The following is a 55,419-nucleotide window of genomic DNA, read 5'->3' on the forward strand; positions in this document are numbered from 1 at the left end:
TTCCGTGACGCCGACCTGATCTTCGGAATGGGACAAGTCGCCCGCGACCAATTCGTCCGCGAGTTCGGATTCATGGAAGAACAAGTCGTCAACGCCCCGTACCCGATCGATATCGACGCCTATTTCGACCATCCGCTCCGCGTGAAGCGCCGAGGTGACCCGATCCGGATCTTGTTCGCGAACCGGCTCATCGACCGCTACCAACCGCTCGTCGCCCTAGAAGCGTACCGGGCCTTGAAACAAGACTATCCGAACCTGTCGCTCGCGTTGAACCGGGACGGACACTTGTACGAGGCGTGTCGTGACTACATCAAGGAGCATGACCTCGAAGGTGTGACGTTCTTGGATGAAATCGACGCCTGGGACAATATGCATCTCGTCTATCGTGACTCGGACATCTTAGTCTTGCCGGCGACCTATTCGAACGGCAACTTGACGATCATCGAGGCGTGCGCGTCCGGGATGGGCGTCATCGTCAGCCGTCAAGTCGACAACGTCTCGGGGCATTTGACGGAAGGGGAGAACTGTTTCAAATGTGAGCCGACCGCTGCGTCGCTCGAGGTGTCGCTCCGGAACTACCTGGAAGCACCGGAACGGCTCGCGACGCATGGCGCCCTGTCAAAACAAAGCGTCGAGAATCGTCGCAACCGTGCGACCGCGGCGACGTATCGCCAACTGTTCACGCAAGCTCACATCATTTGACGCCAAAGGAGACCAACGACATGGTGAAGCTCATGCTGTTAGGAGGAGCGATGCATCAAACGCCCGTCATTTTAAAGGCGAAAGAGAAAGGGATCTTCACGATTCTGTGCGATTTCTTGCCGGACAATCCGGGGCGAAACGTCGCTGACCGCTATTATTGCGTCAGTACACTCGACCGCGAACGCGTGCTCGAAGTGGCACGCGAGGAACAGATTGACGGGATCATCGCTTACGCGTCAGACCCGGCCGCTCGCACTGCGGCTTATGTCGGCGAAGCGCTCGGACTCGTCACGAACCCGTTCCAGACGGTCGAGACGTTGACGAATAAGGTCAAGTTCCGCGCCTTCTTGAAAGCGAACGGCTTCCCGACACCTGAGGCATACGCCTTCACCGAATTCGAAACGGCCGTTTTGGCACTGTCGACGCTGCGTGGGACGTACGTCGTCAAACCAGCCGACTCGTCGGGCAGCAAAGGGATTAGCCGCATCACCTCGTCGGATACGCCCAGGAGGATTCGCGAAAAGCTAGCCGCCGCCTTCGAGGTGTCACCGGGCGGGGAAATCGTCGTCGAACAGTTCGTCAAACGTGACGGCTATCAAGTCGCCGGAGACGGGTTCGTCGTCGACGGGAAACTTGTCTTTCGTTGTTTCGGCAACAGCCATTTCAACGTGAGAGGCGTCAACCCGTTCGCGCCCATCGGTGCGAGCTTCCCGAGCGTCCAACCGGACCGCGTCCAAGCGAAAGTCCACGCCACGCTTCAACGCATGATCACGAAAGTCGGGCTGAAGAACGGTCCGCTCAACTTCGACATTTTCGTCAGTAAAGGTGACGTCTACTTGATGGACATCGGCCCCCGTAACGGCGGCAACTATATCCCGCAGATCATCGAACAGGCGACCGGTGTCGACATGGTGAGCGCGACGATCGACCTCGCGCTCGGACGACCGGTCGAACTGGAAATGAAACATGTCACGACGCCGTCGAGTTACTTCATTCTCGGCAGCCAGATCCCAGGCCGTTTTATCGGACTCACGTTCGCATCCAAAGGGTACACGATCGTCAAATCGAATTTGGCCTACGCGATCGGTACGGATATTCCGTGCTTCGAAGGGGCGAACAAATCGCTCGGCAGCCTCATCCTTCGGTTTGAAGACGTGCCGACGATGCTCCGCTTGCTCGATCATCCGGACAAATGGGTGACGCTTCACGTCACGCCGGCTACTCAACGGAAGGAGGGATTATCATGGACATCGTCGTCACCGGAGCAAACGGCTTTCTAGGAAAACACCTCACGCACGCACTTGAACAGGATGGGCACAACGTCCTTAAAGTCACGCGGGAGACACACTTCGCTGAACGGAGCCGGATGCTCCGAGCGGCCGACTTCGTCTTCCATCTCGCCGGCATCAACCGGCCGGAAGACCCGCACGAATTCATCACCGGTAACGTCGATTTGACCGAGGTCATCGCGACGGAGCTGTTGTCATACAACCCGGTCCCGATCGTGTTCGCCTCGTCGATCCAGGCGACGCAAGACAACGACTACGGCCGCAGCAAGCGGGACGCGGAAAACGTGCTCGTCGTCTACAGCGAACGCTCGGAGACGCGGGTCCACTTGTTCCGCTTGCCGAACGTGTTCGGGAAGTGGGGGCAACCCTTTTATAACAGCGCCGTCACGACATTCTGTCATCAGATCTCGCGCGGCGAGACGGTCACGGTGAACGATCCGGACCGATTGCTCACGCTCGCCCACGTCGATGATGTCGTCGCCTCGTTTCTTGACACGTTGACGACGGACGTCGCGCTCTATCCGACGGTTCCGGCGCATGAGATCTCCCTGCTCGACGTCGTCCGTACGCTCGAGGCGTTCGAGACGATGCGAGCGGCGCACAGCGTACCGGACTTGTCGGACGCGTTCACGAAACAGCTGTATAGCACGTACACGAGTTACTTGCCGAGAGAGCGGATGGTGACACCGCTCCTGATGCACCGCGACGCGCGCGGCTCGTTCACCGAGTTCTTGAAGACGCCGGACCGGGGGCAAGTGTCCGTCAACGTCGCCAAGCCCGGCATCAAAAAAGGGGAACATTGGCACGACACGAAGCATGAGCAATTCCTCGTCGTCAGTGGAGAAGGTGTCATCCGTCTCCGATTGGTCGACGACACGGAAGTCATGACGTTCCATGTGAGCGGGGAAACGCTCGAAGTCGTCGAGATCCCACCTGGATACGTCCACAATATCGAGAACGTCGGCACGACCGACCTCGTCACCATCATGTGGGTGAACGAACCGTTCGACCCGGGCCAGCCCGACACGTACGCCGATACCGTCGCCCGAGCTGAAACCGAAGTGCTGTGAGGAGGAAACGCGATGATCATGGTCAGTATCAACTGCATCACCTATAACCATGAGGCGTATATCGGTCAGACGATCGAAGGATTCCTCATGCAGGAGACGGATTTCGACTTCGAGATCCTGATCCATGAGGATGCGTCGACGGACCGGACGGCCGAGATCGTCCGAAGTTACGAACGTCTTCACCCCGACAAGATCCGGGTCATTTATCAGACGGAGAATCAGTACTCAAAAGGCGTGTTCGTCAACTTGTTGAACGAAGAGCGGGCCCGCGGCAAATACGTCGCCCTCTGTGACGGTGACGACTACTGGATCGACCCGCACAAGTTGCAAAAGCAAGTCGACTACATGGAAGCAAATCCCGACTGCACGCTTTGCTTCCACGACGCCTACGTTGAGACGGACGACACGTTGCATACGGATTGGCGCGTCATTCCATGGATGCCTGAGAACCGAAAGTATGCGTCGTTTGAAGCACGGACGTACAACGCCGGTGAGCTGCAACTGCTCGGGTTCATCCCGACGATGTCGATGTTGTACCGAAACGGGCTGATCATGGGCGGGCCGGACTGGTTGAGCGATGCGCCGGCAAAAGACGGGGCGATGAAACTGTACGTCGCGAGTCATGGCTACGCTTACTATATGCCCGAGGTGATGAGCGTCTACCGATATGGCGTCGCAGGATCGGCGACGACGATCTGGAACGAAGGGGACCTCGAGCGGGATATCGCGCGTCACGAGGCGTTCATCCGCTTCATCGATACGTTCGATGCGTATTCAAACGGACAGTATCATCAAGAGATGGAACTTTCCCGCATCTCGTTCGAGGTCGGGCTGCACCGGCTGAGACGAGACTATGCCGCTTTAAAGTCACCACGATACGATCGCTACCTTGACCGTTTCGTCGGGAAAGAGCGGATTCGTCCTTACTTGATGGTGCGGCATCCGATCGTCACCGAACTGTTGATTCGGCTTCGGTCGCGGCAACTGATATAAGGGGGTCGTAAACTTGAAACTGGCAATCATGCAACCTTACTATTTTCCATACCTCGGCTACTTCCAACTCATGGCCGCGGTCGACACGTTCGTCATCCTTGACGATGTCCAGTTCATTAAAGGGGGCTGGATCCATCGCAACACAATCCTGCTCGAGGGTAAAACGAAGCCGATTTTAATGCCGGTCGAGCACATGTCCCAATTGCGTTTGATCAATGAGCATGACCGTGTGCTTGATTCGAAGCAGCGGCACTCCCAGTTACGCCTCATCCGTCACGCCTATCAGCACGCGCCACACTTTGCGGACGTCATGCCGATGGTCGAGCGGATCATGAAAGACGAGGAGCGGAACGTCGCCGCTTACTTAGGGCGTCTCTTGAGTGAGGTGCGTGACTATGTCGGACTCGACACATCAATCCTCTATTCGTCGGAGCTCACGAACGACAAAAATGCGAAATGTGAGCATCTCGTTTTATCCATCTGTGAACATTTAGATGCGGACCATTACATCAACGCGATCGGGGGCACGGCCTTATACGATAAAGCGATGTTCGCCGAAGCCGGGGTCGAGCTCGACTTCATTAAGATGGACCCGGTCACATACCGGCAATTCAATGAACCGTTCACACCGAACTTGTCGATCATCGATGTGCTCATGTTCAACTCGAAACCGAAAGTCCGCGAGCTGCTGAACGCCTACACGCTAACTTGACTTAATAGAAGGAGAGGGACTAGATGAACTTACCGAAACACGATCTGTCGCCGCCGATCGCCGTGACACGTCCGGCGATGCCTGAGTTCGAGGCGTACGTCGAGATGATCCGACCGCTCTGGGACAGCCGCTGGCTCAGCAATCGCGGCGAACACGTCCGCGCACTCGAAGAAGAATTGACGGAATTGCTCGGTACAGAGCACGTCTCGCTCCTGACGAACGGACATTTGGCGCTCGAGACGGCGATTGACGTCCTCGGCCTCTCGGGCGAGGTCATCACGACACCGTTCACGTTCGCCTCGACGACGCATGCGCTCGTCCGAAAAGGATTGACACCGGTCTTTTGTGACATCAATCCGCTCGACTATACGCTAGACGTCTCGCAGCTCGAGTCGCTCATCACCGACAAGACGTCGGCCATCCTTCCGGTGCACGTGTACGGTAACGTCTGCCACGTCGACGAGATCGATCGCATCGCCAAACGGCACGGGTTGAAAGTGTTGTACGATGCGGCCCATGCGTTCGGGGTCACGTATCAAGGACGGAGCATCGCCACATATGGAGACATGAGCATGTTCAGTTTCCATGCGACGAAAGTATTCCATACGATCGAGGGCGGTGCGCTCGCCTACAATGAGCCGAGTCACCACGCCGCCATCGAACAGGCCGTTAACTTTGGCATCACCGGACCCGAAGCGGTCGAATCGGTCGGGGGCAACGCCAAGATGAACGAGTTCCAGGCGGCGATGGGGCGCTGTAACTTGCCGCGGTTCGAGCACGACGTCATGAAACGGCGCGCTATCGTCGAACGCTATGACGAACGGCTCAGGGGAATCCCGACGATTCGCTTGAACCGCCGAGGCGACGACACCGTCTCAAACTACGCCTACTATCCGGTGCTGTTCAAAGGCGACCGACGCCGCCGCGACGAGATGATGGCTTGGCTCGCCGAGCACGGCATCTTCGCCCGGAAGTACTTTTATCCGCTCGTCACCGATTTTAGTTGTTATACGTTCGACGCCCGCGTGCCGAACGCGAAATATGTATCCGACCGCATCTTGACGCTGCCGCTCTATCCGGACATGACGCTCGAGATGGTCGACCGGATTTGCGACTTGATTATTGAAGGAGGGAACCGGACATGAAAGGAATCATTTTAGCAGGCGGTAATGGGACACGGCTCTATCCGATGACGAAAGCCGTCTCGAAACAGTTGCTCCCGATTTATGACAAGCCGCTCATCTACTATCCGATGTCGGTGCTCATGCTCGCTGGGATCCAAGACATTCTGCTCATCTCGACACCGAAAGACATCAATGGCTATGAGCGGTTGTTCGGGGATGGACATCAGCTCGGGTTGTCGATCACGTATAAAGTGCAAGACAAACCGGTCGGTCTCGCCGACGCCTTCATCCTCGGTGCGGACTTTATCGGTGACGACTCGGTCTGCCTCATCCTCGGCGATAACGTCTTTTATGGACAGGATTTGACGCAGTTCTTACGTGACGCGAAACAACGCGAGACAGGAGCGACCGTGTTCGGTTATCCGGTCAAGGACCCACGCGCGTTCGGTGTCGTCGAGTTCGACGATAATCGCCGCGTCATCTCGATCGAAGAGAAACCGGCGCAGCCGAAGTCGAACTATGCCGTGCCCGGTCTCTACTTCTATGACAACCGTGTCGTCGAGTACGCCAAACAAGTCCAGCCGTCCCCACGCGGCGAGCTCGAGATCACCTCGATCAACCAGATGTACCTCGAGGCCGGTGATTTAAACGTCGTCTTGTTCCGACGCGGGATGGCGTGGCTCGATACGGGGACGCCGGAAGGGATGATCAAGGCGTCGGTGTTCGTCCAGACGGTGCAGGAACGGCAAGGTTACTATATCGCCTGTCTCGAGGAGATCGCCTGGCGCCGCGGGTTCATCACGTCGACCGAGCTCCGCGATATCGGCCAAACGTTAAAGATGACGGATTACGGGCAGTATATCCTATCACTTCTTGAAGAGGAGCGTGTCGAGCATGAAGACTTTACTCGTAACTGGCGGAGCCGGGTTCATCGGATCAAACTTCATAAAGATGCTTCTGGAAAACGAGCCGTGGCGTATCGTCAACCTTGACGCGCTCACGTACGCCGGTAACCTCGAGACGCTACAAGACATCGACGACCCGCGTTACGTGTTCGTCAAAGGTGACATCCGGGACCGCGAGACGGTCGAACGCGTGTTTGCGACGTATGACGTGACGCGCGTCATCCACTTCGCGGCCGAGTCGCACGTCGACCGGAGCATCGTCGAACCGGACGTGTTCTTGACGACGAACGTGCTCGGGACACAAGTGCTGCTAGACGCGGCGAAGCGGCACTGGAATTTACGTCCTGATGATAAACACTCACGTGACTATTCGGACGGCGTCAAATTCGTCCACGTCTCGACCGACGAGGTGTACGGGACGCTCGGGCCAGACGGGCTCTTCACCGAGACGACCCCGCTCGCCCCGAACAGTCCGTACTCGGCCTCGAAAGCGAGCTCCGACTTCATCGTCCGAGCCTATCACGAGACGTACGGCCTCCCGGTCAATATTACGCGTTGCAGCAACAATTACGGGCCATACCAATTCCCCGAGAAGCTGATCCCGCTCATGATCCAACGCGCCGAGCGCGGGGAGACGCTCCCGGTGTACGGTGACGGTCAACAGATCCGTGACTGGCTCCACGTCAAAGACCATTGCGTGGCGATTTGGACGGTCGCTGAGCGGGGACGCGACGGCGACGTGTATAACATCGGCGGCAACAATGAACAAGCGAACGTGACGATCGTCCGCTTAATTTTAGAACTGCTCGGTAAAGATGACTCCCAGATCACATTCGTCACCGACCGTCCCGGGCACGACCGCCGCTACGCGATCGACAACACGAAGATCACGACCGAGCTCGGATGGCGTCCGGCCTACACGTTCGACCAAGGCTTGCGGGAGACGGTCGACTGGTACGTCACGCATCCTGACTGGGTCGACCACATCGTTTCCGGGGATTATGCACACTACTACGACAAGATGTACGCGAAAGGGTGACGGGGAATGGCTGAGACGACGAAGACGACGAAGACGACGTACGAATGGACGAACCGGCGCTTGCTGTTCAGTCCGGAACGAGATACCGACATTGATTGGATGGATGCATTCGCACAGGCACCGTCCGTGCTCGAGCGCGATACGTATTTGCGCATCTATTTCAGTTGCCGGCCGAAACCAATCGATGGCCGCTACGTCAGCTATAGCGCTTACGTCGACGTCGATAAACGAGACTTCTCGATTTTGCGCGTGAGTGAACAGCCAGCGCTTTCGCTCGGGGAGCGGGGCACGTTCGACGAGTTCGGCATCTATCCGTTCTCGGCAATCGACGTCGGGGACGAGGTACACGCCTACTACGGCGGCTGGACACGTTGTACGTCGGTCCCGTTCAACGTCACTATCGGCAAAGCAGTGAGTCGGGACGGTGGCAAGACGTTCGAGCGGATCGGTCCGGGACCGGTTTTGTCGTATACGCTCGATGAACCGTTCGTCTTGAGCGGGCCGAAAATCCGACGCTTTAATGACACGTGGTACTTGTTTTACATCGCGGGCCGGGAGTGGCTCATGCACGAGGGCAAACCGGAACCGGTGTACAAGATCCGTCTCGCCACGTCAGCCGACGGCGTGAACTGGGTGAAACAAGAGCGCGACTTGATCGAGAGCATCATCCCGGACGAGGCGCAGGCGAGCCCGGACGTGTTTTATGAGAACGGGTCGTACCATATGTTCTTCTGTTATCGCGACGCGACCGATTACCGGAAGAATCCCGAACGGACGTATCGGCTCGGCTATGCGTCGTCGCCGGACTTGTTGAACTGGACGCGCGACGATGACGTCATGCGCTTCACCCGCTCAGAAGTCGGGTTTGACGACGAGATGGTCGCCTATCCCCACACGTTCGTCGTCGGCGGGAAGCGTTATCTGCTCTATCTCGGCAACGAGGTCGGACGGGCCGGTTTCGGCATCGCCGAGCGGAAGGAGGAAACGACATGAAGTGGCGGAAGCTCGGGCATATTTTCGATCCCAAGCCGCACGGCTTTTTCGGGGACTATTCAGCGTTCGCTCAATCACCGCAAGCACTCGTCTTCGACGACTTCGTCCGCATCTACTTCTCGACCCGGGAGCCGGATACGGACGGGACGTTCAAGAGCCATATCCGTTACGTCGATATGACACCGTCGTTCGAAGTGATCGCCGTATCGCACGACCCGGTCATCCCGCTCGGAAAACTGGGCACGTTCGATGAGCACGGCATCTTCCCGTTCCACGTCACGCGGACGGACACGGGCCTGTACGGATATACGAGCGGCTGGAGCCGACGCAAGTCAGTGTCGGTCGAGACGGGGATCGGCCTGTCGATCAGTCATGACGACGGGCATACGTTCGAGCGGCTCGGTGACGGGCCGATGCTATCGGCGAGTGTCGATGAGCCGTTCCTCGTCGGGGACCCGTTCGTCTTCACGAAAGACAAGCTGTATATGTACTACATTTACGGTACGACGTGGAAGACGGGCCCGGACGGCGTCGCCGAACGGACGTACAAGATCGCGCTCGCGACGTCCGAGGACGGGCGCACGTTCACCCGGCACGGCCGCATCGTCGATGATGTGATTCAAGACGAGAGCCAGGCGCTCCCGACCGTGTTCGAGGCGGGTGGCCGCTATCACATGGTGTTCTGTTTCCGTGACACGTTCGGCTTCCGGGACGACCCGACGCGCGGCTACCGGCTCGGTTACGCTTATTCCGACGACCTCATGCAGTGGACGCGCGACGACGCCTCGCTCGGTTTTGAACGGAGCGACTCGGGGTGGGATTCAGCAATGGAATGTTACCCGCACGTGTTCGAGATGAACGGGCGGCAGTATTTGCTGTATAACGGCAACGCCTTCGGACGCGACGGCTTCGGTGTCGCCGTCTTGGAGGACGTATGATCACGCTCGGCCGCGGGTCGGTCGCCGACTACGAGGCCCACCTCGAGGCGTGTGATGTCTTGTTCCCGACGGCACTGTCGGAGAGGATCGACTTGCACGAATATGCGCGCAAGCTGCATGACCGGGCGACATCGTTCGAACTGTGGGACGACGACCGGTTGATCGGCCTCCTCGCGGCCTACTTCGATACGGACGTCGCCTTCATCAGCCATATCTGTGTCTTGCCGGAGGCGCCGAAAGGGAGCGGGCATGACTTGTTGGTCAGACTGTTCGATGAAGCGGCGCAGCAACATAAGCAGTTGATCCGGCTACACGTCGAGAAGACGAATGAGCACGCCATTTCATTTTACAGAAAGCATGGCTTCATCGGGACGGGACAAGCGGGGAACGATGTGATTATGGAGCGCGAAGCGTGAAGGTTCTGATTAGAATCGGAGCGCTTCTTTTTGTTTGGCCCGGGGAGTGTCAACAGAACGTCACTCGAGTTTTCATAGGAGGCGTGGTATAACAGATGTATGTGAATGAATGAACAAAAGAACAAATGGAGGATGAGCATGAAACGTTTACTATTGATTCTATTAGGTGTGATGATGTTGGCGGCTTGCGGGACAAGCGAGGCGGATGAACGGGGAGAGCAGTTTACATATACGAGGTATGAGCTCCCGCTCGAAGATAAGGTCGCGCTCGGCGAGACCGGAGATCACGAGATCGTCTTCGTCTTTGACTATAGTTGCCCATGGTGCAAAAAATGGATGGAGAGCGTCTTGCCGGAGATCGAGTCGCGGTGGATCGAGACGGGAGAGGCGACGTTCAAAGGACAGCCGCTCGTCTTGTTGAATGAGCAGTCGCAACTGCTCGCTAGTGTCGATGCGAATGCGGAACAAGTGATGCCGGAACGGTACTATGCGTTGCAACGCCACATCGGGCTCGACGCCGAGACGGTCTCGGACTTCGGTACGGAGGCGTACGTCCACCGGCTCGCGGAAACGTTCGGTGTGGACGCGGAAGCTCTGCTCGCGCCGCAAGTCGACGCGGGTATTCAAAACGCACGGCTCTATACGCGTGACCTCGGCGTCGAATACGTGCCGACCGTGTACGTGAACGGGATCAAGTTGCTCGACGCGTTCAGCTTAGAGGAGATGGAGCGGGTCATGTCTGGCGAGATTGAGGCGGGGGACCAAGTCGAGATGCCGAAAGAATGAACAAGCGACACCCTCATTTCTACTGGGTGTCGCTCTGTCCGCAGGCGATGCCGTCAAGATCGGTGTCGAACGACAGCAAATAGGCGTCGTGCTCGAGTGGGACACCGTCCGGGTAGACTGCGTTCAAATCGAGGCAGGAGCCGTACACCTCGAAGAACGCATCCGTCTCGTCGGTCGTGGCGACTGCGTCGTCTTGGAGGGCGGCTAGTTCACTTTCGAGTTGCTCGTTCAAGGCGTGCGCTTCCCGCAATTCGTCTTCGAGCGCGTACATCTCGGTCCGTTGCGTCTTAATGATTTCTTCTAGATCGAACACTTTTTGAAACAAGTTGTCTTTCATCGTGTCTTCGCGGACGGCAAGGCGTGCCTCGAGTTTCTCGGTCACGTCCCGCTCGATTTGAATCGCTTGCCAGGCGAGGGCGTCGGCATGTTGTTCCTCGAGGGCGAGCAGGGATTCGTCATAGTTCGCCTCGACCTCAGCTAAGTCGGCGCTGACGTGCAGCTTGTCTTGTTCCAAGTTGTAGTAGTAGACGCTCGAGCCGACGAACAGTAAATATAAGACGGTCGCGAAGACTTGTAGTTTGATCGGCTCGACCGGATGTTCGGCGAACCAGATGAACACGGGGCTGAGCGTGCTCGCCACGCATGCAGCCGTGATGAACGTCATGATCGTCATAGACACCCCTCTTTTCCTAGACTCTCTTTGAATATTCCTGTTTCGACTCGAAAACGAAGCGACAACGCGAGCATACTTTTAAGAAATCGAATCGACAGCTAGATATTGAACCACATTTATCACAGCGAATGTTCACGTGTCATACATATCGAAAAAGCAGGAGTTTCGGCAGATTCGTGGAATACTGCAAAAAGAAAAAAAGCGTTCGACTGTCGTCAAACGCTCTTCTTGTCTTCAAGCTGTTGATTTTTACGCCATTTCCAAATCACGAGACCGAGGACGAGGAAAATCGGAGCGGCCACCCAAGGACGGGCTTCGAGAATCGCGACAATTTCAAAGATGGACAACCATCCGCTGATCATGACGAGGATGAGCAACAAGGTTCGCAGTCCCCCCCGGACCGGAAACCAGTAATAGATGAATAACGTGATCAAAAAGAAAGCGAGCAAGCCCATGCGGTTAGTCCTTTCTAGCATCATTTTGACCAATTATAGCAGACAACATTGCGAGAGTGTTAGAGGGTTCCCTTTAAGACGACTTTTCGCTACAGTTGAAGATAGATTATCTAAGGAGGAACTAGCGTGAAATTTGGAATCATCGGCTTAGGATATGTCGGATTAGCCACCCTGTGTGGCCTTGCAAAAGCGGGACATGAAGTCATCGGTGTCGAGAAAGACCAACCGAGACTGCGCCGCCTCATGAGCGGCCACGCACCGTTTCACGAGCCGGGTATGGCGGAAGTGCTCCAAGACTATGCAGACTCGATCACACTTACGGATAACACCGCCGACACAAATGATGTCGATTACTTGTTCTTAGCTGTCGGTACGCCGAGCAAGGAAGACGGCAGCTGCGACATGACGTTCGTCGATGCCGCTTTGTCTGAGATCAACACGAAGCAAAAAATCGTCATCCGCAGCACTGTGCCACCGGGAACGACCGACTTACTCAGCATCATGTATCCATCCCACACGTTCGCAATCGTGCCGGAATTCTTACAAGAAGGGCGTGCGCTCGCCGACGTCCTTAAACCGCAACGCGTCGTCATCGGCAGCGGGAATCTTGAAATCAGCGAAGAACTCGCCGGCATTTATGGCCGTCTCGGTGTGCCGATTGTTTGCACGACACCAATCAACGCCGAATTGATCAAATACGCCTCGAACGCATTTTTAGCCACAAAGATCAGTTTCATGAACGACTTGTCACGCCTCGCGGATAAAGCAGGCGCCGATATCGCGACGATTGCCGACGGGATGGGGCTTGACCCGCGCATCGGACGTTCTTACTTAAACGCTGGTCTCGGTTACGGCGGCTCGTGTTTCCCGAAAGATATGAACGCGCTCTTGAACGTCGCGGCCGAGAACGAACTCGACTTGCCGGTCATCCGTGCGGCGATTCAAGCGAACGATGAACAGATTGCCTACGTCGCATCGAAGATCGAACACCGTCCGAACCTGCGTGTCGCTTTCCTCGGTCTCGCCTTTAAACCAGGGACGGACGATATGCGTGACGCACCGTCGATCACACTCGCCAATCACTTACGGTTACGTGAAGTCGAAGTCGTCGGCTACGATCCGCTCGCGAAGTGGGAGTACCGTCAAGCGTTGACACCAGAAGAAGCGCTTAAAGGAGCCGACGTGGCGATTCTTGTCACGGAATGGGACGAACTCGTCAACTTGAAGCCGGAAGCGTTCGCCGGGATGCGGACGAAACGGTTGATTGACGCACGCAACGCATGGAAGTATGCGCGCGACCCAGAAGACGTCGAGTACGAAGGCGTCGGCCGCATGCAGGGCAAGACGAACACACCGTCATCGAAATGACCATTCATATAGAACTCTCTTTTCATCGTAGGATGAGGAGAGAGTTTTTTTTGAACAAGTGAGGGATATTATCGTTCGTTATTTTATAATTTTGTAGTCGTCTACAAGAGGTGTTATAATTATTTTGAAAGAAGGTGGCATCATGAAATCAAATACAATCATCGTGAACAATATAAAATCAAGGCTACAAGATAATCAAAAGTCGCATCAATGGTTAGCTCAGGAAATCGGGGTCAGCAAGGCAATGGTCGGTCATATGTTGAATGAGAGCCGTGTCATCCAACCGCAACGTATCGTTGATATTGCTAATGCTTTAGGCGTATCGGTCAACGAATTGACAACCGACCCTTCAATGAGAGAAGAACGCATGACGGTCGAGTTGCGAGGGACACTCTCAAATCGACGGGCCAAAATGGAACTTGAACGTTTGAAATTTGCGGTGGAAGACTATGTTGGTCTCAAGAGTGAGCAAAGATGAAGCCGTCAACACGAATAGCTGAAGACACGGCAGAAGCGTTCGCAGCCGACTTCTTAGATCAAGTCATTGATAGTCACGTCTTCATTGGCGCTTACATCGAACAGGTATTGGCCAAACGCGCGAACCTCATTTTTCAATATGTCGAGGACGACTCTTATTACGGTGTCGCCATCAAGCATATGTCAGGAGAAGAGTTCATCGCCCTGAATTCTTACCAACCGCTGCGTATGCGTTACTTTACCGCGGCCCATGAACTATGGCATTTGTCTGAAGCGAGTGAGTGGCAAGTCGATGGGTTCAATCACGAGCGGGCAGCCGACCGGTTCGCAGCTGCGATCATGCTACCGAAGAGTACGACAAAAGAAGTCTGGGAGAAGCTTAAAGACGGCTATGATGTGAAGTCCGCCATCATCTATTTGGCCGATATGGCCCAAGTGCCATACGTCTCGGTCGTCCGACGACTCCGAGAACTCAATTATCGATTCTCTGACTTGAGCGAACAGGAAGTCGATTGGCGCAAGGAACGGAATCGTCTCGGGATCGCTCCGAGCCCATTAGATCAAGCCCAACGCTTCGAGTCATTTCCAGCCTATGAACAAGTGGTCGTCAAAGCAGTAGAAGAAGAACGATTGACACGATTGAGCGCTGCGAACAAGCTCTCCGTCTATCGACCCGAGCTGGCTCGAGCGTTACAAGAAGATGAGGTCAGTCGTCTACAAGAGGATGCCACCCATGATTAATGAACCGGTGTTCATCGATGCGAACATCATCATCCATGCGGCAAGTTTTCGACAAGCCGACGTCTTTGATTGGATCAACAGCCTGTATGGACAAGTTCTTATCCATGTTGAGGTATTGAATGAACTGAAGACATCTTCGGTTAGAGAAAAGGTCGACGCGTTCATCAATGAAGGGACTTGGGTGCTATTCGATCCTGAATCGGAAGCGTCGATTGCGACAGATGAACTCTATGACCTTTATCTCGTTTATCTGACAGAAGTTCGTCTTGCGTTTCAACAACTGGATGAAAAGAAAATCAGAGAAGGTCGGCCACTCAAACATACGAGCGACTTGGGTGAAATCCATAGCCTTGCTGCTGCGCGATTGATCAGCGCTGGCTTAATTTGTAGCGATGACGCGGACATTCGAGAAGTCATCACAGACGCTGAACTGTACATCGTAGATCTAGAGGAGAAAGAAACATTGATTCGTCAGCATACCCTCATTGATTTCTGTATACATTTAAAGCGATTTGAGGTCGTGAAAAGGAGCGAGGTTCGAAAGTTTTTCAAGACGATTCGTCCCCGTGATGTAAATGTACTCGATCAACACATTGATGAGATATGAATACGATGTTGCATCATCAAGACAAAAAAGTACCCAATATGCGTCGACTTATGACGCGGCTTGGGTACTTTTCTTCATGTCAGACATTATCCGATAGCTTGTTTCGCTCCCGAAGAACGGCGAGTACGAACTGTTCCTGTAAGCGGTTCTCGAACGTCTCTTTTTAGTTTAGCAGTCACATGTGGTCCATGTCCGAGGTGATGAGTGCGATGGCGATGAGCAATTCGGTGAAATAGTAGCCTTCCTCGATCATGCGCTTCAATCCCATCAGCGACAGGTCTGTTAGCGGTTTATCTGTTCTTTTGTCGGGCCCATGACACCAGGAACGTGTTGGCCGGCTTGGCGTAAAAGTACCGTCATCTGACCACGGTGATGCGTCTGATGGTCGATCATCATGCGGAGGACGGCACCGCGCGGCGTCATCTTCCCATGGACGTCGACTTCTTCTAGCAAATAGTCATCTGTAAAACCGTCAGCGGCGCTTGAGATTTCTTGCGCGTATCGTTCGTACTGGTCGGCGATCACGCCCGCTTGATCGGGCTGGGTCAGGCTCTTCAAAGCTGAGAGACGGAAGCCGAGCAAGTTCGTGAAGTAGCCGAGCGCGGTCGTGACGTGCCAACCGATCCAACCGAGCGAGTTATGGTCGGGGACGATTTTTTGGCCGAGCGTGTCATCGGTCATGGCACGGAGCACGTCGAGCGTGCCGGTCGATGATTTTGTCCAATCCTGTTTGAAGTCGTTAGCGGTACGATACATAAGACTACCTCCTCTTGCGTATTCTACCGCTAGTATACGCATGTGCCTTTCGTTCGCGCACGTCTGATGATCCGATGAAACATTTCGGTCGGTTTTTCCGTAGAATAAAGGAGATAGGAGGGACTTGTTCATGTGGATTCTTATATTTGCAGCACTACTCATGTTTGTCCTCGGGTTCGCCGTCCACAAGTTAGGGTGGCACTTTCTCATTTCGGGCTATAACACGATGAACGAAGCAGACAAGGCACGCGTCGACATCAAACCGGTCGCACGGTTGATCGGTATCATGTGTTACGGCATCGGCTTCATCTTTCTCATCGTCGGCCTCATTGATTGGTTCGGGCTCGTCGTCCCAATCGAGCCGTTCTTTATCGTGCTCATCCTGTTCATCGTCGTCATCCTTTGGCGTGCCCAAAAGTATGACGGGAATATTTTTGACGACACGGGACGGCTTCGTCCGGGCGGTAAGAAGAAACTCATCCCGATCGTCCTCGTCTCTGTGCTCTTGCTCACGGTCGTGCCAGGAATCCTGATTTGGTTCTCTCAACCGACCGAGGTGACACTCACCGATACGGCACTCGTCATCGAAGGCAGTTACGGGCAAACCGTGCCGTATGACGAGATTGTTGATGTCATATTGACCAACGTCCCGGACGTCGAGCGTCGAACGAACGGGGCCGCTACAAGCTCACAACTGACAGGACACTTTCGAACGACTTATAAGGAAGACGTGCTTCTCTTCATCAACCGTGACGTCACAGCAGTCATTCGCATCGACTGGAGCGGAAAACCGATCTATCTAAATCTTGAAACGAACGAAGTAACGAAACAGTTATATGAGGAGGTGATCACTCGATGAGTCCATGGTATGCGCGCAACATGCCGTTCTTTTTCCTGACGTTCTTCTTTCCGCCGCTCGCGCTGCTCTTGCTCGTCTGGCAGTGGGATAAATTCACGACGGACCGGGGCATCAAACTGTTTTTCGCGGTCGGGATGACGGTGTTCATCGTGTTCGGTCTATTGCCGCGCGGCACGCTTCCGGTCATTCTGCCGATCATTTTCGGGTTGATCGCCTTGAAGCTCGTGCTGAACGTGATCAGACGAAAAAAAGGCTGACGCGCTAGACGTCAGCCGATCGGGACGCTCAGTCAGGGCGTCCTTTTTTTTCGTTCACCCAAGCCTCGAACGTGTCAGGTTTGAGCGCCGGGGCGTAGTAATAGCCTTGCCCGAGCTCGACCCCTTCGGCGATCATCCGTTCAAGGTCTTCCTTCGTCTCGATGCCTTCGGCGAGGGACGTGAGCGCCTGCTCGCTCGCGAAGCGTGAGACGGCACGGAGGAAGGATGTGCTGTCTTTCGCTTTCCCGCTGACGTACATCCGGTCAATCTTCACTTCTTGAATCGGTAAGTGCCAAATCGCTTCGAACGAGGCGTAGCCGGTGCCGAAGTCATCGATCGACAAGCAGTAGCCGAGGTCGGCGATGTCCTCGAGCCGCTCGAGCTCGTTCGCATGTGACATGATGTCGGCCGACTCGGTCAATTCGATTTTCAAGCGGTCCGGCAGCCACGGATACGTCTCGATCAAATCACGCAGCTTCGTGACGATCGACGGGTCGACCGAGTGGGCAGACAAGTTGTACGACAACGAGACGCCGGAGAATGACGTATCGCGCCAAGCGACGAGCTGGTTGATGACTTGGTCGAGGATCGAGTGAGATAACCATAAAATCTGGTCTGACCGTTCGGCAATCCGGATGAACTCGTTCGGCGGGACGTGACCGATATCCGGATGCTGCCAACGGGCGAGCGCCTCGGCCCCGACGACGCGTCCAGTTGTCAATTCGACTTGTGGCTGGTAGGCGACGGTGATGTGTCCTTGCTCGATCGCCTCGGGGAGCGCCTGTTCGATCAAGGCGGCCCACTGCAGCTGGGCGAGGATGCTCGCGTCATACCAGACGAACGGCGTCCGCGTCTCTTTGGCGTGTTGGAGTGCTCGTGTCGCCTCGAACAGACAATCCGTATAGTTCGGTGTCGTGTGCGCCGCCCCGATTTGAACGTGGACGGTCTGCCGTTTTTGATTGATCAACAGTTCGGTCGGGAACAGTTCCATCAGTTCATGTTCGTCGAGCGTGCTGAACCCTTTGACGTACAGCATGAGCGTATCGTCACGATAGCGGCCGAACAAGTGATGCGCATACTTCTCGAGTCGGTCCTCGACGTGACGGGCGAACTCGGTCATGAGCAGGTCAGCATAAATCGTATCGTACCAATCGACGAGATGATGGAAATCATTCAGCTTGATCAAGAGGAACGTCCCATCGATATCTTGTTTTTCCCACGCTCGGATAAAACCGTATTCGTTATACAGTTCGGTCGCGAGGTCGAATCGGACGAGGCGATCGACTTTCCGTTCGCGCTCGACGCGCTCGGTCTCATCTTCGAGGATCAAGTAGTACGTGAGCGTTCCCCCGCGCTTGAGCGGGATGATTTTCGCGTTCAAGAAACGGGCATGTTCTCCTTTTAAATGCAAAATGAATTGGGCGCTCGTCCCGTGCTCGGTCACACCTTCAAGTGCTTCCTGGAACAGGCGACGACCTGTGTTGGTGAATAGCTGGTTGATCTCGTACAAGTTCCGGGCGCCGAAGAACTGATCGAACACATCGTTCCGTTCGATGAAGTTATAAGCATCATCGATCAACGCGATGGCGAGACCGGTCTCTGAGAACAGGGACGACCAACGCTCGTGATAGCGGAGCAGGTCGTTCGATTGCGTCTCGAGCGTGTTGACGGTCAAATGGACGCTCACCGCAATCTCGCGGAGCTCGTCCTCGATGCCACGGAAGTCATGACTGGCCGGGAATGACGCCTCGACCGGTTCGGTGCTTGGGTCGATGGCGAGTGCACGGGCTTTCAAATGACTTAAATCATGGGCATACATTTTACGTGTATAGCAAAGCGCGGCCAAGAGTCCGGTCGAAAGCACGAGCGTTGCGAGCAGGACGAGGACGGCGAGCGTCCCATATCGGTTTCGTTCCTCTAGGAGCAATGACTCGGTCGACGAGCGGATGGTCTGGAGAACTTCATGCGAGTCTTCGTAAAACTTGGTCCCGTTGACGTAACGCGCCTCGAGCGTCGAGCCGGTCGAAGTCAGTCGTCCCAACGCTAGGGCGCTCTCCGTTAAATCAGCGGTCGACTTCGTTTGGAGAGTAGGATTCGTCGCGATAATCTCTTCAAGTAAACGCGCTTCAGTGGCGATGGAGGCGAGTTCGGCTTCTAATTTTTCTCGGTCCGGCGTCTCCGCCAGCAAGTTTGTCACGTTTTGGATGAACGTCATCTGCATCCGCATGACGGCATCGGTCAACTCGTAGGCCGTGTTCGCTTGGGCGGTCCGCTCTAAGCCTTGGTAGAGCCAACGCCGATCAATCGATTCGATGACGTCAAACGGGACGTTGTCGAATTCGCTCAACTCGCCGTCGAGCGTCTCTTCTAGTCGTTCAGAAAAAGCGAGGAGGGCATCCCGTTCGCGTTCGTGGACCCCGGTCTCGAAATCATCGAGCAGCTGGGTGTTATACTGGAGCGCGCGTTCGCGATAAGGCGAGGACAACAACGCTGTCGGCTGGCCCGAGTTCAGTTCGTACAGTTTCGCGGCCTGGTGGAGGACGAGGTAAGACTCGACGCCGGCAAGGTCGGATGCATGGTTCAAGTTCGTCACGGACTGATCGACGCTGACGTGTTTCTCTTTCCAGTAATAGCTTAATCCGAGACCGAATAACAACACACCGACGAGGCAGGCGACAGCAAGTACCATCGTATAGATCCGGTACGGAATTTTGGCGAATCGGTTGCTTCCCATCGTACACTCCCTTTCTACCTTTCCTATCTTATATCGCATTTCGAGTCTTTCAAGTGAAATCCTGCTAACTGAAAAAAAACCCGACAAAGGTCGGGTTTTCAAATGCGTCAAAGGTCACGGTCGCTTGTAGCCGATGAGGCGTGATTTCCAATATGGCTCTTTGCTAATTTGGTTGTAGCCGAGACCAAACGTCCCGGCATGGATGAACGTATCGGCGTCGATCATGATGCCCATATGGGACGGACCGGCCGTATACGTGTTCTCGAAGAAGACGAGGTCGCCGGCCTGAGGCACGAACGATTTGTCGAGCTGCGGACCGAAGTAAGACCCGGCCCAATAGTTGGCGACGTTCGTCCGCGGGATCGAGACACCTGCTTGGTTGAACGCGTAATAGATGATGCCTGAGCAGTCAAAGCCGCCGTTGACCGGACTAGACGACGCCCAGATGTACGGCGTCCCGACGTATTTCTTAGCGACGGCGATCGTCGCGAGCCGGGTTGCTTGGGCGGTCTGTCCGTTGACTTGGGTGACGAACGCTTTGGCGACGAAACCTTGCGTCCCGTTCTCGTTGACACGGTAGTGTGTCGCCGTCTCGCCGACGACGTTCAACAGTCCGCCGCGGAGCGTCGACCCGACGACTTGGCTCGAATCGTTCGCTTGGGCGCGGATGGCGGCCGGACTTGCCGTATAGAACGTATGTGAGTCGAACGACCCGCTGACCCATGTTGGTGCCGTCGTTGAGCCTTTCGGTACTTCCTTGACGAACGAGGCTGCGACGAAGCCGGTCGTGTTACCGATATAAATCTGGTGCCAGCCGTTTGCCGTCTGGACGACGCGGAGCGTCTGACCGGCTTTGACGCTACCGACGATGGCGGAACTCGTCGACGCAGCAGCACGGACGTTCAAGGACGGGGTGTTGACGACGTATTCGACCGAAGTGTTCCCAGCCCCGGCGTCACCTAAGTTCGGTGCGACCGGTGCACTCGGTGCGGTCGTCGTCTGTTTCAAGTAGCCGGCACTGACGTAACCGCTCTTTCCGTTATACGTGACGTAGTACCAAGTGCCGCTCTGTTTCGTTGCTTGCACGGTCGCGCCGTTCGGGATCGTCGTGACGAGCGCGAAACCGATGCCTGCTCCTTTTCGCACGTTCAAGTTCGCCGTCGTGACGAACGATTGATTGACGCTCTCTTCTTTCGGCGCTGCCGGTGTCGCCGGCTGACTCGGTGAAGGTGTGGCAGGTTGACTTGGTGAAGGCGTCGCGGCGGCTTTCTTTAAGTATGTAGTGGCGACGAAGCCTGTCGTCGAACCGTACTTGATGTGCGACCACGAACCTTCGACTTTTAGGATCGTGACCGTTTTTCCTTTCGGGATCGTGACGAGTACGTTCGCCTTTGTCGATTTCGAAGCCCGGAGGTTCAAGTTGACGGTCGTCTGTGACGTCGATTGGGCGGTCGGGCTGACGGTACTTGCCGCTGTTGATTTTGGTGTCGATGGTGCCACCGGCTTTGCTGTCGTTGCGGTGACAGTTAGAAAGTCGTTATGTACCCAGCCGGTCTTCCCGTTAAAGGTGACTTGCGACCACTTACCGCTCGTCTTGAGCGGTTTGAGCGCTTGACCTTTTGGGATGGTGAGCAAGACATTATGGCTCGTACCGGCACCGGCGCGAAGGTTCAAAGCAGCGGTCGTCACTCGATTTGAACTTACTGCCGTGCTCGTTGTCGTGAGTACGGTCGGTGATCCGGCCAAGTTAAGTGTTTGTCCGATAGCGATTCGGTCGGTCGTCAAGTTGTTCATCGACTTGAGTGTCGCGAGCGGGATGTGATGCTGTTGGCTGATCGACCAAAGCGTGTCACCGGCTCGGACGATATGGGTGCTAGCGGCGGACGCTTCATCGGCCTGGGCGAGGACGCTCACGGCGGCGATGGCGGCGAATGAGTACATAAGGCCGGATTTGGGATTCATGGAGTCACTTCCTTTAATATAATAGAGTCATTCATGACAAGTAGCGATACATATTTATTGTACGGTGCCGGTAAACATGGAAGCAATGGTGGAAAGGACTCATTCGAGCGATTTACGTTTAAAAGGAGGTCAATATTTTTAGTATGGAAATATAAGGATTATAAGAAAAAAAGGGAAATAAAAAATTGACTTTCTGTTGAATTATGGAATCTTTCCTATTTTCGGTTCATGCTATCATTAAGGCAAAACTGTTTGAACGAGGGTAGGGGACTATGATCGAGGGGAACTTTTCAACACAAACATACCGTAAACATCAAGAGAGACTGTTCGAACTCGTGCGGATGCCGGACGTGTCCGACGCGACAGTCGAGCAGGCGATCAGCTACATGTGCGAAGTCGTCGCGGATATGCTCGAAGTCGACACCGTATCGATCTGGCATTTCGATGAGGCGCAACACTCGATCAGTTGTCAAGTCGCATATTCAAAAGATAAAGGCATCAGCAAGCCGGCATTAACGGTCTATCGTCAGGATGCACCGGTCTATTTTGATGCGCTCTGCACGAACCGTGTCCTCCTGTTTGAGAACGTCCGGACGCACGAATGGGTGAAAAATTTATATCAACAATACTTCGTCGAAGGACAGCGGGTTTACTCGATGCTTGACGCGCCAATCATTGCGGACGGACAAGCCCACGGTGTCATCTGCTGCGAGACGTACGAGCTTCGGAAGTGGACGTATGTCGAAGAGCTGATCGTGAGTACGCTCGCCGATTTTGTCGCTATTTTATATAGCCGGCTCGAACGTCAGTCGGTCGAACAACACATCGCCCGGCTCGCCTATACGGATGAATTGACAGGACTGATGAATAAGAATGCGTTCATCGAACGAGTCGACCGGATGCGGGAAGAAATCGATCATCACCTCGGGTCACTCATTTACGTGAGAATCGACGAGTTCCGCTCTGTCGAGGACGCGCTCGGGAGCGAGAAGGCCAATCAATTAATCCAGGAAATCGCAAATCGGCTCCGTCTCGTCGTCGATCCGTCGATGCTCGCCCGGAGTTCTCAATCAGGTTTCGTCGTATGGACACCGTACGGCGACCGGATCAAAGCGTACGGGATTGCCGACATGCTTTGTGAGACGGTGACGAACGAACCGTTTACCGTCGATGAACTGGATGTCGTCCTGACGATGAGTGCCTTTATCTCGATTGAGGATAAGGCGCGCTCGACGCTCGAGATGATTCACACGACACGGATCGCCGCTAGTCATCATCATGTCCAACGCGGTGGCATCATCTTCTATGAAGAGAAGATGAGCGAGAAGGCGACAGCCCGATTGACGCTCGAGATGAATTTGCGCAAAGGGCTCGCATTGAACGAGTTTGCGCTCTACTATCAGCCGAAAATTGACGGGTCGACCGGACGGCTCAACGGTTTTGAAGGGCTCATGCGTTGGATCCATCCGGAAAAGGGGCTGATCCCGCCGCTCGACTTTATCCCGCTCGCCGAGTCGACCGGTGTCATCATCGCCCTCGAGGAGTGGGCGCTCGAGGAGGCATGCCGCCAATTGAACGCGTGGCACGCCTCTGGCCGGACATATCACTTGGCGCTCAATTTGTCGGCCCGTCACTTCCTATCAGAAGGCGTTGTCGAGAAGTTCGCCCGTGTCGTCGAAAGAATGGGTGTCTGCCCGAACTATTTGACGTTTGAGATCACGGAGAGCGTCGGAATGGAGAATCAGCAGCACGTCATCGAACGGTTCATCGCCTTCCGCAAGCAAGGATTCTCGATCTCGATCGATGACTTCGGGACAGGTTTCTCGGCGTTCGTCTATTTAAAGCATTATCCGATCCACGAGATCAAAATCGACCGTCAGTTCATCCAAGCGACGGAGAACGACCCGACCGGAAACGTCATCGTCCAATCGATCATCGAGCTCGCCCGCGGCCTCGGTTTAAAGACCGTCTGCGAAGGCATCGAGACGACCGAGCAGCACGACGCACTCCGTTTGCTCGGCTGTGACGAGATGCAAGGGTATTACTTCTCGCGTCCGCTCGCGATTGATGAGCTTGAGGTATGGATTGAAGCTTATAACAATGAAAACAAGGATTCGCTCCGTTGAGCGAATCCTTGTTTTCATTACGGCAGATCAATCTGAATCGTCGTCCCGACACCGAGATCACTCGTCACGGTGACTGTGCCCTCGTGTGCCTTGATGATGTCCCGGGAAATCGCCATCCCGAGCCCACTGCCGAGCGCGTCGGTCGTATTCGTCCCTCGGTAATAACGTTCGAAAATATACGGCAGATCGGCTTCATCAATGCCATTCCCGTCGTCTTGCACGATAATCGTCCCGCCTAGGACCGTGACACATACTGTAACTGACTCGTCGTTATGGAGGAGGGCGTTATAGATGAAGTTGAGTAACGCCCGCTTCATGAAATGACGGTCGACGTCGCGTGACGTGGCGTCTGTGCTTGAGAACGTGATGTCGCGCGTCGCAAACCGCGGGTCGTTCAAGACGTCGATGACGAGCTCGCGGACGAACGGCTCGAGCCCGGTCGTCTCGCGTTTGAGCGGGAAATCACCGTGCTGCAGCCGCATCGTCAAGTTGAAGTCGTCGAGCAGTTCTTTCATGTAGAGCGCTTGCCGTTCGATGACTTCAGCGTATTGGCGCCGTTCCGTCTCGTCGACTCCTGTATCCTCGAGCAGTTCGGCGTAGCCTTGGATCGAGGCGAGCGGTGTCTTCAAGTCATGGGAGACGTTGCTCATCCACTCTTTACGGCGGCGCTCGAGTTGTTCCCGTTCTGACTCATATGTCGTCAGTGTCTGTGACACATCGTTCAAGTTGGCGAACACGGGTCGGTACATGCCGGGCCGTTTCGGTTCGACGGTCGAGAAGTCGCGTGCTTTCAGTTGAGCGATCCGTTCGGTCAAACGATAGACAGGGCGTGTCAAAATCGAACTGAAGGCGAGCCCGATCAGTGCGGCGACAGCGAGGTCGACGATGAGTAAGATGACTGTCGCTCGCGACACGTAAGCGAAGATCGCCTCGGGATCAAGCATGAACAGGGCACGGTCTTCTTTGGCGTCTGGTACGCCGATCAAGTAGCTATACGTTTCAAATTCGCCGACGAAGTAGAGGACGAGGTCGTCGTCTTTGTACTTATAAATCTGAATCAGTTCGATTGGGGAGTAGGAATCGGGTGCGTCAACGGGCGCTCCGACGTCGCTGACCACATCACCTGAAGCATCGAGGATTTGGATGAACGCCCCGAACGCCTCAAGGGCGGTTATCCCGTCTTCGTTGACGACCGGTGCGCCGTCCTCGAGTGACATGTACTGGTTGAACGTGCGGGTGAACGTCTCTCCGGAGTTGCTCTCGACGTCATCAATCCCGGTCCGGTCGTTGACGAGCAACGTGACGAGAATGACGACGTTCAAGATGACGACGATGGCAACGATGGCGAGAATCGACACCAAGTAACGTCCGGTCAATTTCCATTTCAATTCAAACGCCCCCTATGCCTCAAACTTATAGCCGAGCCCTTTGACCGTCTTAATGTAGATCGGTTGTGACGGGTTCGGTTCGATTTTTTCGCGGAGCCGGCGCATGTGCACCATGACCGTATTGTCAGAGCCGTAAAAGTCCTCGCCCCAGACGCGGGTGAACAACGTTTCTTTACTGAGAATCCGGTTCGGATTACGCATGAAGCAGGCGAGCAGGCCGACTTCTTTCGCCGTCAGTTCGAGCCGGACACCGTCTTTGTACGCTTCTGTCTCGTCTACATTCAACCGGAACGGCCCGACGATTGTATCGACGGGTGCTGGTGCGTCGTACATCGAGACACGGCGAAGCTGCGCCTTGATGCGGAAGGCGACTTCTTTCGGACTGAACGGCTTCGTGATGTAATCGTCGCCGCCGATGGCGAGGCCGAGGATCTTGTCGATTTCGTCTGACTTCGCGGATAAGAACAAAATTGGAATGTTCGACGTGTCGCGGATTTGGCGGCACAGGTCATAGCCTTCACCGTCCGGCAACATGACGTCAAGGATGGCGATGTGCGGGGCGAACGTGTGGAACGTCTCCAAGCCGCTTTTGACGGTGTGGGCGGTCGCGATTTGTGTGAATCCTTCTCGCTCAAGCGCTTTTTGAATGAGTATACATAAGTCTTTTTCGTCGTCGACGATTAAAATACGTGGTTGGTCCAATGAAATCACCTCTCTTTGTAGCATATCATTTAAGGATTTCGTAAGGTACGCGTGATTTTCAGTTAAGGTGGCGCGTGTATCGTAGTGTTTAGAAAGAGGTGCTATTCATGGAATCATTATTACAAGTCAACGCAATCGAAAAAACATATGGGAAAGGCAACACAACGTTCAAGGCGCTCAACGATGTATCATTCACAATCGAACACGGCGAATTTGTCGGCATCATGGGACCATCTGGCGCCGGAAAGTCGACACTGTTGAACGTGCTCGCGACGATTGATACACCGACCGCGGGAGATATCCTCGTCGAAGGGAAAAACATCGCCAAGCTCGATGAGGAATCGCTGTCGGACTTCCGACGCGACCACCTCGGCTTCATCTTCCAAGACTACAACTTGCTCGACTCGCTCACGGTCCGGGAGAACATCTTGCTGCCGCTCGCCGTCGCCAAGACACCGGTCCGCGAGACGCGGGTTAAAGTCGACGCGCTCGCCAAGCGGTTCGGGATCGCGTCGATCCTTGATCAATATCCGTATCAAATCTCTGGAGGGCAAAAACAGCGGACGGCTGTGTGCCGGGCGCTCGTTGCCGACCCGAAACTTATCTTCGCCGATGAGCCGACAGGTGCGCTCGATTCGAAGTCGGCGACCGACCTGTTACAGACGCTCGCCGGGCTGAACGAGGCCGAGACGACGATCATGATGGTGACACACGATGCCTACGCCGCAAGCTTTTGTCGCCGGGTCCTCTATATTCAAGATGGAAAGCTGTCGCACGAGTTGATTCGAGGCAGCAAGTCGCGCGACGTGTTTTATCAAGCGATTTTGGACGAGCTCGCAAAAGGCGGTGCGACCGATGACGCTATTTGATTTGGCGAAGAAGAACGTCGCCCGCAATCTATCGCGGTACGCGCTCTACGTCGGGACGACAATCTTCTCGATCATCATCTACATGACGTTCGCGACGCTCAAACATAGCGGGGAAATTAGTGCCCTCGCCGAGACGTCCGGACAGATCAGCGGTCTCATGAACGCTTCGACGTTCATTCTGCTCATCTTCGTCGCGCTGTTTATCGCTTACTCGAACGCCTTCTTCTTGAAAGGACGTAAACGGGAAGTCGGACTGTATTCTCTTCTCGGGGTACGGAAAAAGCAGATTGGTCTCATCCTGTTGTTTGAGAACCTCGTCATCGGTGCGGTATCGCTCGTGATCGGGATCGGGCTCGGTTTGATTGGGTCGAACGTTTTGTTGCGGCTGCTGCTCAACTTGATGAACAGCGACTTGTCGATTGGGTTCACGGTCTCGACCTCGGCGCTCGTCGAGACGACGCTCGTCTTCCTCGCCATCTTTTTATTCACATCGTTCCAAGGTTACCGGGTCATCTATCGCTTCAAATTAATCGAACTGTTCCATGCCGACAAAAAAGGTGAGGACGTGCCGAAAGCGAGCCCGCTCATGGCGCTACTCGGGATCCTCACCCTCGGTACGGCTTACACGCTCGCGCTGCAAGACCTCGCCACGTCTCCGCTTTGGGGTTATCTTGCGGCGGCAATGCCGCTTCTCATCATCGGTCTTACCGTCATCGGTTCCGGTCTCTTGTTCCATAGCGTCCTCATCTTTATCCTCGGCCGCCTAAAAGCGAACGAGCGTTGGGCGTGGCGCCGGCTCAACTTATTGACGACGTCACAGTTGTTATACCGGATTCGAGGCAACGCGAAGACGTTGACGCTCATCAGTATCATCAGTGCGACGGCGATCACGGCTGGCGGGGCCATCTTTAGCGTCTACTATTACGCGGAACAACAAGTCACTTCGTACGCTCCCTATACGTTTGCTTGGCAAGGCGACAAACAAGACATCGACGCCGATGTGTTGGCTGAGACGAGCGTCATGCAAAAGACGGTTCGTGTCGCCTTAGAGACGGGAGAGCGGGAATATGGCGTCATCGATGAGACGACGTTCCGAAAACTTGCCGCCGACCTAGGCTGGAGTGAACCGGAACCGCTGCAAGAGCAAGGCGTCTTCTTGATTGATCCGTTCTATGACGAACGGTTCTCGGAAGACGTGAACGATGTGACGCTAGACGAGACGATGTATTCGGTCGCGTCCCGCTATGACAAGACACCGCTCAACGTCATGACGTTCGGCGGACTGTTCCTAGTCACACCGGATGACGTCTTCAAGACATTGCCGGGAGAAGGGACGATGTATCAAGCCGTGTCCGTCGCTGACTATAAAGAGCAGACCGCCTTGTCGGATCGCTTGTCGACAGCAGATAACTTCTCGAGTGCGACAGCGTTATACGCTGAGACGATGGCCATGCACGGAGCACTCTTGTTCGTCGGTAGTTTTCTCGGACTCGTCTTCCTCGTCGCAACGGGCAGCATCATCTACTTCAAGACGATGACCGAGGCCGAGGAAGACCGCTCGAAGTACGCGGTGTTACGAAAAGTCGGGATCTCGAAGCGGGACATTAAACGCACGATCCGTCAACAAATCGCGGTCGTGTTCCTCGCCCCATTCTCGTTAGGGATTTTGCACGCCTCGGTCGCGCTCTTCGCGTTCTCGCGCTTGCTCGTCATGGACTTCACGGTACCGGTGCTCGTCTGGATGGCGGTCTATTCTGCCATTTATACGCTGTATTACGTGTTGACGGTTCGACGGTTTACGAAATACGTTATCTGAAGGAGAGAATATTATGAAGAAACTAGTAATTGCGGCTTTCGCCCTCGTCATCGTGGCGCTCGGGCTTGTGAACATCGACTGGAACCGGCTTGGGAAAGAGGCGTTATATGTACAAATCGGGGAAGCGACAAACGTTGAGGAGACGACGCTCGAGTCGGGTGACGTCGTCCGCCGCTACGAGTATACGATGCCGGCGTTGACGAAAGACGGGGATTCGCAACCGGTCACGTTCACGGCGGCGAAGGAGCTTCGAAGCGGGGCATACTTGAAGCTATATGTGAAAGATCAAGACGTCGTCACGTCTTACGATGAAGTAACGGTCGCAGATATTCCGAAGGCGGCTCGAGAGCAACTATAGGGGTAGACTCAAATCAACCTCAACCCAAAAAGCCTTTCCCGACGATCAACGTGTCGTCGGGAAAGGCTTTTTGTGTGCTCATGCGAGTGAACTTTCTCGCTCGGCTAATTCGTATTGGAGTATGTACGTCAATTCTACATGTACTTGATCTGAAAAGTTAGTCTTTCTGACGTGCGTACGTGGTCGTAATCCACATTCCAAAGCAATATCGATGATTGTCCGAATCTGATTTTCCGTATAAAAACGTTTGCGTCCCATCGTGAACGGGGTCGGCGGTAAGACGCCGTCCGTCTCCCATTTGATCAACTGTTGCTGGCTGCGTGGGATGCCGGCAAGGGTGAAGGCGCGACTCAATTCTTTAAGCGGATAGACAATTAAATGGCGTCCGTTATATTGAAATGGTTTACCTAGTTCGGGACGATATGCATCCCATTCGGTCGCAAAGAACGTTAAATCAATCGTGTCAACTTCAAATTGAGCGGAAGGAATTGGAGTGGCGAGTGCGATGTCTAAGTTGTTCATCTAGTGTTAGCTCCTTCTTCAAGTCTGCCGGGTGGTAGTACCCTCCCTCGTATAGTACCCTATTTTCAAAAAATTAACTGTTCATTTTTTGAAAGCGTGGAAATGAATTTATGGGACTTTCGATGCGGTTGTCAAATTTACACAACGTCTATAAAAATACCCTAAATGGTATGGCGATGCAAGTCATAGGAATGATTTGAGGCAGATGTAACGACTGCTTGATGATGTGGTTCAAAAGTCACGGTTGGAATATTTACGACTTTTGAGCAAAACGGTTTCCTCGTCGGTTAATAAGGGCGAAGGAGGTGAGACATATGGCAGTGTATCGAGAATACGCAAGCGTTTTTTATCTCGACACGAAACGGCTCGTTTACGGCAAGGAAAAACGTCAGCTCGTCCGCTTCGGTCCGCTCGGTGCGCGGATGGAGACCGAGGAGATCAAACAGTTTGGCGACTTGTTGATCCCGTTACTCGCGGTCGAGTCCGCTGCGTACGTCGTGTCGCGTGAGTTCCACGTGACGGTCTAAATTGGAGGCTCCCACTTATGCTAATACCCCCTCGTCCCGCCGCTCACAATCGGCACGATGAGCAGGTGGTCACATGAGCTGGCCCGAACTCATCTCAAACCTAGGATTCCCGATCGTCGTCTCGCTCTATCTGCTCCACCGGATCGAGACACGTCTTGAGCGGATGATTCAGCTGCTCGAACGTCTGGACTCCACCTATCCGTCTGAATTGTAACCACTCCCCGAAAGGAGCCATCCCCTATGGCACAGCTGACAGAAAAGAAAGCCACGCTCGTCCTGACGACGCATCATGACCTCGAAAGTTTGAAACCGACGAAGAAGACGCAACGGTTCGGTCCGATTCGCGCTGCGCTCACGGCAGATCAAGCCGATTCATACGGTCAGCTCATGCTCGATCTTCTCGAACATGAAGATTTCACCGTGTCGGTCGTCCGCGAATACGACTTAGCCTAATCCACTCACATTCTAAGGAGGAAATGAACCATGACTGAGACAAAACTAGAGATCGCCTTTTTGGACACGTTTAACAAAGTTGCCCGCTTCCGTTTGAACAACGTCAAACAACCGGTCGACCCAGTGAAAGTGCAAGCGCTCGCCGACTTCATGGTCGCGAACGACCCACTCGGCAAAAACGTCGTCAAGTGGACCGAGATCAAGATGATCGAAGGCACCGAGACGGTGTTGAACATCCAATAATCGAACCCGGAAGGTGACTGAGTTTTCAGTCACCTTTTTTTATTTTGGTCAATCCACTTTAAACTTCTCGACTTCAAGACGATAAAGAATGAAACGTTGTACTTGAGAGGGGAATACATACATGGCATGGAAAGAAAAATGGTCAGCGGCTGTACGTCGATTGAACCTGCGTCGCATCGATGTCCGCCGCTTTACATGGAAACCGAAACAACGGAAACGACAAAAAGTAGAGACATCCGCGCCTTCAAGTAAAGGCCTGACGATTCGTCAAAAGTTATGGGGACTCGTCATCCTCGCACTCGTCATGGTCGCCGGTGTCGGCGGCTACTCGCTATTGTCACTCGCCGACGCGAACCGTCAAGGCGACGATATCGTCAACAACTGGAATAAAGGGCTCGACTACGCCCACGAACTAAACACGCTCGCCGCGAACTATCGTGCGCTCGAACTCGAGCATATCGTGACCGAGGACGCGGCCGGAAAAGAAGAATTGATGGCGAGACTGAAAGAGATTCGGACCCAAATCAATGAACTCGCGCCGAAATATGAGGCGACAGCGTCAGGCGAAACCGATAAAGAATTGTTCGCCAACTTCGCCCGCCAATGGGAGATGTATCAACGCGTGTCAGACAACATGCTCATCTTTAGTACATCGGGCAACAACGGCATGGCCCGCTCGTACTACGATGCCCAGTCCCAGTCTACATATGAGAACTTTACGCAACGCCTGACCGAACTCGTCGATTACAACTCAGAAGGCTCGCGGCAAGTCGGGGCGGACATGGAGCGTGAGTTCCAACAAGCGCTCATCGCCTTGCTGGCCGTGACGGTTGGGGCGATCGTGATCCTCTTGTTCCTCGGGATGAGTCTACTTCGTTCGATCATCAAGCCGATGCGGATGCTCCAGACGAAATTCGATGAACTGGCGTCACAAGGCGGGGATTTGACAATGTCGATCCCGGTCACGTCGAACGATGAGATCGCGCAAGTGAGCCGTTCGTTCAACGCCTTCCTCGCCTCGCTTCGTGAGATTATGATTGATGTCGACGAGACGGCGAAAGTCGTGCTCACATCGTCGCAAGAAGTCGCCGCGGAAGTGACCCAACTGAGCCGTTATATGGAAGAGACGTCAGGTACGGTCGAAGAACTGACGGCCGGGATGGAAGAGACGGCTGCTTCGTCGCAAGAGATGAGTGCCTCGACGACCGAGATGGGCAGCTCGATCGATACGATCGTCGAACTCTCGAACGATAGTGCCCAAACAGCTGGACATGTCGAACAGCGTGCCCACGCGATGCGTACGCAAGCCATCGCCTCGAAGACGGAAGCGAACGCCATCATCCAGAAAAAACGCGTCGAGCTCGATGAGGCGATTAAAGGTGCCAAGTCGGTCGAAGAGATCCGCGTCTTGACGAGTGCGATCCTCACGATTGCCGACCAGACGAACCTGCTCGCCTTGAACGCATCGATCGAGGCGGCACGAGCCGGTGACGCCGGACGAGGATTTGCCGTCGTCGCGTCAGAAATCCGTAAGCTCGCCGAGAACTCGCGTCAAACCGTGAACGAGATTCAAGCGGTATCGAATACGGTCATCGATTCGGTCGAACGGCTCAATACGAGCTCGGCGGATATGCTCACGTTCTTGAACACGAACGTGCTCGCCGACTACGACCGGCTCGAGGAATCGGCAACGCAGTACGAAGAGGACGCGACCGTATTCGGCAAGACGGCGAACACGTTTGAGACGAACGCGCTGCAGCTCCGCCATATGACCGATAGCATTTTGCACGTCATCCAAGAAGTCGCGACGACCGTGACGGAAGGAGCGGACGGGACGCAGTCGATCTCAGAGAAAGTCCAACTGTCCGTCGAACGGTTCAACGATGTCCAACAGCGGATGAACGAGACGGAACAGCGGGCGACCGAACTATCGAATCGCGTGTCACAGTTCAAGTTATGAAACCGGACCACAGTCAAACGACTGTGGTCTTTAATTGTGACAAAAATTGGAACATAAAACTGATAAAGGTAGTCAATAAGAAGTCAGACTTCTTTTATTTGGTACATATTAGGTTTCGTCATCCGATATAAGAGTGGCAATACAAAATTAGAGAGAAGTAGAGGTGGGAGAGGACGTGTTCCTCAAAAGAGATGAAACGATTGAAAACACTGTCATTAACGCAAAAATTATTTAGTGGTATCGGACTTATTTTATTGTTCGTTGCGTTCGGCATGGGCTATAACTTATGGACGCTTCAAAATATGACGAATCAGTATGAAGATATGATTAGCCATGATGTGATGAAGATGAAGGCGGCCGACGACCTGTCGCTCGGCATGACGCGTCAGGCATATGGACTTCGGGGTTACATACTCGAGCAAGATGACTCGCGTCTCGACGCAGAGAAACGTGGGTCAGAAGACAAGAAACAGGCGATTCAGACACTCATCGAACTTGCCGAGACAGAAGAAGAACAGACAGAACTCGAGAATCTTTTATCCTATGCAACCGGCTATGATGAGTTAGCCGCCCAATTGATTGCAGCAATCGATGAAGGGGACGAAGAGGCGATCGACCGACTCGCACTTCGACTCATGCCGGATGTGACAGCGTCAATCACGGAGACGGGCGAGCGGTTACAAGCCGAGTCAGAGGCGGAGATGTTCGAGCAGCAACGAAGACTTGAAAAGTTAGGTGAGAAGGCACTCTTTTACTCGGAGGGTATCGCGATTTTCATCCTACTCTTGACGGTCGGTGCCGGCTACGCCTTGAAACAAATGGTGACCGTCCCGCTCCGGATGTTGTCAGACGAAGTCGCCGTCGTCGCGAATGGCGATTTGACACGCGCCGACTTGGACGCGCTGACGCGTGACGAGATCGGGCAGCTCATGGTCGGCTTCAACCAAATGAAAGGCAACTTGCGTGAGTTGATCAATGAAGTGAACCGTAACGCCCAAGAAATCACGGCGCAATCGGAAGAACTTTACGCCAGCACGGAAGAGATGTCGTCTCAAACTGAAGAAACGACGCGGATGATCGAGGCGGTCGTCGAAGAGACGATTCAACAAGCGAAAGAAGCGACGGGCAGTGCCAAAGCGGTCGCTGCGGCCGATGAAGGCGTCGAACAGATCGCTCGTTCAATCGGGACGATCAGCGAAGACGTCGCGATGAGTCTAAAGCTCGCCGAACAAGGGGACGAGACGATTCAACAAGCGAAACAAGAAGTGCTCGCCCTTGCAACCGAGACACGAATGACCGGGGAATCGATCGCGGCGTTGAAACATCAGTCGGACGAGATCGCCTTGATCACGGAAGTCATCCAATCAATCACGGACCAGACAAACTTGCTCGCCTTGAACGCGGCCATCGAAGCGGCCCGGGCCGGTGAACAAGGTAAAGGGTTTGCCGTCGTCGCCGAAGAAGTCCGGAAACTCGCCGAGCAGTCGAAACAGTCGGCGACACGGATCGCCGGGTTGATCGAATCGATCCAAGTCCAATCGAACGCCGTGCTCGCAAGGCACGAACTCAGTGCGAAGCGGGTCGAGGCGAATACGAAACTGTTGGAGAAAGCGACAAACGCGTTCCAACAAATCGTCGTCCAACTCGAGACGTCGGTTGAGAACACGAAACATATTCGTGTCGCCTCAAACGAGATCGCTTTGACGACAAAACAAGTCGCCACGGCCGCCCTCGGGATTGCGACCGAGAGCGAACAGATGGCGCAGACGATGCGTTCGGTCGGCGAGACAGCCGATTCACAGCTCGCGATGATCCAAGAGTTGAACGGCGTCGCCGAGTCGCTCGGGAATATGACGGGCGATCTGCAAACGTTGATCGGAAAATTCAATACGTGACAAACACAATCGAATCAGCTCGTCCTTTCGGCGCCTCCGCTTTCCTAGGGGCAAGCAGGGAGCCGCATCGCGACTTCGTCGCTGCTGGGTCTCCCTTCGCTTGCTGATCCCTCAGGAGTCTGCGGCGCCATGAACGAGCTTCGCAAGCGGTCGCCCTCTGGGGTGGCCGCTTGTCATTTTCTAAGGGCTCAACGACAGAAAAAAAGCCTGCGTCATGTGCACGAACCTAGGAAACGGAAACTGATAGCTAAAAGCATTCCTCGGACGGCTTTTGTACGTTCAAAGGATTGACGATGCTACGTTTCGGGAATTGCGGGAGAGAATGCAATTTAAACAGAAAAGGGGAATTCAGATGAAATATACGGTCATCACAGGGGCAAGTTCAGGCATCGGCTACGAGGCGGCGAAGCAGCTTGCCAAGCAGGGTAAATCATTCGTGCTCGTCGCGCGTCGCACGGACGAGCTTCAAAAATTGCGTGACGAGATCAAGTCAATCTCACCAGACAGCGACGTCATCCTCAAAACGAATGACTTGTCATATAGTGAAAACGTCTATGCACTCTATGAGTCGCTCGCCGACCTCGATATCGAGACGTGGATCAATAACGCCGGGTTCGGAGACTCGAATCTTGTGAAAGACGCCGAAGTCGGAAAAATGGAAAACATGATTCGTCTAAACGTCGAGGCGCTGACCGTCTTGTCGAACTTGTACGTTCGGGACTACCACAAGGTCGAAGGAGCGACACTCCTAAACATCGCCTCGGTCGTCGGCTACCGCATCGCGGCGAAAGGGGTCACGTACAGCGCGACGAAGTTCTTCGTCAGCGCCTACACGGAAGGACTCGCCCAAGAGCTCATCCAAAACGGGGACAAGCTGCGAGCGAAAGTGCTCGCACCGGCTGCGACCGAGACCGGATTCGCGAGCCGGGCCCGCGAGGAAGAGAACTTCGATTACAGTGAGAACGTCGCGAAGTACCATACGGCCGAAGAGATGGCCGAGTTTTTAGTTCAATTGCTTGAGAGCGATCAAACGGTCGGCATCGTCAATCACGAGGACTACTCATTTGAACTGCGCGGACCGATTCACCCGTATATGGGGTGAGTTAGACAGCGTTCAATACCATAAGCAGACGACAGCCCGAACTCTTTTTGAGTTCGGGCTGTCGTTTAGGATTGTCGCATCGTATCCGCATAGCCCCCGGTCAGGCGGTGGGTCAGGCGATGGTACCAGTAGCGCAGACGCAGGCGATATACATACGTTCGGGACGTGTTCGGCAAGACGACGTTATCGATATAGTCGGCGAACATGGCGCGGAACATTTTGTCCTCACTATCGTCGTACGTCGCGCTCCACATGCCGTGCTCTTCGACTTCGAGCAGCGTCGCGATCGTCTCGTCGTCGAGTTGACCGTCTTCCGGCAAACGTTTGACGAGCATCTCGACCCGGTGGCTGCAAATCGAGGCATAGAGCGAATGGGCCCGTGGGTTTCGCGGATTTGCGTTCAAATAGCCGATTGCGGCTTTGAGCAGCTCGTCGTTCATCTCGAGCGGGATCTCATCGAACGCTTGGAAGAATTCGAGCAACATCGGCACGGTCTCTTCGCTGAAACCGGCGAGACGGACGTAGTGCATGATGTGTAAGCCCGCTTCGCCGTAGAATTTACGATTGAAGTAATGGACGGCAAGGGCGCGCCGTGTCATCGGTACGTCCGGATAGCGCTCGACGGCGCGGCAGTAATGTTGCTCGGCCTCAAACGTAAACCCGGCGTCTTCGCTGAGGGCGCCGTGCAGGCAATGGATGAGGTAATGGTCGCCCATCGTACTCGCGGTTTCGAGCACTTGTCTGGCTGTCTTGAAATCGCCTTCGCGAATGAGCGGATAAGCGCGCATCGCCGGGAAGAACGGGTCGTTCGGGAAAGCCGTCTCGCCGCGGACGATGAGCGTCTCGATGGCCTCGGCGTTATAGTCTTCGATCAACTCTTCAAGGAGCATCATCTCAAGGAAGGTGCGCTGAAAGTCTGGGGTGTGTAAGTCGATGGTGTGTTTCAAATGAGGTCCCTCCCAGCTTTTGTGATTGTCGCTTTATTATACAAGTCAATCGCTTCACGAAGTAGCATTATTTGAAAAAATGGGAAAAGAAAAGAGGGGGAGCGCATTTGGGGGAAGGAGGGATCAACGTGGTCACGTTCACGGGCTATATCGTCGAACTCGAGGCAGCGCGAATTCGGGTCGCACCGAAGTTGGAGGCTGAACCGTTCGACGGCATCGTGTTTCATCTAGACGAGCAGATTGGGGACATATCAACGCTCACGGTCGGCCAATTCGTGCGGGTCGAGCATAGTGAGATGATGACGAAATCATTGCCGCCCCAGGCGGCGGCGCACCGGATTGATGTGCTATGATGGATAAGAGGTGAGTCATATGGGACAGTGGAATTTTCTTTGGCTCGGCGGCGTCATCGCGCTGAGCGCATTTCTCGTCTGGCTCTTGCAAGACGCGATCCCGTTTTGGATGCTATCGATTTTGCTGCTGTTACTCGGGGCCGCGGTCGGTAACGTGCAACGCAAATTGAATAAGGGCGAGTAAAAAGCACGTCTTCCGATTTAGTCGGAAGGCGTGCTTTCTTCGTCTCGCTCTGTGGCAGCCGGTTTAGCTTTTTCTTCTTTAGCAGGCTTTTCTTGTTTAGCAGGCTGTTCTTGTTTAGCAGGTTGTTCTTGTTTAGCAGGCTGTTCTTTTTTAGCAGGTTGTTCTTGTTTAGCAGGCTGTTCTTTTTTAACAGGCTTTTCTTGTTTAACGGGCTGTTCTTTTTCAACATGCTTTTCTTGTTTAGCGGGTTGGTCTTTTTTAACCGGTTTTTCTTCTGTGACTGGTTTCTCTTTTGGCTGATCTTTCGGTTTGCTTTCTTGCTTTTTGACTGGTTTCTCTGCTTCAGCCGCTGGTTTTTCAGGCGCCACCGGTTCTGCCGGTTCTGTCACAGGAGGTTCCGGCGTGACCGGTTCTTCTGTGACGGGAGGCGGCGTCGGTTCTTCAGCTGGCACTTCCGGTTCAACGACTTCAGGCTCTGGCGTTTCCTCTGGCGTTGCCGGTGCGTCTTCAACCGGCTCTTCGGCAGGCGCGACCGGTTCTGGTGCAGCTTCCGGGGCCTCGGCTTCTGGTTGCGGCGCTGGCGCTGGTTCCGTCACGGGTTGCTCATTTCGAGGTGGCGTGATTGGTGCGACCGGTGCTAGTTTAGCTAACGGTGGCGCTGGTGTGTCCGATTCAAGAAACGCGAGCACGTCTTGTTCGAACAGGGCGACCGGGAGTGCTTTTGACTTGAGGTGCATGGCGAGTACCCGTCCATCTGAAGCGACAATCGGACTGCCGATTGCCCGTCTCGGGATATCGAACTCGCGCTCATACCCGGTTTCATTGAACGTCATCTGGCCTTCGATCCGTTTAGACGGCATGAGCGTGATGAGCGTTTCGTCCGCCGCAGCAATCGCGTGACTGAACATGAACGGCGTCTCTTTCATTTGATTGATCCGGATGACGGCGATGTCGACGGTACGTCCGACGACGGTCCCTTTAATTTTCTTCCCATTGTGGTCGATTGTCATCGTCGTCAAACCTTCAACATTATGGGCAGCCGTCAAAATGTCTTGCGGGCTGATTAAAAACCCTGTCCCGGCACCGACAGAAAACAGACTTTTCTCGAGCGTCGCCAAATCAATCATCGAAGCGTTATCGGCTGAGACGGTGTCTTCGGCGATGTTCAAGTTGACTTTGTCAGCGAGTGAGTCCGTCGAACGAGGAGCTTCTTTCAAATAGGCGACTGTTAAAATAGAGATGAATGCGATAAGTGCAATCACGGTCGGAATGGCAATCCATTTCAAGCGACGGGGGCGATGGCCACACGTCGGACAAGCAGTTGTTTTTGAGCGGGTCTTCGTTCCGCAGCGTGGACAAGTCACGAGGGTGACACCTTCTTTCATATACATAGATGATTAGCTATACCTTAAATAAAGAGGGGATAAACAATATTTTGACGGGGTAAGCAGACAGGGATGGAATGAACTTCCGAAAATCGGGAAAGAAATAGATATCCTTCAAAAAGGGGGAAACGTCCATGCAGCCCTTTTGGACAACGCGTGCGTTCCGTAATGGCATCTGGGTACTGCTCATTTTGACGATCATCTTCATGGCGAAACAAGTCGAGTTTTTGTTCTATCCAATCGGTATCTTTTTCGCGACCGTACTGACACCGTTCTTGTTCGCCGGCATCTTGTTTTATTTGACGGTCGGTCTCGTCGATTTCCTTGAGATCAAATGGAAGCGACGGTCACTTGCGATTTTGAGCGTGCTCCTGTTGCTCCTCACCCTCGTCGTGTTGTTCGTCGTCACGCTCGGACCGCTCATCACAAGGCAACTGCTCGCGCTGCTTGACGCGTTCCCACGTTTTGCCGAAGGGAGCTATCGCCAGTTTTTGCTGCTGTACGGACGGCTCGAGGAATACGCGTGGTTTCGGGACTATGCCGAGCAGAACGCGGCATCGATTGAGACGTGGATTCGTCAGTTGACCGACGCGCTCGGTTCACTCATCGGTACTGTCGCCGGTTCGCTCGGACGCGTGCTCGCGCTGATCGTGTCTGGACTGTTCACGTTGTTTATCGCGCTATTTTTGTACGTGTTCATGCTCATTGACGGGGGCAAGCTCGCGACGGCGATTGTGCGGTGGATCCCTGAGGCGTACGAACAAAACGCCCGCCATATCTTGCATGACATGCACGAGACGATCAAACGTTACGTCCGGGCCCAGCTGATCGTCTGTACGTTCGTCGGCTTCTTCGCGACAATCGCTCTTTGGCTACTCGACGTCCCGTTCTTCCTGCCGCTCGGTCTGTTCATTTTCGCAACGAACATCATCCCTTACTTCGGTCCGTTTCTCGGGGCCGCACCCGCCGTTTTGATTGCGTTCATCGACGAACCGGTCAAAGCGCTCTACGTCATCATCGCCATCACCATCGTCCAACAGCTTGACGCCAACGTCATCTCACCGCTCGTCCAAGGCAAGTCACTCCGTGTCCATCCCATCACCATCACCCTTGTCCTGCTCGTCGCGGGACGCCTCGCCGGTATCGTCGGCATGCTGCTCGCCGTCCCGTTCTATGCTGTCCTGAAAGTCACATTCCTCAACTTGCAAAAACTATACGCGTTACGCAAAAAGTCGAAGCTTCCGATTGAAAGGAGCGACTAATATGTCCTCGCGCATCACCCACACGTTCATGGAACTCGTCCAAATTGATTCAGAGTCTTATGCCGAAGGTCCATTTTTAGAGTATTTAAAAGAACGATTCGATGGACTTGGTCTTGAACTTGACGAGGATGACTCGACAGCGGAGACCGGTCTCGGTTCGAACAATTTAATCGCCCGTCTAGCCGGCGACGCCTCGATCGCACCGTTATTCCTGTCGGCTCATATCGATACGGTGTCACCCGGTAAAGGCATCGTTCCGGTCATTCGGGATGATGTTGTCTATTCAGAAGGAGAGACGATTTTAGCGGCCGACGACAAGGCCGGGATCGCCATCATGATTGAAGTGGTGGAACGGTTGCGTGAAGGACGAACCCGGCACGGGCCGATCGAACTCGTACTCACACCAGGAGAAGAAGTCGGTTTGCTCGGAGCGAAAGCGCTCGATATGTCAACACTGAAAGCGAAGCACGGGCTCATCCTCGACAACGGCGGACCGGTCGGCGGCATCATCTTAAGCTCACCGAGTATGTTCAGCCTGAATATCGATATCCACGGGAAGGCGGCCCACGCCGGACTCGAACCGGAGAAAGGCATCTCGGCACTCGTCATCGCGGCCGAGGCGATTCATCAGATGAAACTCGGACGTATCACTGAACAAACGACCGCGAACATCGGCAAGATCTCGGGAGGGACCGGCAGTAACGTCGTCATGGAACACGCGACGCTCGTCGGGGAGGCCCGGTCGCTCGATCACGACGCCTGCGTCGAACAAGTCGCACACATGGTCGAGACGTTCGAACGAGCGGCACAAAACCATGGCGGCACGGTCGACATCAAGCAACAACAGATGATCCGGAGCTATCGGTTCGAGGAAGACGAACCGTTCGTCCGCCACGTCTCGGCAGCGCTCGCGCATACTTCGTTTCCGGTACGCTATGAGCATAGCGGCGGTGGGAGTGATGCCAACGTGTTCAACGAGTTCGGAAAAGTCGCACTCAACGTCTCCATCGGGTACGACGCGATCCATACGGTCGATGAGTCGATCCCGATCAAAGAGCTCGAGGACAGTGTGACGTTCGTGCTCCGGTTGATTGAGACGATGCAGTCGTTCCAAGCATGAGGGAAGGGGATGGGTTGTCGTGCGAAAACGAATCATTGACGTCGGCATCATCCTCGCCTCGATCATCGTCCTCGGGTTGGCGATCAACTTGTTTTTAGGTCCTCACGAGATTGCGGCCGGTGGCGTGACCGGGATCGGAATTTTGTTAGAAGAAGTGCTCGGCATCGACCGCTCGATCGTCGTCTTCGTCTTGAACGGGGTCATGCTCGTCTTGACGTTCGTCTTTCTCGGGAAGAAAGTGTTTTACAATACGCTGCTCGGCAGCCTGTTCTTGCCGCTCGTTCTCGCCGTCGTCCCGAAATATATGGTCACGACAGACCGGTTCTTCTCGGTCGTGTTCGGCAGTATCTTGTTCGCTGCGGCGGTCGCCATGCTGTACCGAATCGGTGCCTCGAGCGGAGGGACGACGATCCCGCCGCTCATCTTGCACAAATACACCGGGTTGAACACGGCGATCGGCTTCTTTTTGACCGATGCGCTCATCGTCGTCTCAAGCTTGTTCGTCTTCGGGATCGAATCGTTCCTGTTCGCAATCGCCTCGATCATTTTGACGTCGGCGGTCATGGCGTATATCGAGCTCGGCCTTGACCGGAAAAAAGCCATCTTCATCATGAGCGAGTCGCACCTAGACGACATCAAGCAGGCGCTCTATCGGGACGTCGACCGGGGAATCACCGTCTTTGACGTGAGAGGAGGGTTTCAAGGAGAAAATCGGGAGATGTTGATGATCGTGTTGACACGTGGCGAATATCAGACGGCACTCAGAACGATCGACGGAATCGATAAACGTTCGTTCATGATCGTCTACAACGTCGCCGACGTGCATGGATTAGGATTCAGCTACCAACCGCGCGTCTAACTTTGGAAAGGGGAGCCCTTCATGAACTCCTTACTCGCCTTCACGATCGTCATGCTCATTTGGACGATCAGTGATTTCGTCGCCAAGAAAACGAAAGCGTTGCTGTCCTCGCTATTTGTCGCGTCTGTCATCTTTCTCGTCGGCTTCAAATCCGGATTGTTCCCGGAAGATTTGTTACCGTCATCATCTTTACTAGCCCTCGGTCAGACGGTCGTCGGACTCGTTATCGTCCATCTCGGGACGCTCATCAGTCTCGACGAGTTCAAGCGGCAATGGAAGACGTTCGTCATCGGTGTCTCCGCCGTGCTCGGCATCGGGATTTTTCTATACGTGATCGGGCAATTTTTCCTCGATACGAATTATATTTTAAGTGCCATCGCAGCTATCAGCGGCGGAACGATCTCGATCATTCTCGTCCAAGACGCCGCCGTCAACGCGGGACTCGTCTCGGTCGCTGTATTCCCGGTCTTGATCGCGGCGACGCAAGGGCTGATTGGTTTTCCGCTCACGTCGATCATCTTACGGAAAGAGGCACTCCGCATCCGGACGGCACATCGGGACGGGACGCTCGTCACGCCTGAACAACATGCCGTCGTCCATGACGAGACAGATGACTCGATTTTGCCGGCGCCGTTCCATACGACGGCCGGGACGTTGTTCGTCATGGGGGTCGTCGTCTTGATTTCGACCGTCATCAGCGGGTGGACGAACGGTTACCTGAACACGTTCGTCATCGCCTTGATCCTCGGTATCGTGTTGCGCCGCTTCAAGGTTTTGAAAGCGAACGCGTTGAACGGGATCGATGCGTACGGTCTCATCATGATCGCCATCCTGCTCATCATCTTCGGACCACTCGCGACGCTGTCACCGAGTGCGTTGTTCGATTTGATCGTGCCGATCACGATTTCATTCGTTCTCGGCGTGTCCGGACTTTTGTTGTTTGCGCTCCTCGTCGGCCGCTTCCTCGGCTACTCGAAAGAGATGTCGATGGCGATCGGGTTGACGTCGTTATATGGTTTCCCAGGAACACTCATCTTGAGCGAAGAGGCGGCGAAGAATATCGGGGAGACGGAAGAGGAGGTGCATGTGATCGAGGATGAAATATTACCGAAAATGATTGTCGCCGGATTCTCGACGGTCACGATCACATCTGTGTTCATCACAGGGATACTCGCTGCGTTCATTTACTGAGGAGGGAACAAGATGGCATTATCAACAGAACTCGGAAAGATCAAGCAACTGCATAACACGGAGGCGGGCGTACTGAGTCTCTACTTAAGTACGAAGCCGAGCGAGCGCGATAAATGGGAGATTCATTTGAAGAACGAGCTGCGCCGGCTCGAGCAAGAAATCAAGAACGGGGACGAGGCGAAGTTGAAAGCGTTCAAAGGCGTCCGGGAACGGGCCGAGCGTGAGATTATGGGCAACGAGCATAAGCTGTTGCGCAGCATCGTCTTGTTTGCGGAAGGAAATGATGGCTTATTCGAGCTCCACTTCCTGCAGCTTGACGTCGAGAACGACTTCCATTACGGTGACAAACCTAACTTGGACCAAATCGAGAGACTCGACGCCGAATTCCCGAACACGGGCATCTTGCTCGCCCAGCTCGACAGCATCACCGCCTACGATACGCGGCTCGGTGAAGTTGAGGACGTCGTCGTGTTCGATCTTGATTTAGACACCGATCAATGGAGACGGTACCAAGGTCGCGGTAAGGGTGGCGAGGCAGCGTCAAGCAGCCAAATCGACCAATTCGACAGCCGGAAAGAAAAACAAGTCCGACGGTTTTACCGGGATATCGCCGGTGAGATTCGTTCCTTACACAAGAAACATAAATGGAACGAGGTCGTCATCATCGGGCAAGATCGGAGTGCGAACTTATTGAAAGATGAACTCGACATCGACATCGAGCGCGTCGTGAACCGGAACTTAGGAAACGCCGAGGAAGAAGAGATTCTGCGCCGGGCGTTTGAGCAATAAAAAGTAGCGAGTGACGTCATGTCGCTCGCTATTATTCTGCCCAGCGATTGTCTTGTGTGAACGAGATCGTCAGCCATTTCTCATACGGCAAGAAGGCGAGCGCGTCCTCGATCTTTTGACGGATCCGGTCTTGCTCGGCGATTTTGTCATACGGGTAGTCTTTCGCCACGACGAGGTCGATCTCGATGAACAGAAGATTACCGGACTTCGTCGTCCGGACGTATGTTTTCGAGACTTCGTATTGATGGGCGACTTGGAGGATGGTGAGTGTGATCTGTTTACTGTACGGGGTCTCGGTGTTCATCCCGATCAATTCTTTGATGGCGACCCACATCTCGATGAGCGGCGTCTTGACGAGCCAAAGGGTGATCAGCATGAGCATGACCGGGTCGACGTACGGGGAGATGGCGTCAAACGATAGCCAGACGAGCACTTGGGCGATCAAATAGCCGACGAGGGCACCACCGGTCAAGATGAAGCTGAGCCGCCACTGAACGATCTCGGCACTGACGAGACCGGAGCTCGCTTTCATCTGGAACGTCCGTAAGTAGCGGAAGATCCCGTACGTCAATGCGCCGCTGATCGTAAGATAGACGAGCGCCCAACCGAGGACGAGGTCGTTGCCGCCGGCGCGGATATCATCGATCGCACCGAGGAAGGCGTTGACGATGACGAATAAGAGGACACCATATTGGAACAAGATGATGAACGGCTCGATCGTGCTCTTGCCGAACGGGAAGCGCTTGTCCGACGTCAGCATGAACACGCCGGCCCGGAGCGAGATCCAGCTCATGATGACGCTCAAGAACGAATAAACTCCATCGAACAGGATGAAGGCGGACGATAACGCATAACCGACGATGATGCCGGCGATGGCGAAGAACAAGGAGCCAAATACAGAGACACGTAGGACGAAGCGTTCGAGTTTGGGGTCTTTTGGCATGGGAATGTCCTCCTTAGAAGCTGAGCAGCCGTTGGTACGTGTTTTCCCGCTTTTCAGTGTTCCTATTCGAGGACTCGAGCCGTATGGTATGCTAGAAAAAAATGGATAAAGGACGGGGGAAGAATGAAGCTTGTCATACTGATCGGTCCACAAGCCGTCGGCAAGATGACGGTCGGACAGGAACTCGCGAAACAGACAGGATTGAAGTTACTGCATAACCATATGACGATCGATCTCGTCAGCCCGTTCTTTGATTACGGGACGGACGAGGGGCGCCGGCTCGTCCAACTGTTTCGGCACGAGTTATTCGAAGCGGTCGCGAAAAGCGATCAGCCCGGCTTGATCTTCACGTTCGTCTGGGCGTTTGATATGGAAGAAGACCGGACCTACATCGAAGGAGTGGCGGAACTGTTCGAGTCGCACGGGGCGGACGTCTACTACGTCGAGCTCGAAGCGGACATCGAGGAGCGGCTCGCCCGGAACACGACCGAGAACCGGCTTGCACACAAGCCGACGAAACGGGATATCGCTTGGTCCGAGGCCGAGCTGAAGCAGACGGCGACGCTGTACCGCTTGAACTCGCGTGATGGGGAGATCGATGTCGACAACTATTTGCGGATCAACAATACGGACCTTGATGCCGAAACGGTCGCGCGACAGATCCAACGCCAGTTCAACCTTTAGAAGTTTGAAGAGCGACGGCTGATTTGCCAAGCGGGACGAAAAGAGATAATCTAGCACTAGATGGTAATCATTACACTCTGCCTAGTCTATCCTTTGAAATTGGAGGTGAACAAGATGATAGAATTCAAATATGATACACAACTGTTGATCGAAGGGGAGCAACTGTCCGAAGATGCGATATTTGAGTACATCAACACAAGCTTCGCGGGAGATTGTTTATTGGCAGTCGGGGACGAAAATCTAATCAAGATTCATTTTCACACGAACGAACCGTGGGATCTCGTTAAATATTGTGCGTCGCTAGGTGAGATCTATGACATAGTGATTGAAGACATGAGTAGACAAGAAAGAGGTCTACCTGGTTAATCTACGAACAGAAAAGAGAGTTGTTCGCCGGTAAACGGTGAACAACTCTCTTTTTCTACACCCACCAATCAGGGCGCTCATAGTTGATCAATAGCTGCTTTTCCAGTAAGCGTTGCACGAGGTAAGACGTGACGCTTGGTAAAATCTCATCGATGTCGGCCGGGTGGACCATGACCTCGATCGAGTCGCCTGGTTGAATTGCGTCGAGCGTTGCCCGGGACACACCATCGCCGTAGAACTGGTCACTGAACCGCTCGGTCACCCACAAGTCCCGTCGTGCATCGAGTGTCGTTAAGGCCCGAAACGTCGTGTCGTATTCTTCGGCGAGACGGACGATGACGTCTTGGATCGCCGGCCAACCATGGACGTGATGATGGCTGTCGAGGTGATGGAGCGACAGTCCCGTCGCGCGGAACGCCTCGATTTGCGCTTTCCACTCGAGATAGACGAGCTCAGGGTCCGGTGCCGCTTCCGTCAGAAACCGGTTCGTGTAGCGGAACGTCCCGTCTTCTTTCGTGAGCGGTGTACTTGTCTTTGCGAGCGGCCGTCCCCACGTCAAGGCGAGGTGCACACCGACACGTAAGCCGGGATGAAGTTTTGCCATCGTGACGGCCTCCTCGACGGCATAGCCGTTCATCATCATCGTCGCCGAATTGACGATCCCTTTGAGGTGACTGTCGAGGATTCCGGTATTCACACCAGATGTCAGTCCAAAGTCATCGGCGTTGATCAAGACGTGTGTTTTATGCATTTTGCACGAGACCGAGCGCTTGGTCGAGCACTTGGTCGCCTTTCATGAGCCCGTAAGCCATATTGTCGATGACAGCGACCGGTACCGTGACGGATGCTTTGATCTTGCCTTCGAGGTAGCGGACTTGTGGTCCGATCAAGATGACGTCGACGTTCGTTTGTTCTTTCAAGCGTGATTCCGGGATGGCTTCGATTGTCGCGTCCAGGCCGCGCGCTGCGGCCTCGGTGCGCATTTTTTCAACAAGGATCGATGTCGACATACCGGCCGAGCAGACGAGTAAGATGTTCATTTCAATTCCTCCAATTGGTTGAGTCGAGTGATCATATCGACCATCTCGATCGCAAGTTCTTTGACGGTCATTGCCGTCATCAAGTGATCTTGGGCGTGGACGAGCAGGACGCTCATGTCGCTCGTCGCACCGCGTGCCTCTTCTTGCAACAGCTCGGTTTGAAGCTTGTGGGCTTCTAAAAACGCCTCATCCGCTTCTTTCATTTTCGCTTCGGCGAGTTCACCTTCGCCGCGTTTGGCGGCGGCAATCGCCTCGAACGCCGACGAGCGGGCGTTGCCGGCGTGCAAGATGATCATGAACGATAATTGTTGGATGCTTTCTGTCTTCAACTGATTTTCTCTCCTTCGTTGACTTCTGCTTTATTTTTATTGATTTCGGCCGTCATCGCTTTCGCTCCTGCCATGACGAACGGGATATACATCGCCGTCGCGATCGTCAAGTTGACGATTTGGAGCAAGACGCCGCGGACGCTGCCGCCGGTGACGAGGTAACCACTGATGATCGGTGGCGTCGTCCATGGGACGATGGCGACCGTCTTCGGTACCATGCCCGTTGAGAGGGCGACATATGACACGATCGTGAGCGTGACCGGTACCAAGATGAACGGGATCAACATGACCGGGTTCAACACGATCGGGAGACCGAAGATGACCGGTTCGTTAATGTTGAACAGTCCAGCCGGCGCCGACAGTTTCGCGACTTGGTGATACGGGTGGTTGCGCTGCTTGCGGACGACGATGAAGATGGCGAGAAGCAGGGCGAACGTCGTACCTGATCCGCCCATGAAGACGAACGAGTCGAGGAACGGTTTTGTCACCGTGTACGGGACGTCATACGCCGAGACGCCTGCTTGGAACGCGGCCAAGTTTTGCTCGATGAGCGGGAGATAGATCGGCTCGATGACCGAACCGATGATGTTCGTGCCGTGCAGTCCGAAGAACCAAAGGATGTGGTTCAAGAAAGCGATGACGAGACCGGCCGCGAGCGAGTCGCCGAACCCCTGAAGCGGTTGCTGGATGACTTTAAAGATGACTTCAAAAATGCTGAGCTCGACTTGGAGTGTCATGAACAGTTGAACTCCGGCGACGAGCGTCAAGATGAGCATCGACGGGATGAGTGCTTGGAACGAACGGGTGACCCCACCCGGTACGCCTTCCGGCATCTTGATCGTCAATTTCGTGTTGATGAGGTAACGGAACAGTTCGGTGACTGCGATCGAGACGATGATGGCAACGAATAATCCTTGGGCACCGAGCCAAGCGAAGTTAAGCCCCCAGTCTTCTGTGACCGGCACGAGCATGATGTATGACGCGACTGATAAAATACCGGAGGCGAGCCCATCGACTCCATATGACCGGGCCAAGTTATACCCGATCGAGAAAGCGACCAAAAGACCTAATATGGCGAACGAGGCCGTCCAAATGTTGCCGCCGAGTCCTTGCCAGTTCCCTTCGCCGAACGCATTGTTCATCATGCCGACGAAGTCGAGCGAGAGGCCACCTAAATTGATGGCCGGGAAGTTGTTAATGAGGACAGCGAGCGAACCGACGATGATGAGCGGCATGACCGAGACGAATCCATCACGGATGGCGACTAAGTGTCGCTGGGAACCGATGCGCCCAGCGATTTCGATAAACTTGTTCATGAGTAAACCTCCTTCTTAAATTGTGGTAAGTACGCTTCATGCGCGTCGAATAGCTCACGGAGGAGCGGATCGATTTTCTTCTCATCTTGGATGAGCGGGTTCATCAGGCAGGCGAGGTAGGCATCGTTGTATGAGCCGGACATCGCTGCGCGGATGGCGAGCTGTTCAAACGTCTTCAAATTAGTGATGAGTCCTTTGATCGGGAGCGGTAACGCACCGATTGAAATCGGACGTGGACCAGCCTTCGTGATGACGGCGTTCACTTCGATGACGGCGTCGTCCGGTAAATCGCGAATCGTGCCGCGGTTCAGTGTGTTCACCGTCTGGATATCACCGCGGTCGTTGTAGATCGAGTCCATCAAATTGCAGGCGGCGTCGGAATAATAGGCGCCGCCGCGCTGTTCGAGCTCAACAGGTTTCACGTCGAGATCGACGTCTTTGTATTTCTCGAACAGTTGCGCCTCGACTTGCTGGACGACCTCGGCGCGCGTGCCGTTCTGTTCATACGCCGCTAAATCTTTCGCGAGTACGTCCGCCGTTTGGAAATAGTATTGATGGTACGGGTTCGGCAACATGCGGAGCGATTTCAAGAACGATTCGCTCCAACCGAGCCCGACGATGTTCGCCGGCGAGTAGTCGGTGCCGGCGTTCAGTGACGCGAGCACGTCGTCCGTGCGATCGACGCCGTCGACCCAGACGTGGCGGCCGAACACGAAATGGTTGAGTCCGATGAATTCGATGGCGACACGTTCGACCGGGGTGTCTAAAATCTCAGCGACCGAGTTGCGCATGTTGAACGGGATGTTACAGACGCCGATGACTTTTTTGTGGGCCGAGTGTTGCAAGACGGCCTCGGTGACGATACCGGCCGGGTTCGTGAAGTTGACGAGCCACGCGTCCGGGCAAATCTCCGCCACCTCATTAGCGAGCTCGATCAAAACCGGGATTGTCCGGAACGCTTTGAACAAGCCGCCAGCACCGTTCGTCTCTTGACCGATGAAGCCGTGCTTGAGCGGGATGCGTTCATCCAAGGCGCGGGCTTTCAGGCCACCGACGCGGATCTGCGTCGAGACGAAGTCGGCGCCAACAAGTGCTGCTTTCCGGTCGAGCGTCCAACTGAGTCTGATGTCAGCGCCTGCCTTTTGAATCATCCGTTCGGCGAGACGGCCGACGATGTCTAATTTGTCTCTCCCTTCCTCGATGTCGACAAGAACGATCTCCCGAACCGGAAACGTCGCTTGTCGCTGGATCAAACCTTCAATGATTTCGGGGGTATAACTCGAACCTCCACCGATGATGACGACCTTGACTGCCATAGTGCCAACTCCTCCTTGTGAAAGCGATTTCTTTTTGTTGTAACAAATATAACAAATAATACAACTTGTCGCAATATAAAAAGTACAAATAATACAAATTGTTTTTTGTATTTGCATTTGTATGTTTGCTGTATCAGAATAAAGGAAAGAAGGATGACACAAAGGGGTGACAGAATGTCGCAGTCGACGCTTCAAACAGCCATCAAAGAAGAGTTATTGTCCCGTATCAAGAGCGGACATTATACAGAAGGCGAGAAATTCCCGACCGAGTACGCGTTATGCGAAGAGTTCGACGTCAGCCGGACGACGGTCCGCGGCGCGCTCAACCAGTTGACGACGGAAGGCTATCTCGTCCGCCAGCAAGGGCGCGGCACGTTCGTCGCCGGGAAGAAAGTACGGCAGACGTTATCGCATACGCCGAACAATTACGCGGCTCAGCTCGCCGTTCAAGGCAAGCGCGGCCAAGTGTCGCTCATCGACTTGTCGGTCGTCTCGGCGAATGCGCAACTTGCCGACGTGTTCACCGTCGACGAGCAGGCACCGATCCAAAAGATCGAGCGCATCCGTCACGCCGACGGAGAGCCGACGCAGTACGAGGTATCGTTCATCCCGTGGCAGATCGCGCCGGGTATCACGAAAGAGCAAGCCGAGCACTCGCTGTTCCAGACGCTAGCGGAAGTCCACGACGTCCACGTCGCCAAGACGACCGAGGCGCTCGAGATCGCGCTCGCCGACGAACGGATAAGCGATCTTCTCGACTGTCCGCTCGGGACGCCGTGCTTTTATATCGAGACGGTGACCGAGGACGCGTCAGGAAAAACGATCGAGTACTCACGTTCATATTTCCGAGGGGACAAGACAAGTTTTGTCATCGAACGGAGCTACGCTTGAAAACACGCCGAAACCTGGCGTGTTTTTTTGTAGTCATATTAAACAAAAATGAACGGGTTAAGGATTTGTCAGCCTTGGAGATATCGCATTCATTGAAACCAAGGGTCATGTTGCGTACAGTTAACAGTAGGAAGGCGGGATGTCATGTTATTCAAGAAAAAAACAGACGAGGAAGTGACAGGGGCGACGCGTTTCCAAGTCAAATTGACGGAACAGTTGCCGGAACTTGGCCAAGTTATGATACTCGTCGACACAGCGACCGGTGTCAACTACATCCAGACATGGGTCGGGACGGGTGGCGGCATCACGCCGTTACTTGATTCAAACGGTGACGTCGTGGTCGACGACGTGTCTAACTTTCAGTAAATAGGGATCGGATCGAGAAAGGATTGAAGACACATGCACATTATCGAATTCATTGGGGTCAGTCATAACGACATCCTACATAACATCACCGGCTACTTCCGCGAAGGCCGGATCACGACGTTCGTCGGACCGAGCGGCGCCGGCAAGACGACGTGCCTGAAGCATATTAACGGGCTACTATCGCCGGACGCGGGCGACATTTATTTCAAAGGCGAGAACATCCGCGATATCGATGTCATCGCGCTCCGGAAACAGATCGGCATGGCGTTCCAAAGCGCCCCGATGATCGACGGGACGGTGTACGACAACTTGAATTTACCGAAAGCGATTTTCGGGGAGACGCTCGACCGGGCTAAAGCGACAGAGCTGCTCGGAAAAGTCGACTTGGATGGCATCTCGCTCGACCAACCGATCAAGACGTTGTCGGGCGGGGAGCGGAGCCGGGTCGCCATCGCCCGGACGCTCGTCAATAAACCGGACGTCTTGCTGTTAGATGAGATCACGTCGAGCCTCGACTACCGGACGGTGAAAGAGATCGAGCATTTGATCGTGCGACTTCAAAAAGATTTCGGGGTCACCGTCATTTGGATCACCCACGACCTCGATCAAGCGAGACGGGTCAGTGACGACATGTGGTTTTTACGGAACGGGGAATTGATTGAGTTCGGAGACGCGTCGTTCATCGACGAGTCGGACAATCCGATGATCGGACGTTTCGTCAGGGGGGAAGAGCTATGACGTTCATCGAACTGATGACTTCCTTGATTTTCGTGGCGATTCCGCTCGGGTTGGCGTTATTTTTGAAGCTCGGTCTCGAGCGTGACATCGTCATCGCGACGGTACGCTCGATCATTCAACTGTTGTTGATCGGCTACATTTTAACGTTCGTCTTCGAGAGCGATAACCCGGTGTTCATGCTGCTCATGATCCTCCTCATGATTGGCGCGGCGACGCAAAACATCATCAAAAAAGGGGACGGCATCCCTGGCATCACCTGGATGATCGTCCTCACGCTCGTCACGGTTGAATCGCTGACGATGGGGCTCATGCTCGGGCTCGGCATCATCCCGTTCGAGCCGGAGAAAATCATTCCGATCAGCGGTATGGTCATTGGCAACTGTATGGTGTTGTCACTCCTGTTTTTGAACAAGTTCAAAGACGAGGTCGAACGAAGCGACGAGGTCATCGAGCTCATCCTGTCGATGGGCGGGGCACCGAAAATCGCAATCGAGCGGAGCTTGAAGAACGCCATCCGGACGAGTATGATCCCGACCGTCGAGGCGCAAAAGACGATGGGGCTCGTCCAGCTTCCGGGCATGATGAGCGGCCTTATCATCGGCGGCGCCGACCCGATGGAGGCGGTGTTGTACCAACTGCTCATCTTGTTCCTCATTTTGACGACGGCGACGATTTCGGCCGTCATGGTCGGCTATATGGCGTATCCGCGTCTGTTCAACCAAAAACTACAGTTTATCGGATTGACGTATCGGAAGGGGAAAACGACATGATCATAGGCATCCATCACGTGCAAATCACGATCCCAAAAGGTGAAGAAACGACAGCACGCGCGTTTTATTGCGACGTGCTCGGCTTGAATGAAATCGACAAACCGGAGTCGCTTCAAGGACGAGGCGGGTTTTGGCTTCAAGTCGGCGACCGAAGCGTCCATGTCGGTACCGAGGACGGGGTCGATCGGCTGAAAACGAAAGCACATGTCGCCTATACGGTGACCGATTTAGAGGAGTGGGGACGGAAACTCGAAGCAGAAGGAATCGAGCGGATTGAAGGGATTCCAATCCCTGGCTTTGACCGGTTCGAGTTCCGCGACCCGTTCGGCAATCGGGTCGAGATGATTCAGGCGATATGAGAAAAAGGAGCGCCCAAGTGGGTGCTCCTTTTGTCGGTTCACGAGATGCCGAACAGTTCCGTGACGGCTTTCCAGCTTGATGGGTAGGCGTTGCTGCCGGAATGCTGATGGATCAGTTTCCCGAGACGTTTCACAACGAGGCTCCACTGCGTCCCATCGGTGGTGTAATATCCTTTTTCTTCAAACACTTCAGGCCAACGATGTGAGGAGAGGGCGACGAATCGTTCGTGGACGCGTATCGCATCCTCCTTCTCGTACCAACCTGAGCTTGGGATTGCTACGCTCAAGTCGTAATCTTCGCGCCAAATCACTTCTCGTTTGACCGACCCGTCTTCAAAGAACGTCAACGTGGACTCGTTGTGGACACCGAAGCCACCGACGGAGAACGTGACGGTGATGGTCGGTTTCTTTTTACGGATGGCATCGAGCGGGATCGTCGGCTCGAACATCAATTTCTTTCGGCGTGACTCCATAAGCGCTAACTTCTCTTCTAGCGTGGCTCTCGGTCGTCGCATGACCGGTTCAAGGTGGTTGCGTGTGCTATATGTATTCAATTTTGTCGACCCTCTCTTTTGGTGTCATTCATACGTGAATTATAGGACATCCGGACAAGGCGGGTGAGCAAAATAAATGGTAGGGTGAATAGAAAAAAGAGGGCACTTAAATCGGCGCGCCCTATCTATCGTTATTGTGCAGGTGTCCCTTGATGGAATCGCATTTTCCATACGCCGTCAATCCTGACCCAAATCGAGCTGCGGAGAGCGGTCTTCTCAGTCGCGTGATTCTCGGTTCGATACGTAGCGAGCACGACATCGTCGCGGATGACTTCGAGGTTGAAGTCGGACAGTGTGATGTCAATCTCTCCAAGGTCCATCGTATTCGTGTCGTCTTCTTTGTATAAGACGCGACCGGAGCTCCCGATTTCAAAAAAATCTTCGGTCAACAGTTCACGCAATCGCTCAGGCGACGTCCGAACTTCCGTCGTCAATAAAAGGCGTTCTTTCTCTTCGATCAATGGTGCGAGCATTCGCGTCACTCCTTTCTAAAAACGTTAGCCGTGTACCGTATTCGTTTTCCCGAAATTCATGACGATGACACCGAGCACGATGACGATGAGCCCGATGCTATTCAGTGTCGAGAGCACTTCACCGTAGACGAATACCCCAATCAATCCGGTCGCGACCGTGCCAATACCGGCCCAGACGCTATAGGCAATGCTGAGCGGGATTGTCTTCAAAACGAAGCCCATGAGCGTGAACGAGACGGCGAAACTCGCAAGCAGGATTACGCTCGGCAATAAATTTGTGAAGCCGTCTGACAGCTTCAGCATCGATGTTCCGAGCACCTCGAACGAAATCGAAACCAGTAATAGCATATACCCTTTCACACGTGTCCCTCCTTCATATTTTCATCAAGACGAGCCCGACGATGACGAGTCCGATGCCGATGACGGTCTGTTTTCGAACTTGTTCCTTGAACACGAGAAAGCCAATCAATGCCGTCGCGGCCGTGCCGACCCCGCTCCAAAACGCGTAGGCGAAACTGAGCGGGATGGACAAGAGCGCGAGCGACAACAGATAAAACGCGGTCACGTATCCGAGCGCGACACCGAGGATTGGCAGTCGGTTCGTCGACGTTGCGTTCAGTTTTAACATACTTGATCCGAACACTTCCGCGATAATCGCAGCAACTAGATAAGCAAAACCCATATAACCGTGACCTCCAACAATATCAGTAGTGTATTCAATGTCATCACTTCATGTACGTTGCTGTGAATGTAGCAAAATCTATAAGGGTTGTCGATAGAATAAGCGAATGGGATAATTAGGAAAAGGAGATGGTTGGATGAATCGACGCCAATACGCACCGCTCTATATGACGCTCGCACTCTTTTTGTTGACGTTCTTAACACTGTTTACGTTGAACGGCCGCGTCTTTCCGGATTTAGACTTGCTGACAGCCATCTGGGTGTATCTCGCCTTGGATATCGCGTTGCTTGCCACACTCATCTGGGGACTTTTCTCGAAGGAGAAGATGGTTAGATTATTCAGCCTCTTCGCGAACATCGGATTGATTGTACCGTTATCGATTTGGATTTTCCTGTTGTTATTCGCGAACGGAATTTCGGAAGCATGAATCATCAGAAACAAGACGTACCATTTCTGATGCGGCCTGTCCCGTTCTTCATCTTATTTGCGCTATGCGGGCCGCTCGCGTTAGCACTCGTCGTGATTTACTGGCGCGATCTGCCGGAGGATATCCGGGGTCCTCATCTGATTATTGCCATCATCTTTTCGCTGTTTTTCATCGTGAAACTGCTTCCGGACGGCCTCCTGCAAATCATTCTCTTCTCGTTCACGTACACGTTCGTATTATTTCTCACTTACAGCATTC

Annotated in this window: 65 protein-coding genes (2 of these 65 only partly in view); 45 read left to right on the forward strand and 20 right to left on the reverse strand. The window is 54.1% G+C overall.

Annotated elements, in window-relative coordinates:
- The 12 genes from BJU60_RS08440 to BJU60_RS08495 all read left to right on the forward strand — a co-directional run.
- Positions 1-702 carry the 3' portion of a glycosyltransferase family 4 protein gene (locus BJU60_RS08440; protein ID WP_254281677.1) on the forward strand. The gene continues 432 nt to the left of window position 1, outside the view, so only the last 702 of its 1,134 coding nucleotides appear in the window; the start codon falls outside the window, past its left edge; its stop codon occupies positions 700-702.
- 20 nt (positions 703-722) lie between these two features.
- Positions 723-1,982, forward strand: coding sequence for an ATP-grasp domain-containing protein (locus tag BJU60_RS08445; protein WP_070328450.1), 1,260 nt, complete (start codon positions 723-725; stop codon positions 1,980-1,982).
- A complete protein-coding gene (locus BJU60_RS08450) occupies positions 1,946-3,061 on the forward strand; it encodes a polysaccharide biosynthesis C-terminal domain-containing protein (protein WP_070328451.1) in 1,116 nt (371 codons plus the stop codon). The genes BJU60_RS08445 and BJU60_RS08450 overlap by 37 nt, the downstream gene beginning before the upstream one ends.
- A gap of 12 nt (positions 3,062-3,073) precedes the next feature.
- Complete coding sequence (locus BJU60_RS08455; RefSeq protein WP_070328452.1) at positions 3,074-4,054, forward strand: glycosyltransferase family 2 protein; 981 nt, start codon at positions 3,074-3,076, stop codon at positions 4,052-4,054.
- 13 nt (positions 4,055-4,067) lie between these two features.
- Positions 4,068-4,766 (forward strand): WbqC family protein, encoded by a 699-nt coding sequence (locus tag BJU60_RS08460; RefSeq protein WP_070328453.1) that lies wholly within the window; start codon positions 4,068-4,070, stop codon positions 4,764-4,766.
- 23 nt (positions 4,767-4,789) lie between these two features.
- Positions 4,790-5,911, forward strand: a complete 1,122-nt coding sequence (locus BJU60_RS08465; RefSeq protein ID WP_070328454.1) for a DegT/DnrJ/EryC1/StrS family aminotransferase — start codon at positions 4,790-4,792, stop codon at positions 5,909-5,911.
- Positions 5,908-6,882: a glucose-1-phosphate thymidylyltransferase RfbA gene (gene rfbA, locus BJU60_RS08470; protein WP_070328455.1), complete on the forward strand. Its 975-nt coding sequence runs from the start codon at positions 5,908-5,910 to the stop codon at positions 6,880-6,882. Before BJU60_RS08465 ends, rfbA begins: the two co-directional genes overlap by 4 nt.
- On the forward strand, positions 6,785-7,834 hold the full coding sequence (gene rfbB, locus BJU60_RS08475; protein ID WP_070328456.1) for a dTDP-glucose 4,6-dehydratase: 1,050 nt from the start codon (positions 6,785-6,787) through the stop codon (positions 7,832-7,834). The genes rfbA and rfbB overlap by 98 nt, the downstream gene beginning before the upstream one ends.
- 6 nt (positions 7,835-7,840) lie before the next feature.
- A complete protein-coding gene (locus BJU60_RS08480; RefSeq protein ID WP_070328457.1) occupies positions 7,841-8,827 on the forward strand; it encodes a glycosylase in 987 nt (328 codons plus the stop codon).
- Positions 8,824-9,765, forward strand: coding sequence for a hypothetical protein (locus tag BJU60_RS08485; protein WP_070328458.1), 942 nt, complete (start codon positions 8,824-8,826; stop codon positions 9,763-9,765). Before BJU60_RS08480 ends, BJU60_RS08485 begins: the two co-directional genes overlap by 4 nt.
- Positions 9,762-10,181 (forward strand): GNAT family N-acetyltransferase, encoded by a 420-nt coding sequence (locus tag BJU60_RS08490; protein ID WP_070328459.1) that lies wholly within the window; start codon positions 9,762-9,764, stop codon positions 10,179-10,181. The genes BJU60_RS08485 and BJU60_RS08490 overlap by 4 nt, the downstream gene beginning before the upstream one ends.
- Positions 10,182-10,319: 138 nt before the next feature.
- A complete protein-coding gene (locus tag BJU60_RS08495; protein ID WP_167615696.1) occupies positions 10,320-10,967 on the forward strand; it encodes a thioredoxin domain-containing protein in 648 nt (215 codons plus the stop codon).
- A 19-nt stretch (positions 10,968-10,986) separates the two neighbouring features.
- Here BJU60_RS08495 and BJU60_RS08500 read toward each other — a convergent pair whose 3' ends face one another.
- Together BJU60_RS08500 and BJU60_RS08505 are read right to left on the reverse strand one after the other, a co-directional pair.
- Complete coding sequence (locus BJU60_RS08500; RefSeq protein WP_070328461.1) at positions 10,987-11,640, reverse strand: excalibur calcium-binding domain-containing protein; 654 nt, start codon at positions 11,638-11,640, stop codon at positions 10,987-10,989.
- Positions 11,641-11,855: 215 nt separating this feature from the next.
- The gene (locus BJU60_RS08505; RefSeq protein WP_131464287.1) at positions 11,856-12,116 is read right to left on the reverse strand and encodes a hypothetical protein; all 261 of its coding nucleotides are present in this window, start codon (positions 12,114-12,116) and stop codon (positions 11,856-11,858) included.
- Positions 12,117-12,221: 105 nt separating this feature from the next.
- Between BJU60_RS08505 and BJU60_RS08510 the strand changes: the two genes are divergently transcribed.
- The 4 genes from BJU60_RS08510 (at position 12,222) to BJU60_RS08525 (ending at position 15,288) form a co-directional block, all read left to right on the forward strand.
- Entirely contained in the window at positions 12,222-13,463 is a 1,242-nt protein-coding gene (locus tag BJU60_RS08510) for a UDP-glucose dehydrogenase family protein (RefSeq protein WP_070328463.1), read from the forward strand.
- 142 nt (positions 13,464-13,605) lie between these two features.
- Positions 13,606-13,941 carry a helix-turn-helix domain-containing protein gene (locus BJU60_RS08515; RefSeq protein WP_070328574.1) on the forward strand — a complete coding sequence of 112 codons (336 nt, stop codon included), beginning with the start codon at positions 13,606-13,608 and terminating at the stop codon, positions 13,939-13,941.
- Positions 13,938-14,681, forward strand: a complete 744-nt coding sequence (locus BJU60_RS08520) for an ImmA/IrrE family metallo-endopeptidase (RefSeq protein WP_070328464.1) — start codon at positions 13,938-13,940, stop codon at positions 14,679-14,681. Before BJU60_RS08515 ends, BJU60_RS08520 begins: the two co-directional genes overlap by 4 nt.
- A complete protein-coding gene (locus BJU60_RS08525; protein WP_070328465.1) occupies positions 14,674-15,288 on the forward strand; it encodes a hypothetical protein in 615 nt (204 codons plus the stop codon). Before BJU60_RS08520 ends, BJU60_RS08525 begins: the two co-directional genes overlap by 8 nt.
- A 282-nt stretch (positions 15,289-15,570) precedes the next feature.
- On the opposite strand, the gene BJU60_RS08530 is transcribed toward BJU60_RS08525, so the two are convergent.
- The gene (locus tag BJU60_RS08530) at positions 15,571-16,044 is read right to left on the reverse strand and encodes a DinB family protein (RefSeq protein WP_070328466.1); all 474 of its coding nucleotides are present in this window, start codon (positions 16,042-16,044) and stop codon (positions 15,571-15,573) included.
- A 130-nt stretch (positions 16,045-16,174) separates the two neighbouring features.
- Between BJU60_RS08530 and BJU60_RS08535 the strand changes: the two genes are divergently transcribed.
- A complete protein-coding gene (locus BJU60_RS08535; protein ID WP_070328467.1) occupies positions 16,175-16,903 on the forward strand; it encodes a DUF3784 domain-containing protein in 729 nt (242 codons plus the stop codon).
- The gene (locus BJU60_RS08540; protein ID WP_070328468.1) at positions 16,900-17,160 is read left to right on the forward strand and encodes a hypothetical protein; all 261 of its coding nucleotides are present in this window, start codon (positions 16,900-16,902) and stop codon (positions 17,158-17,160) included. The genes BJU60_RS08535 and BJU60_RS08540 overlap by 4 nt, the downstream gene beginning before the upstream one ends.
- Positions 17,161-17,188: 28 nt before the next feature.
- On the opposite strand, the gene BJU60_RS08545 is transcribed toward BJU60_RS08540, so the two are convergent.
- Together BJU60_RS08545 and BJU60_RS08550 are read right to left on the reverse strand one after the other, a co-directional pair.
- The gene (locus BJU60_RS08545; RefSeq protein ID WP_070328469.1) at positions 17,189-19,894 is read right to left on the reverse strand and encodes an EAL domain-containing protein; all 2,706 of its coding nucleotides are present in this window, start codon (positions 19,892-19,894) and stop codon (positions 17,189-17,191) included.
- A 114-nt stretch (positions 19,895-20,008) separates the two neighbouring features.
- Entirely contained in the window at positions 20,009-21,835 is a 1,827-nt protein-coding gene (locus tag BJU60_RS08550) for an SH3 domain-containing protein (protein ID WP_070328470.1), read from the reverse strand.
- 293 nt (positions 21,836-22,128) lie between these two features.
- On the opposite strand from BJU60_RS08550, the gene BJU60_RS08555 reads away from it, so the two are divergent.
- Positions 22,129-23,982, forward strand: a complete 1,854-nt coding sequence (locus BJU60_RS08555) for a sensor domain-containing phosphodiesterase (protein ID WP_070328471.1) — start codon at positions 22,129-22,131, stop codon at positions 23,980-23,982.
- 17 nt (positions 23,983-23,999) lie between these two features.
- Here BJU60_RS08555 and BJU60_RS08560 read toward each other — a convergent pair whose 3' ends face one another.
- Together BJU60_RS08560 and BJU60_RS08565 are read right to left on the reverse strand one after the other, a co-directional pair.
- A complete protein-coding gene (locus tag BJU60_RS08560; protein WP_070328472.1) occupies positions 24,000-25,370 on the reverse strand; it encodes a HAMP domain-containing sensor histidine kinase in 1,371 nt (456 codons plus the stop codon).
- A gap of 12 nt (positions 25,371-25,382) precedes the next feature.
- Positions 25,383-26,072 carry a response regulator transcription factor gene (locus tag BJU60_RS08565; RefSeq protein ID WP_083274082.1) on the reverse strand — a complete coding sequence of 230 codons (690 nt, stop codon included), beginning with the start codon at positions 26,070-26,072 and terminating at the stop codon, positions 25,383-25,385.
- A 107-nt stretch (positions 26,073-26,179) separates the two neighbouring features.
- Here BJU60_RS08565 and BJU60_RS08570 point away from each other — a divergent pair, with 107 nt between their 5' ends.
- Genes BJU60_RS08570 through BJU60_RS08580 form a run of 3 tightly spaced genes read left to right on the forward strand, consistent with a single transcriptional unit; the run spans position 26,180 to position 29,115 of the window.
- On the forward strand, positions 26,180-26,941 hold the full coding sequence (locus BJU60_RS08570; RefSeq protein ID WP_070328474.1) for an ABC transporter ATP-binding protein: 762 nt from the start codon (positions 26,180-26,182) through the stop codon (positions 26,939-26,941).
- On the forward strand, positions 26,928-28,757 hold the full coding sequence (locus tag BJU60_RS08575; protein WP_070328475.1) for an FtsX-like permease family protein: 1,830 nt from the start codon (positions 26,928-26,930) through the stop codon (positions 28,755-28,757). The genes BJU60_RS08570 and BJU60_RS08575 overlap by 14 nt, the downstream gene beginning before the upstream one ends.
- Positions 28,758-28,770: 13 nt before the next feature.
- The gene (locus BJU60_RS08580; RefSeq protein WP_070328476.1) at positions 28,771-29,115 is read left to right on the forward strand and encodes a YxeA family protein; all 345 of its coding nucleotides are present in this window, start codon (positions 28,771-28,773) and stop codon (positions 29,113-29,115) included.
- Positions 29,116-29,193: 78 nt separating this feature from the next.
- Here BJU60_RS08580 and BJU60_RS08585 read toward each other — a convergent pair whose 3' ends face one another.
- The gene (locus BJU60_RS08585; RefSeq protein ID WP_070328477.1) at positions 29,194-29,637 is read right to left on the reverse strand and encodes a MerR family transcriptional regulator; all 444 of its coding nucleotides are present in this window, start codon (positions 29,635-29,637) and stop codon (positions 29,194-29,196) included.
- 314 nt (positions 29,638-29,951) lie between these two features.
- Here BJU60_RS08585 and BJU60_RS08590 point away from each other — a divergent pair, with 314 nt between their 5' ends.
- The 7 genes from BJU60_RS08590 (at position 29,952) to BJU60_RS08615 (ending at position 35,817) form a co-directional block, all read left to right on the forward strand.
- Positions 29,952-30,164, forward strand: a complete 213-nt coding sequence (locus tag BJU60_RS08590; RefSeq protein WP_070328478.1) for a hypothetical protein — start codon at positions 29,952-29,954, stop codon at positions 30,162-30,164.
- Between the two features lie 73 nt (positions 30,165-30,237).
- Entirely contained in the window at positions 30,238-30,378 is a 141-nt protein-coding gene (locus BJU60_RS15020) for a YvrJ family protein (protein ID WP_021066374.1), read from the forward strand.
- 26 nt (positions 30,379-30,404) lie between these two features.
- Entirely contained in the window at positions 30,405-30,617 is a 213-nt protein-coding gene (locus tag BJU60_RS08595) for a hypothetical protein (RefSeq protein ID WP_070328479.1), read from the forward strand.
- 30 nt (positions 30,618-30,647) lie between these two features.
- Positions 30,648-30,860: a DUF2922 domain-containing protein gene (locus BJU60_RS08600; protein ID WP_070328480.1), complete on the forward strand. Its 213-nt coding sequence runs from the start codon at positions 30,648-30,650 to the stop codon at positions 30,858-30,860.
- Positions 30,861-30,981: 121 nt separating this feature from the next.
- A complete protein-coding gene (locus BJU60_RS08605) occupies positions 30,982-32,820 on the forward strand; it encodes a methyl-accepting chemotaxis protein (RefSeq protein WP_070328481.1) in 1,839 nt (612 codons plus the stop codon).
- Positions 32,821-33,011: 191 nt separating this feature from the next.
- Entirely contained in the window at positions 33,012-34,715 is a 1,704-nt protein-coding gene (locus BJU60_RS08610) for a methyl-accepting chemotaxis protein (RefSeq protein ID WP_083274083.1), read from the forward strand.
- Positions 34,716-35,067: 352 nt separating this feature from the next.
- Positions 35,068-35,817 carry an SDR family NAD(P)-dependent oxidoreductase gene (locus tag BJU60_RS08615; protein WP_070328482.1) on the forward strand — a complete coding sequence of 250 codons (750 nt, stop codon included), beginning with the start codon at positions 35,068-35,070 and terminating at the stop codon, positions 35,815-35,817.
- A gap of 65 nt (positions 35,818-35,882) precedes the next feature.
- On the opposite strand, the gene BJU60_RS08620 is transcribed toward BJU60_RS08615, so the two are convergent.
- Positions 35,883-36,764 (reverse strand): tetratricopeptide repeat protein, encoded by an 882-nt coding sequence (locus BJU60_RS08620; protein WP_236633332.1) that lies wholly within the window; start codon positions 36,762-36,764, stop codon positions 35,883-35,885.
- A 128-nt stretch (positions 36,765-36,892) separates the two neighbouring features.
- Between BJU60_RS08620 and BJU60_RS08625 the strand changes: the two genes are divergently transcribed.
- A complete protein-coding gene (locus BJU60_RS08625) occupies positions 36,893-37,117 on the forward strand; it encodes a DUF3221 domain-containing protein (protein WP_131468883.1) in 225 nt (74 codons plus the stop codon).
- A gap of 19 nt (positions 37,118-37,136) precedes the next feature.
- The gene (locus BJU60_RS15250) at positions 37,137-37,301 is read left to right on the forward strand and encodes a hypothetical protein (RefSeq protein ID WP_167615699.1); all 165 of its coding nucleotides are present in this window, start codon (positions 37,137-37,139) and stop codon (positions 37,299-37,301) included.
- Positions 37,302-37,318: 17 nt separating this feature from the next.
- Here BJU60_RS15250 and BJU60_RS08630 read toward each other — a convergent pair whose 3' ends face one another.
- Positions 37,319-38,665: a S1 family peptidase gene (locus BJU60_RS08630; protein ID WP_167615703.1), complete on the reverse strand. Its 1,347-nt coding sequence runs from the start codon at positions 38,663-38,665 to the stop codon at positions 37,319-37,321.
- Positions 38,666-38,820: 155 nt separating this feature from the next.
- Between BJU60_RS08630 and BJU60_RS08635 the strand changes: the two genes are divergently transcribed.
- The 5 genes from BJU60_RS08635 to BJU60_RS08655 are packed head-to-tail and all read left to right on the forward strand — an operon-like array spanning position 38,821 to position 43,907.
- Entirely contained in the window at positions 38,821-39,948 is a 1,128-nt protein-coding gene (locus BJU60_RS08635; protein ID WP_070328485.1) for an AI-2E family transporter, read from the forward strand.
- A 1-nt stretch (position 39,949) separates the two neighbouring features.
- Positions 39,950-41,068, forward strand: coding sequence for a M20/M25/M40 family metallo-hydrolase (locus BJU60_RS08640; protein ID WP_070328486.1), 1,119 nt, complete (start codon positions 39,950-39,952; stop codon positions 41,066-41,068).
- A 19-nt stretch (positions 41,069-41,087) separates the two neighbouring features.
- Positions 41,088-41,927 carry a YitT family protein gene (locus BJU60_RS08645; protein WP_070328487.1) on the forward strand — a complete coding sequence of 280 codons (840 nt, stop codon included), beginning with the start codon at positions 41,088-41,090 and terminating at the stop codon, positions 41,925-41,927.
- A 21-nt stretch (positions 41,928-41,948) separates the two neighbouring features.
- A complete protein-coding gene (locus tag BJU60_RS08650; RefSeq protein ID WP_070328488.1) occupies positions 41,949-43,118 on the forward strand; it encodes a hypothetical protein in 1,170 nt (389 codons plus the stop codon).
- 12 nt (positions 43,119-43,130) lie between these two features.
- Positions 43,131-43,907 carry a VLRF1 family aeRF1-type release factor gene (locus tag BJU60_RS08655; RefSeq protein ID WP_070328489.1) on the forward strand — a complete coding sequence of 259 codons (777 nt, stop codon included), beginning with the start codon at positions 43,131-43,133 and terminating at the stop codon, positions 43,905-43,907.
- A 31-nt stretch (positions 43,908-43,938) separates the two neighbouring features.
- Here the strand turns inward: BJU60_RS08655 and BJU60_RS08660 are convergent, their stop codons facing one another.
- Positions 43,939-44,850, reverse strand: a complete 912-nt coding sequence (locus BJU60_RS08660; RefSeq protein WP_070328490.1) for a cation diffusion facilitator family transporter — start codon at positions 44,848-44,850, stop codon at positions 43,939-43,941.
- Positions 44,851-44,973: 123 nt separating this feature from the next.
- Between BJU60_RS08660 and BJU60_RS08665 the strand changes: the two genes are divergently transcribed.
- Together BJU60_RS08665 and BJU60_RS15470 are read left to right on the forward strand one after the other, a co-directional pair.
- Positions 44,974-45,534, forward strand: a complete 561-nt coding sequence (locus BJU60_RS08665; protein ID WP_070328491.1) for an AAA family ATPase — start codon at positions 44,974-44,976, stop codon at positions 45,532-45,534.
- A gap of 114 nt (positions 45,535-45,648) precedes the next feature.
- Positions 45,649-45,900, forward strand: coding sequence for a dihydroxyacetone kinase (locus BJU60_RS15470; RefSeq protein WP_035386313.1), 252 nt, complete (start codon positions 45,649-45,651; stop codon positions 45,898-45,900).
- Between the two features lie 55 nt (positions 45,901-45,955).
- Here BJU60_RS15470 and BJU60_RS08675 read toward each other — a convergent pair whose 3' ends face one another.
- Genes BJU60_RS08675 through BJU60_RS08695 form a run of 5 tightly spaced genes read right to left on the reverse strand, consistent with a single transcriptional unit; the run spans position 45,956 to position 49,901 of the window.
- Positions 45,956-46,651: a carbohydrate deacetylase gene (locus BJU60_RS08675; RefSeq protein ID WP_070328492.1), complete on the reverse strand. Its 696-nt coding sequence runs from the start codon at positions 46,649-46,651 to the stop codon at positions 45,956-45,958.
- Positions 46,644-46,940 carry a PTS sugar transporter subunit IIB gene (locus BJU60_RS08680; RefSeq protein ID WP_070328493.1) on the reverse strand — a complete coding sequence of 99 codons (297 nt, stop codon included), beginning with the start codon at positions 46,938-46,940 and terminating at the stop codon, positions 46,644-46,646. The genes BJU60_RS08675 and BJU60_RS08680 overlap by 8 nt, the downstream gene beginning before the upstream one ends.
- On the reverse strand, positions 46,937-47,236 hold the full coding sequence (locus BJU60_RS08685; protein ID WP_035386318.1) for a PTS lactose/cellobiose transporter subunit IIA: 300 nt from the start codon (positions 47,234-47,236) through the stop codon (positions 46,937-46,939). The genes BJU60_RS08680 and BJU60_RS08685 overlap by 4 nt, the downstream gene beginning before the upstream one ends.
- A 29-nt stretch (positions 47,237-47,265) precedes the next feature.
- Entirely contained in the window at positions 47,266-48,585 is a 1,320-nt protein-coding gene (gene celB / locus BJU60_RS08690) for a PTS cellobiose transporter subunit IIC (protein ID WP_070328494.1), read from the reverse strand.
- On the reverse strand, positions 48,582-49,901 hold the full coding sequence (locus BJU60_RS08695; RefSeq protein WP_070328495.1) for a 6-phospho-beta-glucosidase: 1,320 nt from the start codon (positions 49,899-49,901) through the stop codon (positions 48,582-48,584). The genes celB and BJU60_RS08695 overlap by 4 nt, the downstream gene beginning before the upstream one ends.
- Before the next feature lie 174 nt (positions 49,902-50,075).
- Between BJU60_RS08695 and BJU60_RS08700 the strand changes: the two genes are divergently transcribed.
- The 5 genes from BJU60_RS08700 (at position 50,076) to BJU60_RS08720 (ending at position 53,025) form a co-directional block, all read left to right on the forward strand.
- Positions 50,076-50,792: a GntR family transcriptional regulator gene (locus BJU60_RS08700; RefSeq protein WP_070328496.1), complete on the forward strand. Its 717-nt coding sequence runs from the start codon at positions 50,076-50,078 to the stop codon at positions 50,790-50,792.
- 144 nt (positions 50,793-50,936) lie between these two features.
- Positions 50,937-51,158 (forward strand): DUF6440 family protein, encoded by a 222-nt coding sequence (locus BJU60_RS08705; protein WP_070328497.1) that lies wholly within the window; start codon positions 50,937-50,939, stop codon positions 51,156-51,158.
- A gap of 33 nt (positions 51,159-51,191) precedes the next feature.
- Positions 51,192-51,896, forward strand: a complete 705-nt coding sequence (locus BJU60_RS08710) for an ABC transporter ATP-binding protein (RefSeq protein ID WP_070328498.1) — start codon at positions 51,192-51,194, stop codon at positions 51,894-51,896.
- The gene (locus BJU60_RS08715; protein WP_070328499.1) at positions 51,893-52,666 is read left to right on the forward strand and encodes an ABC transporter permease; all 774 of its coding nucleotides are present in this window, start codon (positions 51,893-51,895) and stop codon (positions 52,664-52,666) included. The genes BJU60_RS08710 and BJU60_RS08715 overlap by 4 nt, the downstream gene beginning before the upstream one ends.
- Positions 52,663-53,025 carry a VOC family protein gene (locus BJU60_RS08720; RefSeq protein ID WP_070328500.1) on the forward strand — a complete coding sequence of 121 codons (363 nt, stop codon included), beginning with the start codon at positions 52,663-52,665 and terminating at the stop codon, positions 53,023-53,025. Before BJU60_RS08715 ends, BJU60_RS08720 begins: the two co-directional genes overlap by 4 nt.
- A 38-nt stretch (positions 53,026-53,063) precedes the next feature.
- Here the strand turns inward: BJU60_RS08720 and BJU60_RS08725 are convergent, their stop codons facing one another.
- The 4 genes from BJU60_RS08725 to BJU60_RS08740 all read right to left on the reverse strand — a co-directional run bounded on the left by BJU60_RS08725 (position 53,064) and on the right by BJU60_RS08740 (position 54,734).
- On the reverse strand, positions 53,064-53,540 hold the full coding sequence (locus BJU60_RS08725) for a hypothetical protein (protein WP_141737238.1): 477 nt from the start codon (positions 53,538-53,540) through the stop codon (positions 53,064-53,066).
- 170 nt (positions 53,541-53,710) lie between these two features.
- Complete coding sequence (locus BJU60_RS08730) at positions 53,711-54,052, reverse strand: DUF4440 domain-containing protein (protein ID WP_070328502.1); 342 nt, start codon at positions 54,050-54,052, stop codon at positions 53,711-53,713.
- 24 nt (positions 54,053-54,076) lie between these two features.
- The gene (locus BJU60_RS08735) at positions 54,077-54,412 is read right to left on the reverse strand and encodes a DMT family transporter (RefSeq protein WP_070328503.1); all 336 of its coding nucleotides are present in this window, start codon (positions 54,410-54,412) and stop codon (positions 54,077-54,079) included.
- A gap of 13 nt (positions 54,413-54,425) precedes the next feature.
- Complete coding sequence (locus tag BJU60_RS08740) at positions 54,426-54,734, reverse strand: DMT family transporter (protein ID WP_070328504.1); 309 nt, start codon at positions 54,732-54,734, stop codon at positions 54,426-54,428.
- Positions 54,735-54,870: 136 nt separating this feature from the next.
- Between BJU60_RS08740 and BJU60_RS08745 the strand changes: the two genes are divergently transcribed.
- Entirely contained in the window at positions 54,871-55,161 is a 291-nt protein-coding gene (locus BJU60_RS08745; protein ID WP_070328505.1) for a hypothetical protein, read from the forward strand.
- A protein-coding gene (locus BJU60_RS08750; RefSeq protein WP_070328506.1) for a hypothetical protein crosses the window boundary here: on the forward strand, positions 55,158-55,419 show its 5' portion. 29 nt of this gene lie beyond the right edge of the window; the window shows 262 of its 291 coding nt (coding positions 1-262); it begins with the start codon at positions 55,158-55,160; the stop codon falls past the right edge of the window. Before BJU60_RS08745 ends, BJU60_RS08750 begins: the two co-directional genes overlap by 4 nt.

Source organism: Exiguobacterium aurantiacum (genome assembly GCF_001766415.1).
GTDB lineage: Bacteria > Bacillota > Bacilli > Exiguobacteriales > Exiguobacteriaceae > Exiguobacterium > Exiguobacterium aurantiacum_A.

Coding starts and splice junctions, on each gene's coding strand:
- BJU60_RS08445 (WP_070328450.1), top strand. CDS start 723: ATGGTGAAGCTCATGCTGTTAGGAGGAGCGATGCATCAAACGCCCGTC.
- BJU60_RS08450 (WP_070328451.1), top strand. CDS start 1,946: ATGGACATCGTCGTCACCGGAGCAAACGGCTTTCTAGGAAAACACCTC.
- BJU60_RS08455 (WP_070328452.1), top strand. CDS start 3,074: ATGATCATGGTCAGTATCAACTGCATCACCTATAACCATGAGGCGTAT.
- BJU60_RS08465 (WP_070328454.1), top strand. CDS start 4,790: ATGAACTTACCGAAACACGATCTGTCGCCGCCGATCGCCGTGACACGT.
- rfbA (WP_070328455.1), top strand. CDS start 5,908: ATGAAAGGAATCATTTTAGCAGGCGGTAATGGGACACGGCTCTATCCG.
- rfbB (WP_070328456.1), top strand. CDS start 6,785: ATGAAGACTTTACTCGTAACTGGCGGAGCCGGGTTCATCGGATCAAAC.
- BJU60_RS08480 (WP_070328457.1), top strand. CDS start 7,841: ATGGCTGAGACGACGAAGACGACGAAGACGACGTACGAATGGACGAAC.
- BJU60_RS08485 (WP_070328458.1), top strand. CDS start 8,824: ATGAAGTGGCGGAAGCTCGGGCATATTTTCGATCCCAAGCCGCACGGC.
- BJU60_RS08490 (WP_070328459.1), top strand. CDS start 9,762: ATGATCACGCTCGGCCGCGGGTCGGTCGCCGACTACGAGGCCCACCTC.
- BJU60_RS08495 (WP_167615696.1), top strand. CDS start 10,320: ATGAAACGTTTACTATTGATTCTATTAGGTGTGATGATGTTGGCGGCT.
- BJU60_RS08500 (WP_070328461.1), bottom strand. CDS start 11,640: ATGACGATCATGACGTTCATCACGGCTGCATGCGTGGCGAGCACGCTC.
- BJU60_RS08505 (WP_131464287.1), bottom strand. CDS start 12,116: ATGCTAGAAAGGACTAACCGCATGGGCTTGCTCGCTTTCTTTTTGATC.
- BJU60_RS08515 (WP_070328574.1), top strand. CDS start 13,606: ATGAAATCAAATACAATCATCGTGAACAATATAAAATCAAGGCTACAA.
- BJU60_RS08520 (WP_070328464.1), top strand. CDS start 13,938: ATGAAGCCGTCAACACGAATAGCTGAAGACACGGCAGAAGCGTTCGCA.
- BJU60_RS08525 (WP_070328465.1), top strand. CDS start 14,674: ATGATTAATGAACCGGTGTTCATCGATGCGAACATCATCATCCATGCG.
- BJU60_RS08530 (WP_070328466.1), bottom strand. CDS start 16,044: ATGTATCGTACCGCTAACGACTTCAAACAGGATTGGACAAAATCATCG.
- BJU60_RS08535 (WP_070328467.1), top strand. CDS start 16,175: ATGTGGATTCTTATATTTGCAGCACTACTCATGTTTGTCCTCGGGTTC.
- BJU60_RS08540 (WP_070328468.1), top strand. CDS start 16,900: ATGAGTCCATGGTATGCGCGCAACATGCCGTTCTTTTTCCTGACGTTC.
- BJU60_RS08545 (WP_070328469.1), bottom strand. CDS start 19,894: ATGGGAAGCAACCGATTCGCCAAAATTCCGTACCGGATCTATACGATG.
- BJU60_RS08550 (WP_070328470.1), bottom strand. CDS start 21,835: ATGTACTCATTCGCCGCCATCGCCGCCGTGAGCGTCCTCGCCCAGGCC.
- BJU60_RS08555 (WP_070328471.1), top strand. CDS start 22,129: ATGATCGAGGGGAACTTTTCAACACAAACATACCGTAAACATCAAGAG.
- BJU60_RS08570 (WP_070328474.1), top strand. CDS start 26,180: ATGGAATCATTATTACAAGTCAACGCAATCGAAAAAACATATGGGAAA.
- BJU60_RS08575 (WP_070328475.1), top strand. CDS start 26,928: ATGACGCTATTTGATTTGGCGAAGAAGAACGTCGCCCGCAATCTATCG.
- BJU60_RS08580 (WP_070328476.1), top strand. CDS start 28,771: ATGAAGAAACTAGTAATTGCGGCTTTCGCCCTCGTCATCGTGGCGCTC.
- BJU60_RS08585 (WP_070328477.1), bottom strand. CDS start 29,637: ATGAACAACTTAGACATCGCACTCGCCACTCCAATTCCTTCCGCTCAA.
- BJU60_RS08590 (WP_070328478.1), top strand. CDS start 29,952: ATGGCAGTGTATCGAGAATACGCAAGCGTTTTTTATCTCGACACGAAA.
- BJU60_RS15020 (WP_021066374.1), top strand. CDS start 30,238: ATGAGCTGGCCCGAACTCATCTCAAACCTAGGATTCCCGATCGTCGTC.
- BJU60_RS08595 (WP_070328479.1), top strand. CDS start 30,405: ATGGCACAGCTGACAGAAAAGAAAGCCACGCTCGTCCTGACGACGCAT.
- BJU60_RS08600 (WP_070328480.1), top strand. CDS start 30,648: ATGACTGAGACAAAACTAGAGATCGCCTTTTTGGACACGTTTAACAAA.
- BJU60_RS08605 (WP_070328481.1), top strand. CDS start 30,982: ATGGCATGGAAAGAAAAATGGTCAGCGGCTGTACGTCGATTGAACCTG.
- BJU60_RS08610 (WP_083274083.1), top strand. CDS start 33,012: ATGAAACGATTGAAAACACTGTCATTAACGCAAAAATTATTTAGTGGT.
- BJU60_RS08615 (WP_070328482.1), top strand. CDS start 35,068: ATGAAATATACGGTCATCACAGGGGCAAGTTCAGGCATCGGCTACGAG.
- BJU60_RS15250 (WP_167615699.1), top strand. CDS start 37,137: ATGGGACAGTGGAATTTTCTTTGGCTCGGCGGCGTCATCGCGCTGAGC.
- BJU60_RS08635 (WP_070328485.1), top strand. CDS start 38,821: ATGCAGCCCTTTTGGACAACGCGTGCGTTCCGTAATGGCATCTGGGTA.
- BJU60_RS08640 (WP_070328486.1), top strand. CDS start 39,950: ATGTCCTCGCGCATCACCCACACGTTCATGGAACTCGTCCAAATTGAT.
- BJU60_RS08650 (WP_070328488.1), top strand. CDS start 41,949: ATGAACTCCTTACTCGCCTTCACGATCGTCATGCTCATTTGGACGATC.
- BJU60_RS08655 (WP_070328489.1), top strand. CDS start 43,131: ATGGCATTATCAACAGAACTCGGAAAGATCAAGCAACTGCATAACACG.
- BJU60_RS08660 (WP_070328490.1), bottom strand. CDS start 44,850: ATGCCAAAAGACCCCAAACTCGAACGCTTCGTCCTACGTGTCTCTGTA.
- BJU60_RS08665 (WP_070328491.1), top strand. CDS start 44,974: ATGAAGCTTGTCATACTGATCGGTCCACAAGCCGTCGGCAAGATGACG.
- BJU60_RS15470 (WP_035386313.1), top strand. CDS start 45,649: ATGATAGAATTCAAATATGATACACAACTGTTGATCGAAGGGGAGCAA.
- BJU60_RS08675 (WP_070328492.1), bottom strand. CDS start 46,651: ATGCATAAAACACACGTCTTGATCAACGCCGATGACTTTGGACTGACA.
- BJU60_RS08680 (WP_070328493.1), bottom strand. CDS start 46,940: ATGAACATCTTACTCGTCTGCTCGGCCGGTATGTCGACATCGATCCTT.
- BJU60_RS08685 (WP_035386318.1), bottom strand. CDS start 47,236: ATGATCATCTTGCACGCCGGCAACGCCCGCTCGTCGGCGTTCGAGGCG.
- celB (WP_070328494.1), bottom strand. CDS start 48,585: ATGAACAAGTTTATCGAAATCGCTGGGCGCATCGGTTCCCAGCGACAC.
- BJU60_RS08695 (WP_070328495.1), bottom strand. CDS start 49,901: ATGGCAGTCAAGGTCGTCATCATCGGTGGAGGTTCGAGTTATACCCCC.
- BJU60_RS08700 (WP_070328496.1), top strand. CDS start 50,076: ATGTCGCAGTCGACGCTTCAAACAGCCATCAAAGAAGAGTTATTGTCC.
- BJU60_RS08705 (WP_070328497.1), top strand. CDS start 50,937: ATGTTATTCAAGAAAAAAACAGACGAGGAAGTGACAGGGGCGACGCGT.
- BJU60_RS08710 (WP_070328498.1), top strand. CDS start 51,192: ATGCACATTATCGAATTCATTGGGGTCAGTCATAACGACATCCTACAT.
- BJU60_RS08715 (WP_070328499.1), top strand. CDS start 51,893: ATGACGTTCATCGAACTGATGACTTCCTTGATTTTCGTGGCGATTCCG.
- BJU60_RS08720 (WP_070328500.1), top strand. CDS start 52,663: ATGATCATAGGCATCCATCACGTGCAAATCACGATCCCAAAAGGTGAA.
- BJU60_RS08725 (WP_141737238.1), bottom strand. CDS start 53,540: ATGCGACGACCGAGAGCCACGCTAGAAGAGAAGTTAGCGCTTATGGAG.
- BJU60_RS08730 (WP_070328502.1), bottom strand. CDS start 54,052: ATGCTCGCACCATTGATCGAAGAGAAAGAACGCCTTTTATTGACGACG.
- BJU60_RS08740 (WP_070328504.1), bottom strand. CDS start 54,734: ATGGGTTTTGCTTATCTAGTTGCTGCGATTATCGCGGAAGTGTTCGGA.
- BJU60_RS08745 (WP_070328505.1), top strand. CDS start 54,871: ATGAATCGACGCCAATACGCACCGCTCTATATGACGCTCGCACTCTTT.